At 58.9% G+C, this 55995-nt stretch carries 58 protein-coding genes and 1 tRNA gene (2 of these 59 cut by a window edge); 30 read left to right on the top strand and 29 right to left on the bottom strand.

All coding sequences use genetic code 11. From position 1 onward, the window contains the following. Positions 1-931: the 5' portion of an efflux RND transporter periplasmic adaptor subunit gene (locus tag EL18_RS13740; RefSeq protein ID WP_244444603.1), read on the bottom strand. The gene continues 86 nt to the left of window position 1, outside the view; 931 of the gene's 1017 nt are visible here — the first part of the coding sequence; the start codon lies at positions 929-931; the stop codon falls past the left edge of the window. 183 nt (positions 932-1114) lie between these two features. Here EL18_RS13740 and EL18_RS13735 point away from each other — a divergent pair, with 183 nt between their 5' ends. Together EL18_RS13735 and EL18_RS13730 are read left to right on the top strand one after the other, a co-directional pair. Next, positions 1115-2128 carry an AraC family transcriptional regulator gene (locus tag EL18_RS13735; protein WP_036485465.1) on the top strand — a complete coding sequence of 338 codons (1014 nt, stop codon included), beginning with the start codon at positions 1115-1117 and terminating at the stop codon, positions 2126-2128. Between the two features lie 122 nt (positions 2129-2250). Beyond that, entirely contained in the window at positions 2251-2991 is a 741-nt protein-coding gene (locus EL18_RS13730; protein WP_036485463.1) for an SDR family NAD(P)-dependent oxidoreductase, read from the top strand. Positions 2992-3031: 40 nt separating this feature from the next. On the opposite strand, the gene EL18_RS13725 is transcribed toward EL18_RS13730, so the two are convergent. From EL18_RS13725 to EL18_RS13705, 5 genes are read right to left on the bottom strand one after another with little or no spacing between them, the layout of a single operon-like run. Beyond that, positions 3032-3514: a hypothetical protein gene (locus tag EL18_RS13725; protein WP_036485461.1), complete on the bottom strand. Its 483-nt coding sequence runs from the start codon at positions 3512-3514 to the stop codon at positions 3032-3034. 21 nt (positions 3515-3535) lie between these two features. Then, on the bottom strand, positions 3536-4594 hold the full coding sequence (locus tag EL18_RS13720; protein WP_036485460.1) for a D-TA family PLP-dependent enzyme: 1059 nt from the start codon (positions 4592-4594) through the stop codon (positions 3536-3538). A gap of 4 nt (positions 4595-4598) precedes the next feature. Then, a complete protein-coding gene (locus EL18_RS13715) occupies positions 4599-5510 on the bottom strand; it encodes a MurR/RpiR family transcriptional regulator (RefSeq protein WP_051914290.1) in 912 nt (303 codons plus the stop codon). Positions 5511-5512: 2 nt separating this feature from the next. Beyond that, positions 5513-6568 carry an ABC transporter ATP-binding protein gene (locus EL18_RS13710; protein ID WP_036485459.1) on the bottom strand — a complete coding sequence of 352 codons (1056 nt, stop codon included), beginning with the start codon at positions 6566-6568 and terminating at the stop codon, positions 5513-5515. Between the two features lie 12 nt (positions 6569-6580). Continuing rightward, positions 6581-7339, bottom strand: coding sequence for an SDR family NAD(P)-dependent oxidoreductase (locus EL18_RS13705; protein ID WP_036485458.1), 759 nt, complete (start codon positions 7337-7339; stop codon positions 6581-6583). Positions 7340-7599: 260 nt separating this feature from the next. Between EL18_RS13705 and EL18_RS13700 the strand changes: the two genes are divergently transcribed. The 13 genes from EL18_RS13700 to EL18_RS13640 all read left to right on the top strand — a co-directional run bounded on the left by EL18_RS13700 (position 7600) and on the right by EL18_RS13640 (position 21740). Beyond that, complete coding sequence (locus tag EL18_RS13700) at positions 7600-8832, top strand: ABC transporter substrate-binding protein (protein ID WP_036485455.1); 1233 nt, start codon at positions 7600-7602, stop codon at positions 8830-8832. A 90-nt stretch (positions 8833-8922) separates the two neighbouring features. Further along, positions 8923-9798: a carbohydrate ABC transporter permease gene (locus EL18_RS13695; RefSeq protein ID WP_036485453.1), complete on the top strand. Its 876-nt coding sequence runs from the start codon at positions 8923-8925 to the stop codon at positions 9796-9798. Continuing rightward, on the top strand, positions 9795-10619 hold the full coding sequence (locus EL18_RS13690) for a carbohydrate ABC transporter permease (RefSeq protein WP_036485451.1): 825 nt from the start codon (positions 9795-9797) through the stop codon (positions 10617-10619). The genes EL18_RS13695 and EL18_RS13690 overlap by 4 nt, the downstream gene beginning before the upstream one ends. A 19-nt stretch (positions 10620-10638) precedes the next feature. Then, a complete protein-coding gene (locus EL18_RS13685) occupies positions 10639-11004 on the top strand; it encodes a RidA family protein (RefSeq protein WP_036485448.1) in 366 nt (121 codons plus the stop codon). 29 nt (positions 11005-11033) lie between these two features. Continuing rightward, positions 11034-12500, top strand: a complete 1467-nt coding sequence (locus tag EL18_RS13680) for a M81 family metallopeptidase (RefSeq protein WP_036485446.1) — start codon at positions 11034-11036, stop codon at positions 12498-12500. Positions 12501-12615: 115 nt separating this feature from the next. Continuing rightward, a complete protein-coding gene (locus EL18_RS13675) occupies positions 12616-13956 on the top strand; it encodes an alanine/glycine:cation symporter family protein (protein WP_036485444.1) in 1341 nt (446 codons plus the stop codon). A 158-nt stretch (positions 13957-14114) separates the two neighbouring features. Further along, on the top strand, positions 14115-15560 hold the full coding sequence (locus EL18_RS13670; protein WP_036485442.1) for an NAD-dependent succinate-semialdehyde dehydrogenase: 1446 nt from the start codon (positions 14115-14117) through the stop codon (positions 15558-15560). An 86-nt stretch (positions 15561-15646) separates the two neighbouring features. Then, positions 15647-17035 carry a hypothetical protein gene (locus EL18_RS13665; RefSeq protein WP_051914287.1) on the top strand — a complete coding sequence of 463 codons (1389 nt, stop codon included), beginning with the start codon at positions 15647-15649 and terminating at the stop codon, positions 17033-17035. A 121-nt stretch (positions 17036-17156) separates the two neighbouring features. Continuing rightward, the gene (locus EL18_RS13660; protein ID WP_036485438.1) at positions 17157-18446 is read left to right on the top strand and encodes an ABC transporter substrate-binding protein; all 1290 of its coding nucleotides are present in this window, start codon (positions 17157-17159) and stop codon (positions 18444-18446) included. Positions 18447-18452: 6 nt separating this feature from the next. Next, positions 18453-19334 (top strand): branched-chain amino acid ABC transporter permease, encoded by an 882-nt coding sequence (locus tag EL18_RS13655; RefSeq protein WP_036485436.1) that lies wholly within the window; start codon positions 18453-18455, stop codon positions 19332-19334. After that, a complete protein-coding gene (locus EL18_RS13650; protein ID WP_036485434.1) occupies positions 19331-20299 on the top strand; it encodes a branched-chain amino acid ABC transporter permease in 969 nt (322 codons plus the stop codon). Before EL18_RS13655 ends, EL18_RS13650 begins: the two co-directional genes overlap by 4 nt. Beyond that, the gene (locus EL18_RS13645) at positions 20287-21036 is read left to right on the top strand and encodes an ABC transporter ATP-binding protein (RefSeq protein WP_036485432.1); all 750 of its coding nucleotides are present in this window, start codon (positions 20287-20289) and stop codon (positions 21034-21036) included. The genes EL18_RS13650 and EL18_RS13645 overlap by 13 nt, the downstream gene beginning before the upstream one ends. Beyond that, entirely contained in the window at positions 21033-21740 is a 708-nt protein-coding gene (locus tag EL18_RS13640; protein WP_036485430.1) for an ABC transporter ATP-binding protein, read from the top strand. The genes EL18_RS13645 and EL18_RS13640 overlap by 4 nt, the downstream gene beginning before the upstream one ends. A 66-nt stretch (positions 21741-21806) precedes the next feature. On the opposite strand, the gene pncA is transcribed toward EL18_RS13640, so the two are convergent. The 5 genes from pncA to leuD form a co-directional block, all read right to left on the bottom strand. Then, entirely contained in the window at positions 21807-22406 is a 600-nt protein-coding gene (gene pncA, locus EL18_RS13635) for a bifunctional nicotinamidase/pyrazinamidase (RefSeq protein WP_036485428.1), read from the bottom strand. Positions 22407-22475: 69 nt separating this feature from the next. Further along, on the bottom strand, positions 22476-23510 hold the full coding sequence (locus tag EL18_RS13630) for an aspartate-semialdehyde dehydrogenase (RefSeq protein WP_036485426.1): 1035 nt from the start codon (positions 23508-23510) through the stop codon (positions 22476-22478). A gap of 330 nt (positions 23511-23840) precedes the next feature. Beyond that, positions 23841-24953, bottom strand: a complete 1113-nt coding sequence (gene leuB, locus EL18_RS13625) for a 3-isopropylmalate dehydrogenase (RefSeq protein WP_036485424.1) — start codon at positions 24951-24953, stop codon at positions 23841-23843. 97 nt (positions 24954-25050) lie between these two features. Then, positions 25051-25446, bottom strand: coding sequence for a RidA family protein (locus tag EL18_RS13620; protein ID WP_036485422.1), 396 nt, complete (start codon positions 25444-25446; stop codon positions 25051-25053). A 6-nt stretch (positions 25447-25452) separates the two neighbouring features. Further along, positions 25453-26058 (bottom strand): 3-isopropylmalate dehydratase small subunit, encoded by a 606-nt coding sequence (leuD, locus tag EL18_RS13615; protein ID WP_036485421.1) that lies wholly within the window; start codon positions 26056-26058, stop codon positions 25453-25455. Between the two features lie 139 nt (positions 26059-26197). Between leuD and EL18_RS13610 the strand changes: the two genes are divergently transcribed. Both EL18_RS13610 and EL18_RS13605 read left to right on the top strand, forming a co-directional pair. Beyond that, entirely contained in the window at positions 26198-27091 is an 894-nt protein-coding gene (locus tag EL18_RS13610; protein WP_036486386.1) for an HpcH/HpaI aldolase/citrate lyase family protein, read from the top strand. Next, positions 27088-27294 carry a DUF1737 domain-containing protein gene (locus tag EL18_RS13605; protein ID WP_036485418.1) on the top strand — a complete coding sequence of 69 codons (207 nt, stop codon included), beginning with the start codon at positions 27088-27090 and terminating at the stop codon, positions 27292-27294. Before EL18_RS13610 ends, EL18_RS13605 begins: the two co-directional genes overlap by 4 nt. A 27-nt stretch (positions 27295-27321) precedes the next feature. Here the strand turns inward: EL18_RS13605 and EL18_RS13600 are convergent, their stop codons facing one another. Then, a complete protein-coding gene (locus EL18_RS13600; protein WP_036485415.1) occupies positions 27322-27744 on the bottom strand; it encodes a metallopeptidase family protein in 423 nt (140 codons plus the stop codon). Positions 27745-27928: 184 nt separating this feature from the next. Here EL18_RS13600 and EL18_RS18225 point away from each other — a divergent pair, with 184 nt between their 5' ends. From EL18_RS18225 to EL18_RS13585, 3 genes are read left to right on the top strand one after another with little or no spacing between them, the layout of a single operon-like run. After that, a complete protein-coding gene (locus EL18_RS18225; protein ID WP_051914282.1) occupies positions 27929-28867 on the top strand; it encodes an ImuA family protein in 939 nt (312 codons plus the stop codon). Then, the gene (locus tag EL18_RS13590; protein ID WP_036485413.1) at positions 28848-30317 is read left to right on the top strand and encodes a Y-family DNA polymerase; all 1470 of its coding nucleotides are present in this window, start codon (positions 28848-28850) and stop codon (positions 30315-30317) included. Before EL18_RS18225 ends, EL18_RS13590 begins: the two co-directional genes overlap by 20 nt. Continuing rightward, the gene (locus EL18_RS13585) at positions 30314-33688 is read left to right on the top strand and encodes an error-prone DNA polymerase (RefSeq protein WP_036485411.1); all 3375 of its coding nucleotides are present in this window, start codon (positions 30314-30316) and stop codon (positions 33686-33688) included. Before EL18_RS13590 ends, EL18_RS13585 begins: the two co-directional genes overlap by 4 nt. Before the next feature lie 48 nt (positions 33689-33736). On the opposite strand, the gene EL18_RS13580 is transcribed toward EL18_RS13585, so the two are convergent. From EL18_RS13580 to EL18_RS13565, 4 genes are all read right to left on the bottom strand, one after another. Continuing rightward, on the bottom strand, positions 33737-33940 hold the full coding sequence (locus EL18_RS13580; RefSeq protein WP_036485409.1) for a Trm112 family protein: 204 nt from the start codon (positions 33938-33940) through the stop codon (positions 33737-33739). Between the two features lie 27 nt (positions 33941-33967). Then, entirely contained in the window at positions 33968-34627 is a 660-nt protein-coding gene (locus EL18_RS13575) for an LON peptidase substrate-binding domain-containing protein (protein ID WP_036485400.1), read from the bottom strand. Between the two features lie 87 nt (positions 34628-34714). Next, positions 34715-35698 (bottom strand): thioredoxin, encoded by a 984-nt coding sequence (gene trxA / locus EL18_RS13570; protein WP_036485398.1) that lies wholly within the window; start codon positions 35696-35698, stop codon positions 34715-34717. A 63-nt stretch (positions 35699-35761) separates the two neighbouring features. Then, a complete protein-coding gene (locus tag EL18_RS13565) occupies positions 35762-36259 on the bottom strand; it encodes a prolyl-tRNA synthetase associated domain-containing protein (protein WP_036485396.1) in 498 nt (165 codons plus the stop codon). A gap of 195 nt (positions 36260-36454) precedes the next feature. Between EL18_RS13565 and EL18_RS13560 the strand changes: the two genes are divergently transcribed. Then, positions 36455-36529 (top strand) — tRNA-Gly (locus tag EL18_RS13560). A gap of 64 nt (positions 36530-36593) precedes the next feature. Here EL18_RS13560 and EL18_RS13555 read toward each other — a convergent pair. Both EL18_RS13555 and EL18_RS13550 read right to left on the bottom strand, forming a co-directional pair. Beyond that, entirely contained in the window at positions 36594-37232 is a 639-nt protein-coding gene (locus EL18_RS13555) for a DedA family protein (RefSeq protein WP_036485393.1), read from the bottom strand. Beyond that, positions 37225-37584, bottom strand: a complete 360-nt coding sequence (locus EL18_RS13550; protein ID WP_036485390.1) for a hypothetical protein — start codon at positions 37582-37584, stop codon at positions 37225-37227. Before EL18_RS13550 ends, EL18_RS13555 begins: the two co-directional genes overlap by 8 nt. A 198-nt stretch (positions 37585-37782) precedes the next feature. On the opposite strand from EL18_RS13550, the gene holA reads away from it, so the two are divergent. Next, entirely contained in the window at positions 37783-38820 is a 1038-nt protein-coding gene (gene holA, locus EL18_RS13545) for a DNA polymerase III subunit delta (RefSeq protein WP_036485387.1), read from the top strand. A 79-nt stretch (positions 38821-38899) separates the two neighbouring features. Here the strand turns inward: holA and EL18_RS18415 are convergent, their stop codons facing one another. The 6 genes from EL18_RS18415 to mnmE form a co-directional block, all read right to left on the bottom strand. Further along, positions 38900-39052 carry a glucan biosynthesis protein gene (locus EL18_RS18415; RefSeq protein ID WP_152553063.1) on the bottom strand — a complete coding sequence of 51 codons (153 nt, stop codon included), beginning with the start codon at positions 39050-39052 and terminating at the stop codon, positions 38900-38902. Beyond that, positions 39031-39897, bottom strand: coding sequence for a ParB/RepB/Spo0J family partition protein (locus tag EL18_RS13540; RefSeq protein WP_036485381.1), 867 nt, complete (start codon positions 39895-39897; stop codon positions 39031-39033). Before EL18_RS13540 ends, EL18_RS18415 begins: the two co-directional genes overlap by 22 nt. Positions 39898-39924: 27 nt before the next feature. Further along, positions 39925-40716: a ParA family protein gene (locus tag EL18_RS13535; protein ID WP_036485379.1), complete on the bottom strand. Its 792-nt coding sequence runs from the start codon at positions 40714-40716 to the stop codon at positions 39925-39927. A gap of 21 nt (positions 40717-40737) precedes the next feature. Next, entirely contained in the window at positions 40738-41379 is a 642-nt protein-coding gene (gene rsmG / locus EL18_RS13530) for a 16S rRNA (guanine(527)-N(7))-methyltransferase RsmG (RefSeq protein WP_036485377.1), read from the bottom strand. Further along, positions 41376-43238, bottom strand: a complete 1863-nt coding sequence (mnmG, locus tag EL18_RS13525; protein WP_036485375.1) for a tRNA uridine-5-carboxymethylaminomethyl(34) synthesis enzyme MnmG — start codon at positions 43236-43238, stop codon at positions 41376-41378. Before mnmG ends, rsmG begins: the two co-directional genes overlap by 4 nt. Positions 43239-43417: 179 nt before the next feature. Then, complete coding sequence (gene mnmE, locus EL18_RS13520) at positions 43418-44737, bottom strand: tRNA uridine-5-carboxymethylaminomethyl(34) synthesis GTPase MnmE (RefSeq protein ID WP_036485373.1); 1320 nt, start codon at positions 44735-44737, stop codon at positions 43418-43420. Between the two features lie 40 nt (positions 44738-44777). Between mnmE and EL18_RS13515 the strand changes: the two genes are divergently transcribed. Further along, positions 44778-46775 (top strand): thioredoxin domain-containing protein, encoded by a 1998-nt coding sequence (locus tag EL18_RS13515; protein WP_036485371.1) that lies wholly within the window; start codon positions 44778-44780, stop codon positions 46773-46775. A gap of 64 nt (positions 46776-46839) precedes the next feature. Here the strand turns inward: EL18_RS13515 and rho are convergent, their stop codons facing one another. The 3 genes from rho to hemE form a co-directional block, all read right to left on the bottom strand. Next, a complete protein-coding gene (rho, locus tag EL18_RS13510; RefSeq protein WP_152553062.1) occupies positions 46840-48105 on the bottom strand; it encodes a transcription termination factor Rho in 1266 nt (421 codons plus the stop codon). Positions 48106-48322: 217 nt separating this feature from the next. Further along, a complete protein-coding gene (gene hemJ / locus EL18_RS13505; protein WP_244444602.1) occupies positions 48323-48817 on the bottom strand; it encodes a protoporphyrinogen oxidase HemJ in 495 nt (164 codons plus the stop codon). Between the two features lie 11 nt (positions 48818-48828). Then, positions 48829-49860, bottom strand: a complete 1032-nt coding sequence (gene hemE / locus EL18_RS13500; RefSeq protein ID WP_036485366.1) for a uroporphyrinogen decarboxylase — start codon at positions 49858-49860, stop codon at positions 48829-48831. 400 nt (positions 49861-50260) lie between these two features. Here hemE and EL18_RS13495 point away from each other — a divergent pair, with 400 nt between their 5' ends. From EL18_RS13495 to dnaQ, 5 genes are all read left to right on the top strand, one after another. Then, positions 50261-51106, top strand: coding sequence for a pyruvate, water dikinase regulatory protein (locus tag EL18_RS13495; protein WP_036485364.1), 846 nt, complete (start codon positions 50261-50263; stop codon positions 51104-51106). After that, positions 51096-51704: a Maf-like protein gene (locus tag EL18_RS13490; RefSeq protein ID WP_036485362.1), complete on the top strand. Its 609-nt coding sequence runs from the start codon at positions 51096-51098 to the stop codon at positions 51702-51704. Before EL18_RS13495 ends, EL18_RS13490 begins: the two co-directional genes overlap by 11 nt. Further along, complete coding sequence (locus EL18_RS13485) at positions 51697-52539, top strand: shikimate dehydrogenase (RefSeq protein ID WP_036485361.1); 843 nt, start codon at positions 51697-51699, stop codon at positions 52537-52539. The genes EL18_RS13490 and EL18_RS13485 overlap by 8 nt, the downstream gene beginning before the upstream one ends. After that, entirely contained in the window at positions 52536-53120 is a 585-nt protein-coding gene (gene coaE, locus EL18_RS13480) for a dephospho-CoA kinase (protein WP_036485358.1), read from the top strand. Before EL18_RS13485 ends, coaE begins: the two co-directional genes overlap by 4 nt. 77 nt (positions 53121-53197) lie before the next feature. Next, positions 53198-53917 carry a DNA polymerase III subunit epsilon gene (dnaQ, locus tag EL18_RS13475; protein WP_036485356.1) on the top strand — a complete coding sequence of 240 codons (720 nt, stop codon included), beginning with the start codon at positions 53198-53200 and terminating at the stop codon, positions 53915-53917. Positions 53918-53972: 55 nt separating this feature from the next. On the opposite strand, the gene secB is transcribed toward dnaQ, so the two are convergent. Next, positions 53973-54488, bottom strand: coding sequence for a protein-export chaperone SecB (gene secB, locus EL18_RS13470; RefSeq protein WP_036485354.1), 516 nt, complete (start codon positions 54486-54488; stop codon positions 53973-53975). Between the two features lie 100 nt (positions 54489-54588). Beyond that, positions 54589-55080, bottom strand: coding sequence for an FxsA family protein (locus EL18_RS13465; RefSeq protein ID WP_051914279.1), 492 nt, complete (start codon positions 55078-55080; stop codon positions 54589-54591). A gap of 181 nt (positions 55081-55261) precedes the next feature. On the opposite strand from EL18_RS13465, the gene EL18_RS13460 reads away from it, so the two are divergent. Together EL18_RS13460 and mltA are read left to right on the top strand one after the other, a co-directional pair. Beyond that, entirely contained in the window at positions 55262-55987 is a 726-nt protein-coding gene (locus EL18_RS13460; protein WP_036485352.1) for a Tim44/TimA family putative adaptor protein, read from the top strand. 1 nt (position 55988) lies between these two features. Beyond that, positions 55989-55995, top strand: partial view of a murein transglycosylase A gene (gene mltA / locus EL18_RS13455; protein WP_244444601.1) — the start only. Its footprint extends 1127 nt past the window's final position; the window shows 7 of its 1134 coding nt (coding positions 1-7); its start codon is at positions 55989-55991; its stop codon lies beyond the right edge, outside the window.

Genomic DNA, 55995 nt, shown 5'->3' with positions numbered 1-55995 from the left:
CCAGGCCGGAGATCACTTCCACCCTGCCGCTCTCGGTTGCTTTTATCTCGATTGGCGTGCGCTTGACCGTGCCGCGGTCGCCTTCCTCGGCCTTGAACACCATGACACCGGGATTGCCGTCGCTGTCGAGGACGATTGCCGAAGCGGGTATTTCGAGATGTGTGCCATTTGTGCGCAGCCGCGCGGTGACCTTTGCAGACGAGCCCGGCAGGATCTTGAGGCCTTCGGGAGGCTCCATCCCCAGCGTGATGCTGTAGGTCTGGCTTACTGCCGTGGTTTCGGCATTGAATTCACGCACTTCCAGGGGGAAGCTTTCGTCAGTGGCAGGAAACTCGGCGAAAACCTCAAGATTGGCGTCATTGCCGGCGCGCTGGAAGATCGTCTCCGGCACGTCGATCTCGATCCGCAGCTCCGACATGTCGTGCAACCGCACGACCGGTGTGCCGGAGTTGATGGTAGAATAGTTCGGCACGAGACGCGAAGCCACGAGAGCGTCGAATGGCGCCGAGAGCGTCGCCTTCTCGAGGGAACGGCGGGCATTGCGCACCTTGATGCGGGCAAGCTCGACCTGCGTCTCGGCGTCCTGAAGTTCCGTGCGGCTGATCGCGCCACCCACCAGTTTCTGGTAGCGCTCGAGGATCCGCTGCGATTGTGCCGCCTGTGCCTCAGCTTCCGCAAGGCTCAGCTCGAAGCTTTCCTGATCAAGCCTGGCGACCAGATCACCTTCAGGCACCACCGCACCTTCCTCGACGGGCAGCTCAACGATCTGGCCACCGACCTGGAACGCAAGGTCGACGGTCTCGCGTGCAACGACATGGCCGAAAAAGACCCGATCAAGACCGTTGCCCACAGGGGTGACCTCCTCGATCTTCACGAAGGGCACGTCGGCGGAAGCAATGGCCGGGGTGGCTGAAACGATTAGGGTCGCCATCAAGAGGCGTGAAATGCTGGGTCGCATGACCTGCTGAAACTCCGTCGTGGGAACTTGATTCAAAAACTGTAGGCTTCGCCAGGGTCGCAAAGCCGAGCGACCGGCGGGTAAGGCGGGGCACATGTAGGGATGATGCAGCCGCACGTCTTGACATTAGAGGACAAATATTTGTCTTCTGAGGACATGGCGAATCTAATTCGGGCAGCGGCTCTGACCGGCTATCGTGAAGTCATGAGCAAACTCGGGCTGAAACCCGATCGCCTGCTCCACCGGTTCGGCATCCGTCCGGCGCTTTTGGAAACGGAAGACGCCATGCTCTCCATGGAAGCCGTGTGCGATTTGCTGGAAGAAAGCAGCAGATTGGCCGGTTGTCCCGATCTCGGGCTCCAGATCGCCAGGCACCAGCATTTCGGGGTGTTGGGCATATTGGGGATTGCGGCCCACAATGCGCGATCGCCCGCCGAGGCGACCCAGATTGTCGAGCGCTTCATATTCATCCAGGGCACGTCCCTGCGCCTGCGCATCTACCGGCCCAGTCCCGTGGACCCGCTGATGATCGGTGTGGGTGTGGAAGTGCAGGGGATGGCGCCGGAGCGGCAGCAGCAAATCCTCATGTTGTTCCTGGGGCTGATCTATCAAAGCGGGCGCCTGCGGGATCCCGACGGGACGAAGATCAGGCTTGTAAGCTTCAGGCACAAGCTGACGGGGCATCTACAGCTTTACCAGCGCCACTTCGATATTCCGGTGCTCGACGGGCAGCCGGTCACGGCCTTGCATGTTCCCACCAGTGAATGGAGCACGCCTGCGCCGGTTGAGAACCCGAAATTCAGCGAATTTGTCGAAGATTACCTCGCCCGCCATTATCCGGCACCAGCGAGCCGTTTTTCCGAACAGGTGCGTGCTGTCCTTGAGCCTCTTATAGGCACGCCGCAAGCCAATCGGGAGGACATCGCCCGCGTTTTGGCCGTACATCCCCGCACCATGCATCGCCGGCTGGCGGAAGAAGCCACCAGCTTCAACGCCATCAAGGACGAAATGCTGCGCGAACAGACACTGAAATTTCTGCGCGAGACCCAGTACTCGCTCGACCGGATCTCTTCCATGCTCGGCTTTCCATATCAGTCGAGCTTCAGCCGCTCCTGCCGTCGCTGGTTCGGCATTTCCCCAACCACGCTGCGCCGCAAGCTCAAAGCGTAGAGCTTCTGTGCCATAACCATCCGGTGTCTGGGTTCTGGCCCCAGGGACCCATCGCTGACAGAACAACTGTGGCAGAGCTCTGGCTCTGAAGAATCTTTTCATGAGGGGGAGACAAGAAGCGGATGAACGATTTTCAGGACAGGAAGGCGGTCGTGACGGGAGGAGCACAGGGCATCGGATTTGCGGTGGCCCGAAAGCTCACCGAGCAGGGAGCACAGGTCGCCCTCTGGGACCGTGATGAAACGCTGGCCAATGAGGCAGCAGTGGCACTGGGCGCAAATGCAATGGCTGTCGCCGTCGATATCGCCGATTGGACGAGCGTGGAAAAAGCCACCGCTTTCACACTGGACCGCTTCAAAAACGTGGACATACTGGTCAATTCCGCCGGAATTGCAGGGGCCAATGCTCCGCTCGTCGATTATCCGGTCGAGGAGTTCCAGCGGATCACGCAGATCAACCTGCTCGGCACATTTCATGTGAATCGCGCGCTGGTGGCATCAATGATCGCCAATGACTATGGGCGCATCGTCAACATTGCTTCGATTGCAGGCAAGGAGGGTAATCCCAACGCATCGGCCTATTCCGCCTCGAAGGCGGGAGTTATCGGGCTTACCAAGTCCCTCGGCAAGGAACTGGCCGACAAGAATATCGCGGTCAACTGCGTCACACCTGCAGCAGCGCGGACCCGCATATTCGACCAGATGAGCCAGGAGCATATCGACTACATGCTCGCCAAGATTCCGCGCGGACGTTTTCTTGAGCTTGATGAGGCCGCGGCAATGATCTGTTGGCTCTGCTCGGAGCAAAACAGCTTCACGACGGGCTCGGTCTTCGATCTGTCCGGTGGTCGCGCAACCTACTGACCGTGAAGGGAATGCCGGCGCGATTTGCGCCGGCCCGATATCAGCTCAATGGATGCGGCATGTAACCGACGAAGCCTGTGATCTTCCACTGGCCTTCGATACGCGCGCAGAAATAAAGTGTCTGCCAATTGAGGCGGTCGACACCGCCATCCGCCTTCACAACCGTGCCATCGAACTTCTTGTGCAGCACCGCGCGGTCACCGTTTATGTCGATGTCGCGCATATTGGTTGCCCGGAAAAGCGCGTCACGAAGCGGCTCGGCAAATTCGGTTTCCGCCGTGCGCTTTGCCTGCTGCAGCCATACATCCCGGTAGCTGTCGACATCGGGGAACTGCAGGCGCCAGGAATCCGGATTCTTCAGGAACTGCGCATGCATGCCGAAAAAGCGGTCATAGGCGAAGTCATCCTCAACCATCGACCAATCCTGGGCGAGGAAAGCATCGATATCGCGGTGAACGAGCATCTCCCACAAATAGTGACGGTCCGCATCGCCCTGCGGAAACGGGTTCTTGTCATGGCTCATGATATCGTCCTTGTTCGATTCTCAGCTCAACCGGCCACGCGCGGCAACCGGTAGCGTTTCCACCACGTCATCGCCTTCAACCAGATTGACCTCGTCGAACAGGTTCGAGACGACGCAGACATGGTTGGGGATGATGTGCAGCTTTTCGCCGATTTCCGGCTTTCGGCTGCACTCGCTCAGATCAATCACCCCATGCTCCTCACTGAGCGTGGTGATGACAGCTTCGGGATAGCCGACGACATGGCCGTGGCCGGGCACTGGTGCAATATCGGCGGCAAGCGCCTTGGAGCCCGCATCGATGACGGCACGGTCATCTGTCGGCCGGCTGACCACCTGCGCCAGAACGGTCAGTGCACAGTCCTCTAGTGTGCGGTGGCCAAATGCCACTTGCATGCGGTCTGAATAGACGTAGGTGCCCGGCCGATACTCCGTGGCGGTTGTGATGCCGGCAATCTCATACATGTCCGGCGTTCCGCCATTCGAAATAAGCTCGACGCTCAGGCCTTCTGCCTCAAGCGCCTCTACTGCACGCTGAAGCCATGCTTCCACTTCGAGGGCTCGCCCGCGCGGGGGGTAGGTCATCAGGCCTTGAAATCGCAGGCCTGGTGCTCCCGCGATCCGCTTCGCAAGCGCCACGACCTCCTCGACATCCTGCACGCCGCAGCGGCCCATACCCGTATCGCATTCGATCAGAACCGGCAGCGCATGGTCCGGATCGGTGAAGTGCCCCGCATACCCGTCGATGGTCACGAGGCTGTCCGCAGTGACCGAAACGCGGATCCGCTCATGCAGAGCAGCCAGACGAGCAAGCTTGGCCTCACCCAATATGTTGTACGGAATGAAGATGTCTTCGAGGCCGCCGTCAGCCATGACCTCGGCTTCACCCAACTTCTGGCAGGTGATCCCGATGGCGCCCAGTTCCACCTGGCGGCGCGCGAGGATCGGCAATTTGTGCGTCTTGATATGCGGGCGCAACTTGAAGCCATGCTGGTCGGCATAGGCTTGCGCTCTTGCAAGATTGGCTTCCACCTTGGCGCGATCGATCACGACCGCAGGCGTCTCCAGGTCGGTTATGCGCACGGCATCAGTCTCCGATGGGTAGATCAGGATTGCGGATATTCTGGCTGGCAAGGCTGTGGCGTACCCTGCGCAGCGGCTCCAGCACTTTCGGCCCGATCGTGTGGGCCGTCGTCATTGCAATGATGTCGACGGCAGCCAAAAGCGCATAGCGCGTGGAAGACGGCTTGTAGAGATTGCCGTCTTCCTTGAAGGTCAACGGCAGAAGTGCGTCTCCCGCTGCGGCAAGCGGCGTGTTCGGAGAGGTCACAACCAGCGCACTTGCACCATATTGACGGCCGATGGTGACAGCGTCGGTGACAGAGGAAGCCTGTCCCGAGACCGAAAATCCGATCACCACCGCTCGCGGCTCGAGAACGGATGCGCTCATGCGCTGAAGCTGAGGGTCCGTATGCGCCGTCACATGCAGTCCAAGCCGGAAAAGCCGGTTTTGCAGTTCCACGGCGGCAAAGGACGAGCTGCCGCCGGTACCATAGATAAGGATCTGGCTCGCCTTGCTGATCCGCCGCGCCATCGGTTCAAGATCGATTTCAGCCAGAGCCATGGACATGAGGTCGAGCGCGGCATGGGCACCGGAAGAAACTTTGGCGACTACCTGTGTAGTCACGGGCAGGTCTTCCGGCGGCGGACTTGATTCACGAAGATAGGCACCGCCGATGGCCAAAGCCTGTGCCAGATGGAAACGCATCTCGCGCGTTCCGGGAAAACCAAGCGCTCGCGCCAGCCGGGTTATGGTCGGTTCGCTCACCCCTGCGCGTTCCGCGATCTGGGCGATCGGGGCATGGGCCGCGAAATGCGGATCGGCGAGAATGCTTTCCACGAGTCGGATTTCGGCACCGCGCCCACGCTCCAGTCGATCCTGGAGCCGGGCGATGATGTCGACGGTCCGCGTGCTCTCGTCCTGCATCCCCTTGGGCATCGCTATCCCGCCTGCAGCCGCACGCCGCTTTCCCTGTCGAACAGATGAACATGTTCGACAGGCACCGAAAGGCGCAGCTTTTCGCCCGGACGCGGAAGATCGCGATCGCGCAGCACCACGCGCACATCCGCGCCAGCGATCTTGCCGAAAATGTGGATCTCGGGGCCTGTCGGCTCGACCACCTCGACTAACAGCGATAGCGGCCCTGCAGCATCGCGCTGATAGCATTCCGGCCGGATGCCAACCGTCACGTACCGATTCTGACCGGTGGCAGAGATTGGCAGGCGAGAGCCATCTTCCAGAACCGCGAAGGCGCCTTCGGTCTGCGCATCGAGAAAGCTCATTGCCGGAGACCCGATGAATCCGGCTACAAACTTGTTCGTCGGCCGGTCATAGAGTTCAAGCGGCGTACCCACCTGCTCGATATTGCCGCCATTCATGACGACGATCCGGTCAGCCATGGTCATGGCCTCGATCTGGTCATGCGTCACATAGACGATCGTGGTGCCGAGCTTCTGGTGCAGCGCCTTGATCTCGGTGCGCATCTGGATGCGAAGCTTGGCGTCCAGATTGGAAAGGGGTTCGTCGAACAGGAACACCTTCGGATCCCGTACAATGGCACGCCCCATCGCCACGCGCTGGCGCTGACCGCCGGAAAGCTGACCCGGCTTGCGATCGAGATAGTCCTTCAGATTGAGGATTTCGGCAGCGCGCCCGATGCGTCGCTCCGTGTCCTCCTTGGGTTCGCCGCGAACGCGTGGGCCGAAGCTGATATTCTCCCGCACCGTCATATGCGGGAACAGGGCATAGGACTGAAACACCATCGAGGTGTCGCGCTTCTGGGGCGAAATGTCGTTTGCGCGCGCGCCGGCGATGATGAGATCGCCGCCGGAAATCTCCTCCAGTCCTGCGATCATGCGCAGAAGCGTGGACTTGCCACAGCCCGAGGGACCCACGAGCACGACAAACTCGCCATCGTTGATCGAAAGCGAGAGGCTTCTGATCACCTCATGCGTGCCGTAGCGCTTGGAAATGTCTTTGAGTACGAGTTCAGCCATGCTGGATGCTCCTCATCCGGCTATCTGTTCAAGGAAGGGAAGATTTCCTGCCGAAATCCCGCCATCGACGGGAAGCACCGTTCCGGTGATGCCGCTGGCAAGCGGCGACGCCAGGAATGCGGCGGCGCGCGCCACCTCTTCCGGCATGACCATCCGTCCCAGCGGATAAAGACGCTTCACCTTTTCCAGGATCGTCGGGTCGCGCTCGATGCGATGATCCCACGCCATTGTGCGAACCGAACCCGGCGTTATCGCATTGGCGCGAATGCCGTGACGGCCCTCTTCGGTGGCAACCGCGCGCATCCAGGCGTTGAGACCCGCCTTGGCCGCGGCATAGGCCGGATTACCGTAGTGCGAAAGAGCGTTGACCGAGGAGATGAAGACAAAGGTCGCCCCGCCTTCAAGATTGCGCATGGCCGGCAGGAATGCCTGCGACAGCCGCGCCGCGCTACGAAGATTGAGGTTGATCTCGTGGCTGAGGGCGTCGGGAGTCACGTCCTCGAGCGTCTCGGCACGCGTCCAGCCGGCATTGGAGATCACGGCGCGCGGCGCACCATTGCTGCAGATGGCCTTGGCCGCGGCTTCAACGGCATCATCGTCAAGCAGATCGAAGCCGTGGGCCTCGCACACATTCGGGCCAGCGACATCGTCGGCCTTCAGGTCGCAAGCGATGACCTCGGCGCCGAACCCGGCCAGAACGTCGATCATGGCTCCGCCGATGCCACCGGCAGCGCCTGTCACGACGATTCGCTGTCCATTCAGATCCAACATTTTTCTCCCGTCCGCTTGTTGCGGCTTCGATTGGTTCCCCTAAGGCCGGGCGCTCTGAGAACCCTGCCCGCTACCGTAGTGTTTGCTGAATTTTCGTAATTTAGCAACACGATTGTGCGATTTTCCTTGATTAATCCGAAATTCTGTAAAAAAATTACATCACTGGTTCGAGTGACCGGCGCCCGGCTGACGAACAAGAACAAGAAAAAATGAGCGGGCTGGAATTCGTGCAAACCCTAGAGAGGAACTGGGAGACGAATATGAGAAAGTTCGGATTGACCACTGCACTGGCAGGAGCCGCATTCCTGTCGCTTGCAGGCATGGCAGCTGCAGAGACAGTGCGGGTAACCGTCGCGGAGTACAGCTCCAAGACCGGACCCTATTTCGAAGAGGCCGCCAAGGCATTCGAGGAAGCCAACCCTGACGCCGACATCCAGATTGAGGTCGTGCCTTGGGATGTCCTGCTCCAGAAGCTGACTACCGACATCTCCGGTGGCGCCAATGCCGACCTGTCGATCATCGGCACGCGCTGGCTGATCGATTTCGTCGAACAGGGCATCGCAGCACCGCTCGACGACTATATGTCCGATGAATTCAAGGAGCGCTTCTTCCCCGTGTTCCTTGAGCCATCCGTGATGGACGGAAAGACCTACGGCCTGCCCATCGCAGCCTCTGCACGTGCGATGTATTACAACAAGGACCTGTTCGAGCAGGCAGGCGTGACGGAAGTTCCCGACACATGGGAAGAACTTGCTGCAGCGGCTGAAAAGATCAGCGCCCTTGGCGATGACATTGCCGGATTTGGCCTGCAGGGCAAGGAAATCGAGACCGACGTCTATTTCTACTATGCCTTCTGGGCCCATGGTGGCGAACTGGTGGAAGAAGACGGCACGTCCGGCCTCGACAGCGAGGCGGCCTACAAGGCGGCCGAGACCTACAAGTCTCTGATCGAGTCCGGCGCAACGCAGCCAGGCGTCACATCCTACAATCGCGAGGACGTGCAGAACCTGTTCAAGCAGGGCAAGGTCGGCATGATGATTACCGCGCCTTTCCTTTCCAACCAGATCAAGGAAGAGGCCCCCGATCTCGAATATGGCGTCGCTGCGATCCCTGCAGGACCTGACGGTGACCGTGGCACCTATGGTGTGACCGACTCGATCATCATGTTCGAGAACTCCGAGAACAAGGATCTCGCCTGGAAATTCCTCGACATGCTCTTCACCACCGAATGGCGTGCGAAATTCACCGAAGGTGAGGGTTTCCTGCCGGTCAACCCGGAAGTGGCCAAGCAGCCGGCCTTCGCGGACAATGCGGATCTGAAGGCTTTCACCGGGCTTCTGCCGGATGCGCGTTTCGCACCTGTCATTCCGGGCTGGGAAGAAATCGCTGCGAAAACGTCCGACGCGATCCAGACGATCTATCTGGGTGACGCCGATCCCAAAGCGACGCTTGACGCGGCCGCTGAGGATATCAATGGCATCCTTGGCAACTGATAGCCCAACGGCGAAGGACATGCGCGCAGTTGCGCGCATGTCCCTGCCTCAAGCCCTCCCGCTCACGCGCCGGAAGATCGAAACGGGACCATGATCCGCTCGCCTCTGACAAATCCATATGTGCTGATCCTGCCAGGCTTCTTGCTGGCGGCCTTCATCATCCTATGGCCGCTCTACCAGCTCGGGATGATCTCGCTGAACGAAGTGAACCGCTTCGGCCAGTTGCGCGGCTTCAATGACGCGGAGAACTATATTGCCGTCTTCACCGATCCGGATTTCCTCGGCGCATTGTGGCGCACGGCCATCTGGACCGGCGGCATCGTGATCGGAACGCTGCTGGTGTCGGTCCCCGTCGCGATCATCCTCAATGACGAATTCTATGGCCGCTCCATCGCTCGCGTCATCATCATGCTGCCCTGGGCGGTATCGCTGACGATGACCGCCATTGTCTGGCGCTGGGCGCTGAATGGCGAAAGCGGCATGCTCAATTCCGGTCTCCAGAATCTTGGTCTGATCGACCAGAACATACAGTGGCTGGCACGCGCCTCGACCGCCTTCCCGGTTCAGATCATGATCGGCATTCTGGTGACGATCCCGTTCACCACCACGATCTTTCTCGGTGGCCTCTCCTCGATCCCCGATGATCTCTATGAGGCGGCACGGCTGGAAGGTGCATCACGCTGGCAGACATTCCGCGAGATCACCCTGCCCCTGATGAAGCCCTTCCTGAACATCTCGATCGTCCTCAACATGATCTATGTGTTCAACTCCTTCCCGATCATCTGGGCGACCACGCAAGGCGGACCGGCGAACTCCACCGACATTCTCGTGACCTATCTCTACAAGCTCGGCTTCCGCTTCGGAAAACTCGGTGAGGCATCGGCACTGTCGGTGATGATGTTCGCGCTGCTGCTCGCCTTCACCATCCTCTATGTCTCGCTGGCAATGCGGAGGGACAGCAAATGAACAAGAAGCTGAAGAAGTCGCTGCTCTACTGGCTTTTCCTGTCGCCGCTGATCGTTCTGATCCTGTTTCCCTTTGCGGTCATGTTCATCACCGCGATCAAGCCCTCGAACGAGGTTCTGGCTCCCACCTGGTGGCCACAGGAACCCGCCTGGCGCAACTTCATCGACATGTGGGCGGTGACCAATTTCGGCAATGCGCTGTGGAACTCGGTCTATGTCTCGGTCCTGTCGACCATGCTGGCGCTCGCGGTCTCCATTCCGGCCGCCTATGCGATGAGCCGCTTCCGCTTCAAGGGCCAGGGCTTCTTCCGCCAGTTCCTCCTGGTCTCGCAGATGCTCTCACCCATCGTCCTGGTCATCGGCCTGTTCCGCCTCGTTGTCTGGCTCGGCCTTCTGGACAATGTGAATTCGATCGTCTTCGTCTACGGCGCCTTCAATGTCGCCTTCACCGTGTGGATGCTGCAAAGCTACTTCTCCACCATCCCGAAGGATCTCGAGGAAGCCGCCTGGATTGAAGGGGCAAGTCCCGCCAAGGCGCTGGTGATGGTCTTCCTGCCGCTCGCCCTTCCGGCAATGACGGTGACGGCCATCTTCTCCTTCATCAATGCGTGGAACGAGTTCGTGATCGCACTCACCATGCTGCGCCGACAGGAGAGCTACACGCTGCCGATCCAGATCTTCTCGCTGGTCGCCGGCCGGTACACGGTCGAGTGGCACCATGTGATGGCAGCCACCTTCGTCGCCACCATACCCGTCGCAATCGTCTTCGCCTGGCTGCAGCGCTATCTCGTGCGTGGCCTTGCGATCGGTGCAGTCAAATAGATAAGAAAGGTTCTCACTCATGACCAAGCAGTGCTTTGGCACTTCCCACGTGCCCCTCTCCCCGGCCGTCCGTGCAGGCGATTTCGTCTACATCTCCGGACAGGTTCCGGTAGGCCAGGATGGAGTGGTCGTGGTCGGCGGCATTACCGAGCAGACCCATCAGGTGATGAAAAATGTCAAAGCCGCGCTGGAACTCGCCGGCTGCTCGCTCGAGGACGTCGTGAAAACCACCGTCTGGATCGAGGACGCCCGCGATTTCGGCCCCTTCAATGCTGCCTATGCGCAGTATTTCCCGAAGGACCCGCCCGCGCGCACGACCGTGGAATCCCGCCTCATGCTCGATATCAAGATCGAGGTGGAAGCGGTCGCCTATAAGCCGCTTTAAGCAGAACACGAACCCGGACAATCATCCCCATGCGCGTATTCACGGCGTCACTAGCCACCGAGACAAACACCTTCTCGCCGGTACCTACCGACCGGGAAGCATTCGAGATGGCTTTCTACGCCGGTCCGGGCGAGCATCCCGAGACGCCGACCTTGTGCTCGGCGCCAATCCCGGTGCTGCGCCGTCGCGCGAGGGAAGAGGGGTTCACGCTCATCGAGGGCACGGCCACCTGGGCGGAGCCCGGGGGGCTTGTGCGCCTCGATGTCTACGAAGAACTTCGTGACGAGATCCTCGATCAGTTGCGCGCGGCCATGCCGGTGGACTGCGTCGTTCTTGGCCTGCATGGTGCCATGGTGGCGCGCGGGCTCGACGATTGTGAGGGCGACCTCCTGGCGCGCGTGCGCGAAATCGTCGGTCCGGATGTCGTCGTGGCAGCCGAGCTTGATCCCCACAGCCACCTGACGAAGAAGCGAGTCGCAGCCGCAGACATCCTTGCCGCTTTCCACGAATTCCCGCACACGGATTTCGTTGAGCGCGCGGAGCATGTGGTGGAACTGGCATTGCGCGCTACGAGAGGTGAAATAAAACCAGTCATCTCGACTTTCGACTGCCGCATGATTGATGTCTTCCCGACCAGTCGTCAGCCCATGCGTTCCTTCGTGGACCGGATGCAGGCGCTTCAGGGGAAGGACGATATCCTCTCCGTCTCGCTGATCCACGGCTTCATGGCCGGTGATGTGCCCGAACTTGGCACGCAAGTGATCGTGGTATCCGACAACGCACAGGACAAAGGCGAGGCCCTGGCGGAAAAGCTCGGCCAGGAAGTGCGCGCCATGCGCGGCACGACCAAGATGGAAACCATCACGGTGGACGAGGCTGTCGCACGGGCAAAGGCTGGCCCCTTGAACGGAAAGCCGGTGGTCATTGCCGATATGTGGGACAATCCCGGCGGGGGGACGGCGGGCGACAACACCGTTCTCCTTCACGCTCTGGTCGATGCAGGGGTCCGCAATTTCGGACTTGCAACGATCTGGGACCCGCAGGCGGTAGCCTTCGCCCATGGCGCAGGCGAAGGGACGGTGCTGGACATGCGCATCGGCGGCAAGGCCAATGCTGCAAGCGGCAAGCCCTTTGACGGGACCTTCGAGATACGCAAGCTGGCCACCGAAGGCTGGCAAAGCTTTGGCAAGAGCCGTGTGACGCTTGGTCCCGCAGCGCTCATCCGCCTGGTTGGGACCGAGATCGACATCATCCTGAACACCAACCGTACACAGACTTTCGAGCCGGACATTTTCTCCAATCTGGGTGTTGATCTGAGTGCCAAGCAGGCGCTTCTGATCAAGTCGACCAACCATTTTCACGCAGGCTTCGCGCCGATTGCCGGCGAAATTGTCTATGCGGTGGTCGAGGGATGCTATCCGCACGACCCGAAAACCGCAGGCTACCAGAAGCTGGCGCGGCCCATCTGGCCAATTCGTGAGGATCTGTTCGCCTGAGGCGCAGGAGCGCCAGGCCCGGCCAGCGCGTGCACATAGCTTGGCCCATTGACTCGCTTGGCTCGCATCAAGCCTATGCAGGCTTCGATTCCAACGGAGGATATGGAAGGATTCCATGGCGGGTCTGACTGAGTTTTTCAATGTGTTGGGAGGATGGGTCTGGGGCCCATATATGCTGACGCTTCTCGTCGGCACGGGTGTTTTCCTGACCCTGCGCCTCTTCTTCCTGCAGTTTTCCATGCTGCCGCTCGCGCTCAAGATGGCCTTCGGCGGTCATCCCAGGAATCGCGATCCCGGCGACATCACCCATTTCCAGGCGCTGATGACGGCACTCGCCGCAACAATCGGCACCGGTAACATCGCCGGCGTTGCAACAGCTGTTGTCGCCGGTGGCCCCGGTGCCGTTTTCTGGATGTGGGTGACGGCCGTTTTCGGCATGGCCACCAAATATGCAGAGGGTCTGCTGGCGGTGAAATACCGCATCGTCGACGAAAACGGGCAGATGTCCGGCGGGCCGATGTACTACATCGAGCGCGGCCTCAACATGAAGTGGCTCGGCGTGCTCTTCGCAATCTTCGGCTCGGTCGCAGCATTTGGGATCGGCAGCTCGGTCCGGTCGAATTCCGTCGCCCAATCCATCCAGACCAGCTTCGGCATCGACACCTGGATCACCGGCGTGGTGCTGACGACGCTCACCGCAGTCGTGATCCTTGGCGGCATCCGCTCGATTGCCCGGGTAACCTCTGTCGTGGTGCCGTTCATGGCGGTCATCTATGTGCTCGGTGGGCTGGTCATCATCCTGATGAATGTCGACCAGGTTCTGCCTGCCTTCAGCCTGATCTTCACCGACGCCTTCACCGGTGAAGCCGTGGCAGGTGGTGCGCTGGGTGCGGTGATCCGTTACGGCGTGGCACGCGGCGTATTCTCGAACGAGGCCGGCATGGGTTCCGCCCCGATCGCGGCCGCCGCCGCCAAGACGGATCATCCGGCACGCCAGGCGCTGGTCTCGATGACGGGCACCTTTCTGGACACGATCGTGGTCTGCACGATCACCGGCCTCGTGCTTGTGATGGGCGGCTTCTACATGGACGGTGAAACGGGTGCATCCCTGACCACCAGCACTTTCGATGCGCTTTTGCCGGGACCGGGTGGCTGGATCGTGACCTTCGGCCTGATCTTCTTCGCCTACTCCACCATTCTCGGCTGGAGCTATTACGGCGAGAAGTGCTTCGAATATCTGTTCGGCGCGAGGGCAATCATTCTTTACCGGATTGTCTATACGGCATCGGTACTGATGGGCACCATCGTCACGCTTGATCTGGTTTGGGCCGCCTCCGACACCTTCAACGGACTGATGGCGGTGCCCAACCTGATTGGCCTACTGCTTCTGTCCGGCGTTGTCGTCAAGGAGACGAAGGACTTCAAGGCGCGACGTGCAAGCGGCGAACTGTATTGATGATTAGAGGGCGGGCGTTCATAAGTGTCCCGCCCTTTTTCCTGAATTATCGACCCGCCTTGTCCGAGGTCCGGGTTTCAACCCACCATTTCTCTGCCCATATGCAAGTGGCACGATCAGGCAGCTTTGCCTGTAATGAAAACGAGTAAAGGATTATCATGGCTCAGAACGGCGCATATCCCGACACGAAACTGTTCATCAACGGCCAGTGGCGCGCCGGCGCGGAAGGCAAGACCATTGATGTGGTTGATCCCGCAACGGAAGAGGTCATCGGCAAGGTTGCGCATGCAACCAAGGCCGATCTCGATGCGGCGCTTGAAGCGGTGGACAAAGGCTTCAAGACCTGGAGCGCGACCTCCGCTTACGAGCGTTCGAAGCTGATGCGCAAGGCAGCCGAAATCCTGCGCGAGCGCAGCGACGCGATCGCCGATATCATGGTGCGCGAGCAGGGAAAGCCACGCGCGGAAGCCAAGACAGAGACTATGGCCGCAGCCGACGTGATCGACTGGTTCGCCGAAGAAGCCCGCCGCACCTACGGTCAGATTATTCCGGGGCGCGCTGCAGGCGTAACCCAGATGGCGCTGAAATTGCCCGTAGGTCCGGTCGCGGCCTTCACGCCCTGGAACTTCCCAATCAACCAGGTCGTGCGCAAGCTTTCAGGGGCCCTGGCCGCAGGCTGTTCGATTATCGTGAAGGCACCGGAGGAAACGCCGGCCTCTCCTGCTGAGCTTATCCGCGCTTTCGCCGATGCCGGCATTCCCGAGGGTGTGGTGAACCTCGTCTATGGTGTGCCCGCCGAGATCTCGGAGTATCTCATTCCGCACCCGACCATCCGCAAGATCTCCTTCACCGGTTCCACGCCTGTGGGCAAGCATCTGGCCGCCCTTGCCGGCCAGCACATGAAACGCGCCACGATGGAGCTCGGCGGCCATGCGCCCGCGATGATCTTCAAGGATGCTGATCTGGACAAGGCAGTGAAGGTCATGGCGGCTTCGAAATTCCGCAATGCCGGACAGGTCTGCGTGTCCCCGACGCGCTTCCTCGTGGAAGAGCCTGTCTATGACGAGGTCGTGGAAAGCTTCACGGCTGCCGCCAAGGCGATCAATGTCGGCAATGGCCTGGAAGAAGGCACCCAGATGGGACCGCTCGCCAATGAACGGCGCATTCCGGCCCTTGAGGAGCTGATCCAGGATGCTGTCGATCACGGTGCAGAGGTCAAGACCGGTGGTCGCCGTATCGGCAACAAGGGCTACTTCTTCGAGCCAACCGTTCTGTCGAATGTGCCGACCAAGGCACGGATCATGAATGAAGAGCCATTCGGCCCTGTTGCGGTATTCAGCCGTTTCTCCTCGCTGGATGAGGTGATTGACGAGGCAAACCGCCTGCCATTCGGCCTTGCATCCTACGCCTTCACCGGTTCGGCAGACACCGCCAACCAGCTTGGCATGCGCGTTGAGGCGGGTATGACCACGATCAACCACAATGGCCTGGCCCTTCCGGAGGTGCCCTTCGGCGGCATCAAGGATTCCGGCCACGGCACCGAGGGCGGTTCGGAGGCGATCGAAGCCTATCTCGTCACGAAATTCGTGACCCAGACCGCCTGATCGGTTGTTTCAGATTTTCATGGAAGGGCGCGCGAGCACGGCTTGCGCGCCCTTTTCTTTTGTCGTCGGAAAGGGATGATGGCGCCATGACAAGAGTTCTCGCCGTATTTCCCCTCCTATGCCTGACGACCGCCGAAGCTCTGGCCCATGCCTCTGAGCGCGGTCACGTTCTGCTGCTTCCAACGCATCTCTATCTTTGGGGCGGTGCACTGACGGTGGCGGCAAGCTTCCTGATGCTCTTGGCTCTGCCACCGCAAGTGCTGGTCCGCGCGTTCGGGCACAGGATGCATATCAGTGATATATCTATTGCACCACTGTGGGTTATCGGTATTTTCTCTTCACTACTTGTGCTTGTTGGCCTGCTGGCTGGCTGGCTAGGCAGTCGTGACCCGCTCTCCAACCCGCTTCCCCTGCTGATATGGACACTGCTCTGGCTGTCTCTGCCGCTGCTTCATGCTCTTGTCGGAGATATGTGGCGCTGGCTCAATCCCTGGACAGCCCTCTGGCGGGCAATCGGAAAACCCGGTCTGAACCTGCGCCTGCCACGACGGGTCGGCTACTGGCCAGCCACGCTTCTGCTGTTCTGCTTCGCCTGGCTTGAACTGGTCTACCCAGCACCGGATGACCCACGGCAACTGGCAATGTTCACCGCCGCCTATTTCCTCCTGACCATGGCCGGCATCCTCGCCTTTGGTCATCGTCGCTGGATGGCGCGGGGCGAGTTTCTCGGGATCTTCTTTCGCACCGCAGCCCGCCTGTCGCCCCTGGCCTCATCGGGCATTGGCCGACGCAGAAAGCTGTCCCTGACAATACCGGGCGGCCGTCTTTCCCGCGTACACCCTCTTCCCCTGAGCGGCATTGCCTTCGTGCTTTTGCTGATCGCCTATATCTCCTTCGACGGCTTAATGAAGACCTTCACCTGGCTTCACATGATCGGCACGAATCCTCTGCTCTATCCCGGCCGTACGGCACTCCTGCTACCGAACTCACTTGGCTTGTCCGGCGCCTGGGCAGGTTTTTCGCTGTGCTTCTTTGCAGCGGTCCTTGCGGGAGATCGCATGGCGGGCGGGCGGGCGCCCATGCGCGCAGCAGGCCTGCTCATCTGGTCGTTGATCCCGATTGCCCTTGCCTATCACTTCTCGCATTACCTCGTGGTGATGCTGGTCAATCTGCAATACGCTTTCGTCGCCGCATCCGACCCCTTCGCCACGGGGCTGAACCTTTTCGGGACCGCCGATTACCACGTCCGCGCCGGTGTCGTCTTGGGCGCACATGCCGCCCAACTGATCTGGAACGCGCAGGCAATCGCCATCGTGGGCGGCCATGTGCTGGCCGTGGCGCTTGCCCACGGCCTGGCGCTTCGCCACTACGGCACAGCTGATCGTGCCTTCAGGAGCCAGGTCCCAATGGCCATGCTCATGATCTTTTATACGCTGCTCGGGCTCTGGCTGCTCTCCTCGCCCACCGCCGGATGATGAGCTGACGCTAGGTAAGGGCATCATATTGCCAAGCCTGAGGATAGATGGTTTACGTTGCACCCCGATTGATTTGCTGCAGCGCGATATGCTGCAGCCAGCAAGCCCAGGAGGCAGTGCAATGACCAGCAATGGCATCTCCACCCCTTTCTCCCGTCGCTCGGTATTGAAGGGCTTGGGCGCCACCACCGGTCTGATCACCGCTCCAGGCTTCACGCGCTTTGCGCAGGCACAAAGCTCCGAGCCCATCCGTATCGGTTTCCAGTGCCATCGCACGGGCATCGGCGCATCCTATGGACGCTGGTATGAGCGCACCACCATGGCCGCCGCCAAGCTCATCAACGAGGCTGGCGGCATCAATGGTCGTCCGCTGGAAATCGTCATCGAGGATGACGGTACGGACCCTGCGCGCGGGGCCGAAGTGGTTGAGAAATTCGCCAACCAGCACAAGGTCGACCTCGTCTATGGCACCCTCTTCAGCCACGTCGTGGTTGGCTCCGCCCCGGCGGCTGGTGAGTTGAAGATGCCCTATTACGTGGTCAGCGAAGGCTACCACGTCGCCTCCGGCAAGTTGAACCGCTATTGCCTCCAGCCCGGCATCACCGATGTGAAGGCGCAGGTCCGCTCGGTCGCGCCATGGATCGCAGACAATCTGGGGAAGAAGGTCACGCTGGTCTATCCGGACTATGCCTTCGGCCACGACCACCGCGATTTCTTCGAGCCTGCCATCCAGGCGCAGGGCGGCGAGGTGGTCGCCAAGGTCGCAATACCGCCGACCGAAACCTCCTTCACCCGCTACCTGCCGCAGATTCCGCGAAATACCGACGTGATCTACCACGTGATGGTGGGCCCTGCCGTACTCACCTTCGTGAAAGAACTGGGCGAGTTCTTCGGCAATTCCGGCCCCCAGCTCTTCGGCTTCATCGATTCACTGGAAGCGGTAAACATCAACAGCCCGGGCCTAGAATTTCTCGATGGCAGCCATTTCTGGGAAGGCATGCCCCGTTACGCCCAGCCTGATCAGCCTGACTATGTGGATTTCTACCGCAAGACGGTTGGCATCAACGACGAGGGCGCCAGCGTGAATGACGCCAATGACGTCTCCACCAACGCCCATATGTTCGGCTGCTGGGAAACGCTCTTCGTCATCAAGCGCGCAATGGAAGCCGCCAACTATCAAGGCCCGCAGGATCGGCAAAAGCTGATCGAAGCCACCGAGGCGATGGAGGAAATGGAAGCCGGGCGTGAACATCCGCAAGGCCGCAAGATCTTCAATGGCAAGATCCACCAGGCATTCGGCGAGCAAAGCATCTCGAAGCTCGAGGGCGGTCGTTTGAACGTGGTCCACCGCACAAGCGTCGAGGATGGGCTCTACGAGGCGGAAGCCGACTACACCACGCAGTCCTTCTGATCCACCATGGGTTTCGGGCCCTACCTGCTGCTTGCAACGCTTGAAGGGCTCGTCACCGCCGCGGTGTTGAGCCTGATGGCGCTTGGCCTCTCCCTGGTCTTCGGGGTTATGCGCGTGGTCAATGTGGCCCATGGCGAGTTCTTCATGCTGGGCGCGGTCCTCGCCTGGTATTTCTCAAGCCTCGTTGCGGGCGATCCCGCTCTTGGCTTCCTGCTCGCCCTTGCGCTCAGCCCTCTTGTGGTGGCGCTCATTGCCTGGGTGTCCGACAGGCTGGTTCTGTCTCGGCTGAAATACGAGCCCGAAGCCACCATCGTGGCAACGATCGGCCTGCTCTACATCATCCAGCAGCTTGCCCTCACCTATTACGGAGCGGATTCGCGGCCCGTCGAAGCACCCTTCACCTGGCGCATTCAACTGCCCTGGTTCGGCTATTCCGGCTACAAACTGGCGGTTATCGGGGCATCAATCCTGCTTGTGGCCCTGACCGCGCTCCTGATGATGCGCAGCCGCATCGGCTTGATCATGCGCGCAACCCAGTATGACAGCGAAACCGCGCAGGCCTTTGGCATCCCGGTGCGTCGTGTCTATTCGGCAGTCTTTGCGCTGGGTGCCGCACTAGCAGCCATCGCAGCCGTTCTCGTCGTACCCATCCGGCAGGCCCATTATCTCATGGGTCAGGAGCCGCTGCTCCTTTCCTTTATCGTCGTCATTATCGGAGGGCTGGGGTCGCTCCGCGGCACGGTGGTGGCCGCCGTGCTGATCGGGCTCTCCGACGGCATAATCTCCATGTTCTTCTCGCCAACGCTTGCGAAAATGCTAGCCACGCTTCTCGTAGCGCTGGTTCTTGTCTTCCGCCCTCAGGGCCTGTTCGGAACCGCTGCGCGATGAAGGTCCGGCTGCTCCCCTCCCCGCAATCGCTCCTGCTGCATCTTGCGGTCATCGCGGCACTACTGGCAGCCAACTGGCTCCTGCCCGAATATCATCGCGGCGTGGTCTCGCGCGTTCTGGTGCTGGCGGTCTTTGCCATGGGCTACAATCTCACCTTCGGCTATGGCGGCCTCTTGAGCCTGGGCCATGCCATGTTTTTCGCAGCCGGTCTCTATGGGGCGGGCCTGACCATTTATCATCTGGACTGGAGCGTCTGGCCCGCTTTCGGTGCGGGTATAGGTGCAGGCTTGCTGCTTGGGCTGGTCGTCGGCGCACTCGCGCTGCGCACCAGCGGCGTTGCCTTCATGATCGTCACGCTGATGTTCTCGCAGGTTTTCTATCTTACGACGCTCTACTTCACGACCTATACGCGCGGTGAGGAAGGACTGATCCTGCAACAGGAGGTGCGAAGCCTGGAATTGGCGGGTGCGACCTTCGATTTGAGTGATCCTTCGACACGCTACCTTGCTGCCCTCGCGCTGTTCGCGCTCGTGCTTCTGTTCACGCTCTTCGTTATCCGGTCAGGCTATGGGCGTGCGCTCATTGCCATTCGCGAGAATGATGAGCGCATGCGGATGCTGGGCTTCAATGTTTTTGCCAATCGTCTGGTAGCCCTGACACTATCCGGCATGATCTGTGCCGCAGCCGGTGCTGCATATGCTGTGCTTTTCGGCTATGTCGGCTCGACACTGGCAAGCACGCAATACTCGATCCTGCCGCTGCTCTGGGTGCTACTCGGAGGTGCCGCAACAACGCTCGGGCCGCTTCTGGGCACCCTTGTCATGTTCTACGTGATCGACATTGCCTCAAGCCACACGACGGCGCATTTGCTTGTGGTGGGCCTGGTGCTGATTTTCCTCGTGCTCTTTTTCAGGCGCGGCATATTGGGCACGATCAGAGCGAGGTGGCTGCCATGGCTGCCATGACCGCGCCCATTCTCCACACACGCGGCCTGTCGCGCAGCTTCGGCGGAGTGCGCGCCGTCGATGATGTGGATTTTCAGCTCGAAGAGGGTGAGATCCGCGCCATTATCGGCCCCAACGGCGCGGGGAAGACGACCTTTGTCAGCCTGATTTGCGGCCGCATCGCCAGCGACGCTGGAGAAGTCTCGCTGGAAGGGCAGGATATATCGCGATTGCCGGCGCACAAGCGCGTGCGTCTCGGACTGGGCTACACCTTCCAGATCACCTCCATCTTCCCCAATCTCACCCTGCTGGAAAACGTGGCTCTGGCAGTGCAGTCACAGGCCCGAAGCAGCTCCATTCTCAATCTGAGCAGCCGCAGGCTGAATGATGGAGCTCACGAAGCACTGGCGCGGGTTGGACTTGGAGAACGGTCAGGCGAATTGGCGGGCAATCTGGCCTATGGCCACCAGCGCTTGCTCGAAGTTGCCATGGGCATCGCACTCAAACCCCGCGTCCTTATCCTGGATGAACCCACACAAGGCCTGTCGGAAAGCGAAACTCTAGGCTTCATCACCCTGATCCGACAGATTGCCGAGAGGACAACAATCCTGCTCATCGAGCACAATATGGATGTGGTCATGGCGCTTGCCGAAAGAATCACGGTGATGGATCAGGGGCGCATTCTCGCGGAAGGAACGCCTGCGGCGATCCGTGCGAACACAGATGTCCAACGCGCCTATCTGGGGGAGCAGCCATGAGCGGGCTTCTCAGGCTGGACCATGTGACGGCGGGCTATGGCGATGTGCAGGTGCTGCATGGCATGAGCCTTGAGACACGTCAGGCGGAGGTGCACTGCCTGGTGGGCCGCAACGGCGCGGGCAAGACCACAACGTTGAAAGCCATCATGGGCCTTCTTCCGCTGTCCAGCGGTGAGATAACACTGGATGGCCAGAAGATTTCTGACCTTCCGGCCCATGAGGTCCCGCGCCTGGGGCTCGGCTATGTGCCTCAGGGGCGAAGGCTCTTTGCCGAACTCACGGTGGCCGAAAATCTCGAGATCGGCCTGATGACAAGAAGAACAGGCTCTGCCGCTCGCGAAAAGGTGCTGGAGCTGTTCCCGAAGCTGCAAGAACGCCTGAAGCAGCGTTCGGGCACATTGTCTGGCGGCGAGCAGCAGATGCTGGCAATGGCGCGCGCGCTGTGCCTTGAGCCGAAGGTTCTGCTTCTGGACGAGCCGATGGAGGGCCTCATGCCCTCAGCCGTTGCCAGCATCCGCGAGACGGTCACCGCGCTCTGCAATGAAGGTGTCACCAGCCTTCTGGTAGAGCAGCGGGCGGATACGGTGCTGAAGGTCGCAAACCGGGTTTCCTTCATCGAGAACGGTCGCATTCGCGAGACCGTGGAGGCCAGCGCTTTGCGCAAGGATCCGAGCCTGATCAGCCGCTATGCAGGGCTGGGTTGAAGACTCATCTTATTGATCTGATTCGTGAAATAGAATCAGGCGCTTAGCGTTTCACGTGAAACGCTGCTACTGCAGCACCACGCCCGCATCCTGCATTTCCCGCTTCATCCGCTCCAGCGAACCATCAAGATCAATGCCGCGGCAGGCATCCAGCACCACCTCCGCCTCGAAGCCGCGTTTCTTCGCATCAATCGCGGAATAGGCGACACAATAGTCGGTAGCGAGCCCGGCCAAAACGAGCGAGGTGATGCCGCGTTCGCTCAGATATCCGGCAAGCCCTGTTGGCGTTGCATGATCATTCTCGAAGAAGGCCGAATAGCTGTCGATCTGCGGCCGAAATCCCTTTCGGATGATCAACTCGGCACGATCAACTTCGAGATCCGGGTGGAAAGCCGCACCTTGCGTACCCTGCACGCAATGGTCCGGCCAAAGCACCTGCTGCCCGTAAGGCATGGTCACGAACTCGAACGGGGTCTTGCCTTCATGGCTTGATGCAAAGGAGGAATGGCCTGCCGGATGCCAATCCTGCGTCAGGATCACATGGCCGAAATCATCCATCATGCGATTGATGATCGGCACGATGCTGTCGCCATCCTCGACCGCCAGCGCACCGCCGGGGCAGAAATCGTTCTGAACATCAATGACAAGAAGCGCCTGCTTGGCCATGGCTGGTTCTCCGCTTTAGACAAAGAAAAAAGGCGCGGTTGAAACCGCGCCTTTCAAAACACTTGCCGATCAGGCAGCTTCCTTGCGAGGCTTGATCAACCCCTTGGCCACCAGAAGCTCGGCAATCTGGACCGTGTTGAGTGCAGCACCCTTGCGCAGATTGTCGGAGACAACCCACAAGGCAAGCCCGTTTTCTACCGTCGCGTCCTCGCGAATGCGGCTGATATAGGTCGCGTCTTCGCCTGCACTTTCATACGGCGTGATGTAACCACCATCTTCACGCTTGTCGATGACCTGGCAACCCGGCGCCTCGCGCAGGATGTCACGCGCCTCGTCAGCGGTGATCGGCTTCTCGAATTCCAGATTGACCGATTCGGCATGACCGATGAAGACGGGAACACGCACTGCGGTCGCCGTGACCTTGATCTTGGGATCAAGCATCTTCTTGGTCTCGGCCAGAACCTTCCATTCTTCCTTCGTGTAGCCGTCTTCCATGAAGACGTCGATATGAGGAATGACATTGAAGGCGATGCGCTTGGTGAACTTCTTTGCCGAGATCGGATCGGCAACGAAAACCGCCCGCGTCTGCTCGAAAAGCTCGTCCATGCCTTCCTTGCCCGAGCCGGAAACCGACTGGTAGGTGGAGACAACAACGCGCTTGATCGTGGCAGCGTCATGAAGTGGCTTCAGTGCCACAACGAGCTGCGCGGTCGAGCAATTCGGATTGGCGATAATGTTCTTCTTGGAGTAACCCTCGATGTGGTGCGGGTTCACTTCCGGAACGATCAGCGGCACATCCTGGTCGTAACGCCATGCGGATGAGTTGTCGATGACAACGCAGCCAGCCTTGCCGATCTTCGGCGACCACTCCTTGGAAACGGTACCACCTGCCGACATGAGGCAGAGATCCGTGTCGGAAAAATCGTAATTTTCGAGTGCCTGAACTTTCAGCGTCCTGTCGCCATAAGACACTTCCTGTCCGACCGAACGCCTGGAGGCAAGCGGCACAACCTCGTCAGCTGGGAAGCCGCGCTCTTCCAGAATGTTCAGCATTTCGCGCCCGACATTTCCGGTCGCGCCGGCGACAGCTATCTTGAAACCCATAGTGGTTCTTTCTCCTGTCCCTCTCCGTGTGGCTTGGAATATTCACCCGCTGGCCCGGCGGGTTTCACCTTCCCCGACTGGCTCGGGGAGGGAACGAGCAGCCAGGAAAGGTCAGACCGTTTTGACGGTCGTTTTGGCTGTCGTTTTGGTAAAGCGGAGCGCTGCGTCATCGTTCCCGATAACACTCGTCATGTCGGCCTGTGCAAGCGCTTCGATTGCGCGCATGGACAAAAGGTCTCCGTTCACGAGGGTTGTTTTAAGGCGAATCTTCGGGAAGTCAACGCGCTTGCCCGGCGACAGGGGTGCTGCCCCCGCCGCCAGACAACGTTATCAGGCGGCGAGCGCCTTGTATTTCGCGACAATGGCATCGCCTATTTCCACGGTGCCCACTTCCTTCATGCCCTCCGACATCAGGTCACGGGTACGCAGACCGTCGTCGAGAACAGCGGCAATGGCCTGGTCCAGCCGATCGGCTTCCTCGACCATGTTGAAGGAATAGCGCAGGCACATGGCGAAGGAGGCGATCATGGCGATCGGATTGGCAATGCCCTGCCCTGCAATATCCGGCGCCGAACCGTGCACCGGCTCGTAAAGCGCCTTGCGCGAACCCGTCTTGGGATCAGGCGCACCAAGCGAGGCCGAGGGCAGCATGCCGAGCGATCCCGTGAGCATTGCTGCGACGTCGGACAGCATGTCGCCGAACAGATTGTCCGTCACGATCACGTCGAACTGCTTGGGCCAGCGCACGAGTTGCATGCCGCCGGCATCGGCCAGCATGTGGGTCAGCTCGACATCGGAATATTTCGCCTTGTGCGTCGCCGTGACGACCTCGTTCCAAAGAACGCCGGACTTCATCACATTGCGCTTTTCCATCGAGCAGACCTTGTTGGAACGCGTACGCGCCAGCTCGAAGGCAACACCGGCGATCCGCTCGATCTCGAAGGTATCGTAGACCTGCGTGTCGATACCGCGCTTCTGGCCGTTGCCAAGGTCGATGATTTCCTTTGGCTCGCCAAAATAGACGCCGCCGGTGAGTTCGCGCAGGATCAGGATGTCGAGCCCCTCAACCACTTCCTTCTTCAGGGAAGAGGATGCTGCAAGGGCCGGATAGCAGATGGCAGGTCGCAGATTGGCAAAAAGCTCCATCTCCTTGCGAAGACGCAGGAGACCGGCTTCCGGACGAACCTCGTAAGGCACGCCATCCCATTTCGGACCACCGACAGCGCCGAAAAGAACGGCGTCGGCAGCCATGGCCTTGTCCATGTCAGCGTCCGAGATCGACTGCCCATGCGTATCATAGGCGATACCGCCGACAAGCCCTTCCTCGGTTTCAAAACCGGCGCCGAAATCGGCGTTCATCATGTCGATGAGCTTGCGGACTTCGGCCATGGATTCTGGGCCAATACCGTCGCCGGGAAGAAGAAGAAGCTTGCGCGTTGCCATAGGTGCCTCACTGTGCGGAATTTTGATCGCACTCTTGCTAGCGAGGGACCCGATTGCGCGCAAGGCCCATGGAGAACCGCGCGGTACGCCAGTCCGGTCAGTTGACGCGATCGCGCTTCAATGCGGTCACTTCAATCTCGATCTTCATCTCCGGCTCGTTCAGCTCGCAGATGGTCATGGTCGCGGCGGGACGGATGTCACCAAAAGCTTGCCCCAGAATGGGAAAGACCTTCGATACATAGGCACGGTCGGTGACATGGTAACGGGCGCGCACGACATCCGGCAGCGAAAATCCGGCGTCATTGAGTGTGCGCTCAATCGTGGAGAGGCAGTTTCGCGTCTGCTCTTCCACGCTCTCGGGCATGGTCATGTTTGCATAGTCATAGCCAGTGGTGCCGGACACGAAGCACCACTCGCCATCAACCACAGCCCGGCTGTAGCCCGCCGTCTTCTCGAACGGCGAGCCAGTCGATAGCAGCCGGCGCTTGCTCATGTGAGGTCATGCCCAGGGGCGGGTTTCTGAATACTTGCCCTCGAAAGCCTCGATGGCGGGCGCCTTTTCCATGGTCAGGCCGATATCATCGAGCCCGTTGAGCAGGCAGTGGCGCTTGAATGCGTCGATCTCGAATGTGATCACGCCACCATCCGGACCGTGAATCTCCTGCTTCTCCAGGTCAACCGTCAATGTCGCATTGGAGCCGCGCTCGGCATCATCCATCAGTTTCTCAAGCTCTTCTTCCGAGACCTTGATGGGCAGGATGCCGTTCTTGAAGCAGTTGTTGTAGAAAATGTCGGCAAAGCTGGTGGAGATCACGCAACGGATGCCGAAATCGGCCAGCGCCCATGGCGCATGCTCGCGGCTTGAACCGCAGCCGAAATTGTCGCCTGCAACCAGGATCTTCGCATTGCGATAGGCCTGCTGGTTGAGGATGAAATCCGGATTTTCCGATCCGTCCTCATTGTAGCGCATTTCGGCAAACAGCCCCTTGCCCAGACCGGTGCGCTTGATCGTCTTGAGATAATCCTTCGGGATGATCATGTCGGTATCGACATTGACGATTGGCAGCGGGGCGGCAACGCCGGTGAGCGTGGTGAAGCTGTTCATGGTTACAGACCTTGTTTGAATCCGGTGAAGCGTACGCGACGGTACTCCTCTCAAAGCATCATTTACACGAGCTTTGCGGCAAGGCAAAGCCCGGCAAGCCCACTTGCGCAGAAGGTGTATCTCGATCATGAATGCAACGATGAGAATCGCGTCCTTCAAGCTGCGGCGGTCGGTCCTTTACTGCCCCGCCAGCAACCCCAAAGCCATGGAGAAGACCGGCTCGCTGAATTGCGATGCAGTTATCTTCGACCTGGAAGATTCCGTCGCGCCTGCTGAGAAGGCTGCGGCGCGAGAGCGGCTGCGCGCATTTCTCTTGTCCGACGCCCGGCCCTCATGTGAGACTGTGGTGCGGATCAATGCCTTGTCGAGCGAGTGGGGAGCGGACGACCTGATCGCCGCGCGCGGCATGAAGCCTGATGCGATCTTGCTGCCCAAGGTCAATGGCCCAAGCGACATCCTGAGTGCCGATGAGGCGCTGGATGAGATGGATGCACCGCCCACGCTCAAGCTCTGGGCGATGATGGAAACGCCTCAGGCCCTGATCAATGCCGGGCCCATCGCGGCTCTGGGCAGCAACCCGGCTGCAAGACTTGACTGCCTGATCGCCGGAACCAACGACCTTGTGAAGGAATTGCGCGCTTCGTCGGATCGTGACGTGCTGCGCCCGCTTCTCATGCAGATTGTCGTTGCGGCCCGCGCTGCCGGGATCGCAGCCATCGACGGTGTTGCCAATGATTTCCGCGACATGAATGTGGTAGCCCGGGAATGCGCTGAAGCCCGCGCCATGGGCTTTGACGGCAAGACGCTGATCCATCCCGCGCAGGTCTATCCAGCCAATGCCATTTTCGCGCCAACGGCCCGGGAAGTGATGGAAGCAAGGGAGATTGTCGACATCTTCTCCCGCCCCGAAAATGCGGATACGAATGTTGTTTCGCTGAACGGACGTATGCTGGAGCGGCTGCATCTGGAGCAGGCGGAAGTCCTGCTTGCCCAGGCGCGTGCCGTGGAAGAAGCCGAAGAGAGTGAAGAATGAAGCTTTACCGCCTGCTCACCGAAGTCGATGACGCTGTTTTCTGCCACAAGGTGACAGCTGCCTTGAACAAGGGCTGGGAGCTTTACGGCAGCCCGACCTATGCTTGGGATGCCAAGGAAGGCGTGATGCGCTGCGGCCAGGCCGTGGTCAAGGAAGTGCCGGGCAAGGAATACACGCCCGACATGAAGCTGGGACAGCAATAGACCCGCTTCGCGGCCAAGCCTGCCCTGTCAGGCAACATTTTCCTCGATCGTGGCCATGTCGTCATCCGACAGGCCGAAATGATGGCCGATCTCGTGAATGAGCACATGGGCGATGATGTCGCCCAGTGTTTCCTCATTCTCTGCCCAGTAATCGAGAATTGCGCGCCGGAAGAGCGTGATGCGGTTGGGCCCCTCGCCGGTGGCAGGGTTCCAGCGCTCGGCTATGCCGCGCCCCTCAAACAGGCCCAGAAGATCGAACGGAGTCTCCAGCGCGAGATCATCCATGATCTCCTCGCTTGGAAATTCCGCTATCTGAATGACGATCTCGCCTGTGAGATCACGAAAATCCTGCGGCAGATTCGCATAGGTTTCCAGCGCCATGAGTTCCATTTCGGAAACGGAAGGGGAAAGCTGGTTGTACCATGCTCGGGTCTGATAGATGCGTGCCATGACTAGTCCTGTTGAAGGGCCATATAGCGGTTTCGCACCGAACTTTCGAGAGGCAGTCTGATCTCTCTGATCCTTGAGTAGCGGAAGCTTTTCCCAAAGAGGAATAAAATCCTTCTTGACTCTCTGACGCCCCTCTGGAATCGATAGGAACATAACAGGAACAAATGAGCCGGGAGTGAACGGCATGGCACCCGATGTCATGGCGCAGGGCACCCTTTATGCCTTGCGTCAGAAGATAGCCAGCATTGAAGGCCAGCTGCCTGAACAGCTGGAGCCTGCCTCTCAGGGTGGATCCACGGTTTTGCGCCGCAATGGCCGCCCCTGCCTGGCGATCGACAGCGGGATGGATGCGCTGGATGCTGCCCTGGGTGACCAGCAGCCCACGCTGATAGACATTTCCGGCAGTCAGAGCAGGGATAGCGGTGCAGTGAGCGGCTTTGCCCTTGCCCTGGCCGCAAGAGCCTCCCGCAAGACCTCAAGCAACGCCCGGCAGGTTTTGTGGGTGGGGCTGGATGAGACCTTCTTCGAAACAGGTTTTCCTTATGCGCTGGGGCTTGAGCATTTCTTCGCCCTGTCCGCAGAGCAACTTCTCCTGGCTCACGCCCCCAGGATTGAAGATGCACTCTGGATTGCCGAGGAAGCAACGAAGGCCGGCGCATTTTCAGCCGTTTTTCTGGAATTGAAAGGCGCTCCTGCACGACTTGATCTGACCGCCACACGGCGGCTTCGCCATCGCGCGGAACGGGCCTTCATGCCGCTTTTCCTCATTCGCCATTCAAGCCCGAAGGAAGAAGCCGGACAGCCCAGCGCTGCTCTGGTCAGGCTGTGCATCTCCCCCGCCCCCTCCACTTTCCGCCGCATCGGCCAAAATGCCCTGCCGCGCTCCATTGGCCCGCCTGCATTTCAGGTGGAACTGAGGAAAAGCCGTTCCGGCAGGACCGGAACCTATTGGCTGGAATGGAACGCAGATGACTTCACTTTTCAGGAAAGAGCCGCACCCGAAGACGCAAGGAACAGGGGGCAGACGCCGGATACTGGCGCTGTATTTTCCGCGTCTTTCAACGGATCGGATCCTGCGCCGCAGACATGGCGCCCGCTGGCGGATGAACGCCGTTCCGGCTGAGGCATTGCCGCTTGTCATCAGCGAGCGCCAGAACAATGCCCAGCGCATCCTGGCTCTTGATGAGAAGGCACAGGCTGCAGGACTGAGCCGGGGCATGGGCATTGCCGATGCGCGCGCAATGCACCCCTCGCTGGAAGTGATTGAAGCTGATCGACCGGCCGACCAGCGCCTGTTGGAAGGTCTGGCGGACTGGTGCGACCGCTACACCCCGCTGGTGGCGCTCGGCGATGAGGGCGATGGCCTCTTTCTCGACATCAGCGGCTGCGCCCATCTTTTCGGAGGAGAAAGCCGCATGCTGGAGGAGATTGTCGAGCGGCTTTTGCAGCAGGGCTTCGATATCCGCACCGGACTGGCCTCCACCCCCGGTGCAGCCTGGGCGGCCGCCCGCTTTTCCCCTCCTCCCGGTGAAATTGCCGATGGATGCGAGGCCGAAGCACTCGATCCCCTGCCCTTGGCCGCGCTGAGGCTGGATGAAAAGACCGTGGCGGGCCTGGAAAGCGTGGGGCTTGGAAATATAGCAGCCCTTCTTGATGCGCCGCGCGCGCCGCTCGTTCGCCGGTTTGGTCGCCATCTGGCAACCCGTATCGACCAGGCGCTGGGCAATATCGAAGAGGCCATTTCCCCCCGTCTGCCCGTAAGCCCCCTTTCTGTCGAGCGACATCTCTCCGACCCCATCGGCACCCTGGAGGAAATCGAGAGCCTGCTGCGCATGCTGGCGACCACCTTGAAGGAAGACCTTGAACAGCGCGATCAAGGCGCGCGCCAGCTTCAGCTTGCTCTGTTTCGGGTCGACGGAGCTGTCAGCCGCATCTCCATCGGCACCTCACGGCCCTTGCGTGATCCCGTGGCAATAACCCGCCTCTTCCACGAGAAGCTGGCCCGGCTCGAGGAAAGCCTTGATCCCGGTTATGGCTTCGATCTTGTTCGTCTCGCCGTGCCGGCCTCCGCCCCCTTCGACGCAAGGCAGGGTGATCTTGCGGGGCAACAGGAGGACGAGGGGGAAGGCCTGGCGCTTCTGGCAGATCGCATCAGCGCCCGCCTTGGAAGCAGCGCCATTCTCATTCCCCAAAAGCAGATGAGTCATCAGCCCGAACGCGCGGTCGCCCTTACCCGTTTCGCCCAGGCAAAGCCGGATCAGCGCTTCTCTCAAGAGCCCTCACCCATACGCCCCATACGCCTTTTGACCCGGCCCGAGCCGGTGGAAGCTGCCGCAGAAATTCCCGAAGGCCCGCCTTTTTCCTTCCGTTGGCGCCGAGCGCTTTTCCGCGTTGCGCGCGCGGAAGGTCCAGAACGCATAGCCGGTGAATGGTGGCGCACAAGCGCTCCACCGGCCCGCGACTATTTTCGTGTCGAGGATACCGAAGGCCGTCGCTACTGGCTTTATCGGGAAGGTTTTTATGGCGAAGGTGAAAACCATCCGCGCTGGTTCATGCATGGCTTTTTCCCATGAGCGCCCCGGCTGCACTCCGCCAAAGTGAAGCGCCCCCGCCCTTTGCGGAATTTGGCATTCGCTCCAATTTTTCATTCCTCGAAGGCGCTTCTCATCCCGAAGAGCTGGCGGTGGTGGCAAACCGGCTGGGTTATCACGCCTTTGGCATAGCTGACCGGAACACGGTTTCCGGAACGGTGCGGGGCTGGCTGGCCGCCCGTGAAGCAGGTCTCACCTACCATCCGGGCTGCCGGCTCGTCTTTTCGGACAATACGCCCGACATGCTCGCCTATCCGCGCAACCGCAAGGGCTGGGGGCATCTGTGCCGCATGCTTACCGCCGCCAATCTGCGCGGTGAAAAGGGTGCACCTCACCTTCTTATGACCGATCTCCTGGAATGGGGAGAGCAAATGTCGCTTGCTCTTCTGCCGGGAATGAAAACCACTGATGAACTGCAGGATCTTTTGCAGCTTCTTCAGCCGTTTAAGGGTGCGCTCAGACTGGCTTTTACCCCGGATTATCGTGGAGATGACCGTTATCGTCTGGAAGAGCTGGCACAGCTTGCCCTCCAGACCGGCACGCCACTGATGGCGACCAATGATGCGCTCTATCACGCCCCCGGCAGGCGCCCGCTGCAGGACATGCTGACCGCCACGCGGCTGAACACGACCATTGCCAATGCCGGCTTTGCGCTTGCTCCCAACGCAGAGCGGCATCTCAAAAGCGCACGCGAGATGGCGCGCCTCTTCCGCGGTCATGAATATGCTCTGGAGGAAACGCTGCGTTTTGAAAGCGAACTCCAGTTTTCCTTCGAGGAACTGAAATACAACTACCCCGATGAAGCCACCGGCGGCCGTGATCCGCAGGAGGAGCTTGAGCGGCTGGCCTGGGAGGGAGCCGCGCGTCGTTGGCCACAGGGCACGCCGGAAAAGGTGCGCCAGACACTGCAGCATGAGCTGAACATCGTCGCGCAGATGAATTATGCGCGCTATTTTCTCACGGTGAACGACATTGTCGCCTTCGCCCGCTCGCGCGGCATTCTGTGCCAGGGCCGGGGTTCGGCTGCCAACTCCATCATCTGCTTCTGCCTGGGTATCACGGATGTCGGCCCCGACATCATCGACCATCTGTTCGAGCGCTTCATTTCACCCGAGCGCAATGAGCCCCCGGATATCGATGTCGATTTCGAACATGAACGGCGTCCGGAAATCATTGCCTATATCTACGAGAAATACAGCGCTCGGCGTACAGCTCTCGCCGCCTCGGTTGTCACCTATCGCGCGCGATCCGCCCTGCGCGAAGTGGCCAAGGCGATGGGATTGTCGGAAGACGCCATGGCAGCTCTTTCCGGCTCCATCTGGGGCTGGTCGACAGCCGAAGTCGGCGAGCGCGAGGCAGGTGCGGCAGGCCTTGATCAAGAGGATCCGCTCACCAACAAGCTCATGGCGCTTGCAAATCAGATCATGGGCTTTCCCCGTCACCTCTCCCAGCATGTAGGCGGCTTTGTCATTACCCGCGACCGGCTGGACGAGATCGTGCCGATTGTCCAGACCGCCATGGAAGAACGCAAGATGGTGGAATGGGACAAGGATGATCTGGAGGCTCTGGGCATCCTCAAGGTGGACATTCTCGCCCTCGGCATGCTGACCTGCCTCAAGCGCGCTTTCACGCTTCTTGAGGATCACTACGACCTGCCGCTTTCGCTGGCGGACATCTCCTCGCGCAAGGCGGAGGAAGGCGCAGTCTATGACATGATCTGCCGGGCAGACACGATCGGGGTCTTCCAGATTGAGAGCCGCGCGCAGATGTCCATGCTGCCGCGCCTGCGCCCGCGCGAATTCTACGACCTGGTGATCGAGGTCGCCATCGTGCGTCCCGGCCCCATCCAGGGTGACATGGTGCATCCCTATCTGCGAAGGCGCGAAGGCAAGGAGCAGCCTGAATATCTGACGGATGAAATGCGCAACATCCTGGGCAAGACACTGGGTGTCCCCCTGTTTCAGGAACAGGCCATGCGCATCGCCGTGGAGGCGGGTGGATTTTCTCCTGGCGAAGCCGACAAGCTGCGGCGTGCCATGGCGACATTCCGGCGCGTTGGTACGATCGGCGCCATGCGGCAGAAGATGATCGACGGAATGGTTTCACGCGGCTATCCGCGCGATTTTGCCGAGCGCTGCTTTCGCCAGATCGAGGGTTTTGGCGAATACGGCTTCCCCGAAAGCCACGCCGCCTCCTTCGCCCTGCTGGTCTATGCCTCTTGCTGGTTCAAGGCCTATTATCCAGACATATTCTGCGCCGCGATCCTCAACTCCCAACCCATGGGTTTTTACGCGCCCGCGCAGCTCGTGCGCGATGCGCGGGAACATGGGGTGGAGGTAAGAGAGGTGGATATCAACCACTCGGACTGGGACTGCCTTCTGGAGGAAGCGGACCATCGCCATCAAGACATCGCGCGCAAACATGCGGAAATGAGAGCCACAATCCGCTGCCGCCATGCGGTGCGGCTCGGCTTTCGTCAGATCAAGGGCTTGAGCCGGGCTGATATGGAAAAGCTCGTGGCACGACGCGGAGGCGGTTATGATTCTGTACGCGATCTCTGGCTTCGCTCGGGCCTCACCCGCAGCGTCCTGGCGCGCCTTGCAGAAGCGGACACGTTCCGCTCCCTGGGCCTCGACAGACGCTCGGCGCTGTGGGCAGTTCAGGCGCTCGATCCGAAAGCTGCAGCAGAGGGTCTTCCGCTCTTCCAGCAGGATAACCGCCCCTTGCGCGACCATGAGCCCGAAATGCGCCTGCCGACCATGCCGCTGGGCGAACATGTCGTTCATGATTACAGGGCATTTGGGCTATCCCTGAAGGCGCATCCTGTCTCCTTCCTGCGCGCCGAACTGCACAAAGAGCGGGTTCTGCCGACATCGGAACTCGAGAACACGCCCCCCGGACGCAGGGTGGCCGTCAGTGGGCTGGTGCTTATCCGACAGCGCCCCGGCTCGGCCAAGGGTGTGATTTTCATCACGATCGAGGATGAAACCGGCTCAGCCAATCTCATCGTCTGGCCGAAGACCTTCGAGTTGTTCCGCCCTCAAATTCTCGGCGCGCGCTTCATCAAGGTCACGGGGAAACTGCAAAAAGCATCGGGCGTGATTCATGTCGTCGCCGATAAAGTGGAGGATTTGAGCATCCGCCTAAGCACGCTCGTGAAGAACGGAGAAGACATCGACACGCTGATGCAGACCGACGAGGTGAAACGGCCCGTGGCAGAAGATCATCGCGCAAGACCCACCCAACGCACCCGCCGCATCATCATGGAGAAAGCAAGGCAGGAAACCGAGATCAAACAGGCTGCTGCAAGATCGGCCGCTGGCGTGATGCCGAAGGGTAGAAATTTTCACTGAGGCAGCCGCTGCACATGCTGCGCGGTCAAAAGACGGCAACTACCGTCGTTAGGCGTCATCCAGCTTGCGGGCTTCCGAAACAAGAAGAATGGGAACGCCATCGCGAACCGGATAGGCAAGCCCGGCATGCCGCGAAATCAATTCGCCAGCCTGCGGATCCCATTTGAGCGGTGCACGGGTCAATGGGCATACAAGAAGCTCAAGCATCTTGCGGTCCATGCCTGGTGCAGCCTCTCCCTTCTCTTCCGTCATCCCTTAACCAGTCCTAGCGTTCGAATTCTATTGCAGCTTGTTCCCGTCACCGCTCTCACGCGCCAGCATGACCTCGGTAATTGCAACAAGCGTATCGGCACGCTGGCGGATATCGGGAGCTTCCAGAAGTGCCTGTTTCTCCTCGGGTCCGTAGGGGGCCATCATCGATAGTGCATTGACCAGCGCCGCGTTCTCCGCGCGCTGCACCCCATCCCAGTCCGCCTCGAGATCATGTGCTTCCAGATAATCCTGGAATGCCTGCATCAGCCCGTCGCGGTCCACACTGCCAGCCGTATCATCAGCGGTGAAGTCGGCCGGAAAGGCTTCGATGCGGCACTGCCGGAATGGCCTGTCCGTCAGTATTTCTTCCAGGATTGTGAACCGGCTTATGCCTTCCAGAGTGATCCTGTACCGCCCATCCCCGGTTTCGGAAAAAGTGGTCACTCTGCCAACACACCCAACCTGACGCAGTGGAACCTCATCCTGATCATCGGTGATCTGAGGTTGTACCATGCCGATCAGGCGGTGTGTGGCGAGAACGAAATCAAGCATCTCGACATAACGCGGCTCGAATATCTGCAGCGGCAGAAGCCCCTCCGGCAGAAGAAGGGCGCCTGCCAGCGGAAAGACGGGAATGACGTCCGGCAAATCTGCCGGCGAACGGTAGAGACGGTTTCCAGCCTTCAAGCCATACTCCAGATGTTAAGCGTGCTCGCCCAGTGCACTAATCTGGGGCGCCTCGGGCAAATTCCAAGTGCACGAGCTTTTGCCGGTTCAGGAGAACAGGAGCGATGAGAGCCTGCGGCGGGCAGCCAGGGTTGCGGGATCGGTCATGCCCCAGGCTTCAAACAATTCCAGAAGCTTGGAGCGGGCAGCATCATCATTCCATTGCCGATCGTTCTTGATGATGGTCAGCAGATGTTCCGCTGCTTCCTCGCGGCGCCCCTGCGCATTGCGCACCAGTGCCAGATTGAATCTTGCATCATGATCGGAGGGATCGGACGCGACCCGCTGTTCAAGCGCAATCGGATCGCCAAGCTCGGCAACCTGTGCATCCAGCGCCATGCGGGTCTTCAGGCTGGCTGCAGCCGGAAGGTCCTGCTTGTCTGCGGGAATCCGCCCGAGAAGTTCTTCTGCCTTGTCCCTCTCACCGGCCTCGTAGAGCATTTCGGCGATGGCTGCGAGCGCATCCGCCTGGTCCGGTTGCTGCTGGAGTATGGCGGAATAAATCTGCGCTGCATGATCGTTCTGCCCTTCGGCAAGCGCCTGTCGGGCTGCTTCGAGAGCATCCTGGACCGGATCGGCCTGGCCCTTGCCCAGCTTCTCGATGAATTGACGTATCTGCGATTCGGGAACAGCGCCCATGAAACCGTCGACGGGTTGGCCATCAACGAAGGCGATGACAGCGGGAATGGACTGAATGCCCAACTGCCCGGGAATGGCCGGATGGTCGTCAATATTGAGTTTGACAAGCTTGACCTTGCCACGCGCCTCCCCGACGACCTTCTCGATTATTGGTGCCAATTGCTTGCAGGGCCCGCACCAGGGTGCCCAGAAGTCGACAAGCACAGGCTGACGGCGTGATTCCTCGATCACATCGGCGGTGAATGCCGCAGTGGTCGTGTCTTTCACCAGGGTGTCCGCCGTTTCGCCGCCGGGAGCAAGATTGAGAGTTTGCGGGGATGTCATCTCGTCCTGGAAACGGCCCTGTGGTGCATTGCCGGACGAATTGCCGAAAGGATTTCCTGGAGTGCTCATAGCCTGACCTTCGATTTGTATATACGCCGCCGCGACAGCTTGTCTTGTAGGCAGAAGTGGCGATCAAAGCGAGACTTTCAAGATTGCGGGAGGATGGTTCACAGCTTCCAGAAACCGAATCAGGTCCTGCGTCTTCAGGCTGGTGGTTGCCTCATTATGCAGCGGATGCGCGTTGACCATGTCATGCTTCACCAGATCTTCATCCAATATCACCTTCACATGACCGTCGCGGTCATTGATCGCACCGAACGGTGTGACAGCGCCCGGCCGCACACCCAACCATGCTTCCATGGTATCAGCCTTGCCGAAAGACACACGGCCGGAACCACCGATCAAGGTGTGGATGCTCTTCAGATCGATCTCGGCGTCTTCAAGAGCAGTAACCAGAAAATGCCGGTCTTTCCGGTCACGCAGGAAAAGATTCTTCGTGTGCGCACCCGGTATCGTTCCACGCAGTGCCTGTGATTCCTCGACCGTGTGCAGCGGTGGATGCACGTAGGTTTTCACCTCGATGGAGAGCTCTTTGAGCTTTTCGAAGAGCAGCGCGCTTCTGTCAGACATTTTCCTATCCCTCTTGAACTCCTAGTTCAGCCAGAACTGCCTGAAATTCAAGCCTGCGCAGGCGATGTGCTACAAGTGGAAAGCTGGATGCCCGCGTGAAATTTGAACCAATGTGAAATTCGCATGAATTTCCCTGTTGCATTCCCCTCCGAGTTCAGCCATATAGGCGCCGCTCGCGGTATTCACCGCTGGCGAGCGGGTGTAGCTCAGGGGTAGAGCACAACCTTGCCAAGGTTGGGGTCGTGGGTTCGAATCCCATCGCCCGCTCCAGTTTCCAAACGCAAAAAGCCGCGGTTCGCCGCGGCTTTTGTGTTTTTGCGGGTGATTTTGAGAGCTATTCCTGCGCTATGCCGGTCGAGATTGCCTCTTCATCCGAACTTGGTTCGAACCGCCGCCACAGCAAGGCGATCCAGACAGCGAAAGCAAGTGCCGACAACGAAGCGGCGCCGACAAGCAGCATTGCCGCAACAAGGTCCGATACCTGCGGCAGTTCGCCTGCGAAAATGTAGCCAAGCAGCGCATAGGCCAGCGTCCACAATATGGCTGCCGGCACAGCTATGGCGGTGAAAGTGCGCCAACCCATCTCAAGCGATCCACTCACATAGCCCACATACGGGCCCGCCTGGCTCAGGATCGTGCGGCTGATGAAGATCGCCAGCAGGCCATGCTTCTGGAGGAGGGTCTCGCTTCGCTCGATCGCAGGACGCAGTCTCTTCACTCGCCGAAGCCGCGCAATCAGTCCCGGCCCCCAGATGCGTCCCGCATTGTATGTGATCTGATCCCCAAGCAGGTAGGCGCAGATCACCACGAGCAAAACCCGCCACAAGACGAGGTCGCCTGCTGCAGCCAGAGCGCCGGCAGTCAAGACGACGATGGAGGATGGCATCGGGATGCCGGTGCATGCCAGAAACACGATGACGAAAATCACGAAGAGGCCATAGACCGGGATCAGCCCGAGAACGATCTCAGTCACTTGCATTCTCCCGATACTCTGCAGCCTCTTCACGCAGACGCAGCGTCAGTTCGTCTATTGTCATGCCGTTCATTCGTGCGATCTGACCGAGCCTAAGCCGCTGAGGTGGCCCCTGCGGATCCAGTTCCAAGGCCCGAAAAACCACCTCGCGTGGCAGATCGTAGGACAACGCCACATAGCGTGGTGTCATCCATGGCTTCAGCACGACGTCCTGGTGACGATCATCGTTGAAATAGATCGCCTCTGCCAGGAAGGTGAAGCTGAACCAGACAGCTAGAAAGACCGAGAGAAAAAAGCCGCTGACGGGGAACCAGTGGCGGCGGGAGAATTCCCGCATCTTCCGCTTGTTCATACGAGTTCCCTGTTCCGACCGGCCTCTGGCACCTCCAGACGGTGGTTTCGCCGCTGTCATTGACTTGTCTCGATTGCAGATAACCGTACGGGACGGCCTGATCAAGCGCCAGGCATCGAGAATGCTTGGCCAAGGAGCTGGTCAGATAATGGATCGCCCGCACTTCCACCACGCGAATGGCTGGGCTAAGCAAGCTCCATGGCACAGAAGAAAGCGCATGAAGTAGACCGTTGGTTGACCCGCCCGGACGCCGCGGCGGTGATTGTCCTGGTCTATGGGCCGGACCGAGGTCTCGTGAGCGAGCGCGCGAAAAAATTCGCGCTGGCTACGGGTTTGCCGCTCGACGACCCGTTCACGGTCATCAAGCTGGATGGCAGCGAAACCGACAAGCAGGAAGGGCGACTAGGTGATGAAGTGCGCACGGTGCCGATGTTCGCTGACAAGCGGCTGGTATGGGTGCGCAACGCGGGGAACAGCGTATCTTTTGTCGCAGAGGTCAAGGCGCTGCTCGACGAGCCGCCGAAGGACTGCCTGGTCCTGATAGAGGGTGGCGATCTCAAGAAGACCGCTCCCCTTCGCGGTGCCGTCGAACGGTCAGGCGCCGGTATGGCGCTGCCCTGCTATGCCGATGGTGGACGAGACCTCGATGGGCTCATCGAGGAAGTGATGTCATCAGCCGGCCTACGGCTTTCCACGGATGCGCGCCAGCTGCTCAAGGCGAGCCTTGGGGGCGATCGGATGGCATCGCGCAGCGAGCTGGAGAAACTGGCGCTCTATTGCCATGGCAATACGGAGGTACTTGCCGAGGATATCGAAGCCGTGATCGGAGATGTCGCTGCAAGCCCTGCAGACGAGGCCGTCGATGCCGTCCTCACCGGCCAGATGGAGCGGTTCGACCGCTTTTATGCAAGACACATATCGTCCGGCAGCCCCGCCTTTCTGCTCCTGTCGGCCGCATTGAGGCAGGTTCACCTTCTTCTGCTCTTGCGCGGCCAGGTCGAGAATGAAGGCAAGTCAGCAAGTGCAGCAATTGCTTCCGCGCGCCCGCCGGTCTTTTTTGCACGAAAAGCGGCGGTGGAAGCGTCACTTTCCAAATGGAGTCTGGATCGGCTTCACCAAGCGGCTGCACGCCTTCAGGCCGGTATCCTGAAAAGCAGACAGAACCAGGCATTGTCAGATGCAATTAGCCGACAAACGTTGCTGGCTCTGGCCGTGGAAGCCCGCAGAGCGCGCTGATCGATTATGGTCGGGCAGCGAAGTTAATTAGTCGACGAAAGAGCTGCGCCGGCCAGACTCCAACGCGCCTCTGGCATCTTCACCTGCAGTCCTGCTCGGAGAAGAACCCGGTCGCAAGCCAGCGCGGATTGTCCAGGTCGCGCCAAAGCTCCTCGCTGTTTGCACAAACGATCGTCAGCCCGTTGCTGTCGTTGACCTCCGGAAGGAAGATCAGCGCTGCAGAAGCCTGCAAAGCTCATCCAGCTGCTCAAGACTCTTATAGGCGATGCGAACTTCACCGCCTTTGGCCTTGTGATTGATTGCAACTTTCAGACCGGTCGTATCCGTCAGGAGTTTCTCGAGCGACACCGTGTCCGCGTCTTTTTCCCGTTTCGTCTTTTCCTTGGGCGCGACGGACATATCCGGTTCGTTCATCAAGGCCTCGGCCTGACGCACGGACAGGCCCTCCTCGACAATGCGCTTGGCAAGACCTGCTGGGTCTTCGGCATTGACGAGCGTGCGCGCGTGTCCCGCCGTCAGAAGCCCGTCAAGGATCATATCCGTTACCGCTTCTGGCAGCTTGAGCAGCCGCAGCGTGTTCGCGACATGGCTACGGCTCTTGCCAATGACCTGACCGAGATCCGCCTGCGTATAATGATGCTCGTCCATCAGCTGTTGGTAGCCGCGGGCTTCTTCCAACGGATTGAGGTCGGACCGCTGAACATTCTCGATTATCGCGAGTTCCAGGGCAGCCTTGTCATCCACGTCGCGGATGATCACCGGGACCTCGTTCAGGCCCGCTTTCTGAGCTGCACGCCAACGGCGTTCACCTGCGATGATCTCGTAACGTCCCTGTGCGGCCGTGCGCACGACGACCGGTTGGACTATTCCGTGTTCACGAATGGACTGCGCCAGATCTTCCAGATCTTCTTCAGCAAAATGACGCCGCGGATTGCGTGGATTGGGCGAGACGAATTCGATCGGTGCCGAGCGATCGGCCCGTACCGGTGCCTGTTCCGGCGCATCGGGTTTGTCCATTTCGCCGATCAGCGCTGCTAGCCCGCGACCAAGACGTTTGCGTGAGGGATCTTCATTCATTGCTTGTCACTTGCCTCAATACAAAAATCATGCAGCCTGCAGGCGGCGTTCACGACGGATAACTTCAGAAGCCAGCTGGAGATAGGCCTGGCTGCCGGAGCATTTCAGGTCATACAGGATAGCGGGCTTTCCATATGACGGAGCTTCCGAAACGCGCACATTGCGCGGGATAACGGTCTCGTAGACAGCCTCTCCCATATAGGCGCGGACATCTTCTACGACCTGGTTGGCGAGATTGTTCCGTCGGTCATACATTGTCAGGACGATGCCCTGGATGCCAAGCTGTCGGTTGATTGACCCACGGATCTGCTCGACCGTTTCCAGAAGCTGGCTCAGACCTTCCAGCGCAAAGAATTCACACTGGAGCGGAACAAGGACTGAATCTGCCGCTGCCATTGCATTGAGTGTCAGGAGGTTCAAGGATGGCGGACAATCGATCAGCACATAGCTGAATTCCAAGGGACCTGAATTCCGCAGCGCGTTGCGCAGCTTCAGCACGCGGTCGGGAGCCTCGGAAATCTCCATCTCGATGCCGAGAAGATCAAGGGTGGACGGAACGATGGACAAACCCGGAACTGCCGTCTCCATGGCCGCTGCGGGGATGTCGGCACCGCCCGTAAGAACATCATAGGACGAAAGCTGGCGCGCCTGACGATCAATCCCGAGCCCCGTACTGGCATTACCCTGCGGATCCAGGTCAACGACGAGCACGCGCTCGCCAATTGCGGCCAATGCAGTGGCCAGATTGATGGCGGTGGTGGTCTTTCCCACTCCACCCTTCTGGTTGGCAACCGTGATTATGCGTGTGGACTTATCCATAGATCAGCAACACCTGCTCGTCTATTCACCGCCCGGCGCAGCTGGCTGCTGCTTCTTTGAAAGCTGTAGAATCACGCCTTCTTTCGTAACCAGGTCCTGATGTATTAACAGATCGTAGCTGTCCAAGGTATCGCTTTCTGCGATTTCCTGTTGGTAATCCCGTCCTTTATGGAAATATGCGGAAGCTCCACCTGAGATCCAGGGCGATGCAAGCTCCAACAGGAGTTTGAGCGGAGCCAGAGCGCGCGCAGTTACCACATCGGCCCGCCCAACCAGATCATAACTGTCTTCAATCCGCTTGGCATGCACCTGTGCCGGCGTTCCCAGTTCATGGAGAACCGTGTTCAGGAACGATGCTTTCTTGCGGTTGCTCTCGACCAGGTGCACCTGGGTTCTGTCGGCCAGCATGATCGCCAGAATGGCACCCGGAAATCCTCCGCCGGAACCTATGTCTACAAGACTATCGGCATGTTTCACGTGAGTCACGAGTTGAGAGCTGTCCAGAATATGCCGCTCCCAGATGTGAGGGAGCGTAGACGGCGCAGCCAAATTTATGCTTTTCGACCAGTGCAAGAATTTCTGTTCAAAAGCCAGCAGCCTGTCAAATGTTTCACGTGAAACTGGTCCGGCTATCTTGACAAGGGCTTCGTACCGACTGTTCAAGCAACTCTCTCCAGGGAAGCCTTTCGCGCGGCTGCAATGATGAGGCCTAGCGCTGCTGGTGTCATACCTTCAATCGCTTCTGCCTCTGCCACGGATTTCGGAGGATTCCTCTCCAGTTTGAACTTCAGCTCATTAGAAAGACCGACAATCTGGTTGTAGTCGAGACCGGAAGGCAGAGCAGCGTTCTCGTTCCTGCGCAACTCAGCCGCCTGCGCCTGTTGCCGTTCGAGATAGACCGAGTAGCGGGCTTCCGTCTCCAAAAGTTCCGCAATATGAGGATCAATCTCCCGAAAAGCCGGCCATATCTGCGCCAGCCGCGACACATCCAGATCAACCTGTGCAAGCAGATCAACCGCGGTTCTTCTAACCCCGTCCTTGTTCAGCTTTATGCCGTGGCTCTCGGCTTCATTTGGTGTCAGGCTATGAGCTTTTGCAATCTCGCGCGCAGCCGACAGGTCACGTAAAAGCGTGGCAAAACGTTCTGAGCGCTCACTGCCCAACAAACCCCATTGTTGTGCCAATGGTGTGAGCCTCAGATCGGCATTGTCGGCACGCAAAGTCAGCCGAAATTCTGCACGCGAAGTGAACATTCGATAGGGTTCGGACACACCACGCCGAACAAGATCGTCAACCATCACGCCTATATAGGCTTCAGCGCGATTAAGCGCGACTGGATCGGCACCGCTTGCTCGCCGCGCTGCATTGATACCGGCAAGAATGCCCTGAGCAGCAGCCTCTTCGTAGCCGGTCGTACCGTTTATCTGACCCGCCAGGAACAGACCTTCTGCCTTAAGACATTCAAGAGAGTGGGAAAGCTCGCGGGGATCCACATGATCATACTCGATCGCATAGCCAGGCTGAATGACAACAGCCTCCTCCAAGCCGGGAATGGTTTTTAGCAATGCGTTCTGGACGTCTTCCGGAAGTGAAGTCGAGATACCATTTGGATAGACCGTGTTGTCGTCCAGACCCTCTGGTTCGAGAAAGATCTGATGACCGTCGCGGTCACCAAATTTCATGATCTTGTCCTCGATGGAAGGGCAGTAACGCGGGCCCACACCCTCGATAGCTCCCGAATACATCGCCGATCGATGCATGTTCTCTCGGATGATATCGTGCGTCCGTGCGGTAGTACGAGTTATCCCGCAAGCTATCTGAGGAACTGAAATTTTTTCGGTCAACAGCGAGAACGGTACCGGGTCGGGATCGGCTTCCTGCTTCTCCAGGATATCCCAGTTGATCGTCTTCCCGTCCAACCGTGGTGGGGTGCCTGTTTTCAAACGACCCAGACGCAAACCAAATCGTTCCAGCGAAGCGGAAAGTTGTTTCGCTGCCGGCTCGTTCATACGACCCGCTTCGAAATTGCGGTCGCCGATATGTATGAGCCCACGAAGAAAAGTTCCTGTCGTGAGTACAATAGCCCCGGCACTCAGCGCGCCTTCTGCGGTTTCGACGCCCGAAATGCGGCCGCCCTCAAAGAGAAGCGCGCGCGCTTCGCCTTCGACGATCTCAAGACCCGATTGTTCCGCGAGCGCGGCCTGCATCGCTTCCCTGTATAGACGACGATCGGCTTGAGTACGCGGACCGCGCACGGCAGGTCCCTTACGGCGGTTCAAGAGCCTGAACTGAATTCCCGCCTGATCAGCCACGCGTCCCATTAGCCCATCCAGGGCGTCGACTTCTCGCACAAGTTGGCCCTTGCCGATTCCGCCGATCGCGGGATTGCACGACATGACGCCGATTGTAGCGGCGCTCAGGGTCAGCAGCGCGGTCTTCGCCCCGGAACGGGCGGATGCAGCAGCGGCTTCACATCCCGCATGACCACCGCCGATCACGATGACGTCGAAAGTTCTATCCATTGGGATCTCCAGAAACTCGCCACGTTTTGGCCTGCGAATACGGCGCGGTCAAGACAGGCGTTTCACGTGAAACGGAGGATTAGCTGCCGGAAATGTTTCACGTGAGTCAGCGAAAGTTCACTGCATGTGTTTCACGTGAGTCAGCAAAGATGATTGAGGTTGGTGTTTCACGTGAATCCTCACTTGCCAACGCAGAAACTCGAAAAGATAGCTCCGAGAATTTCTTCGACGTCCGACCTGCCACATATCCGGGCGAGGGCATCCGACGCTTCGCGCATCTCCTCAGCCGAAAGTTCCAGCAGGTCCCTCGGCTGGTTCAGCGCACGATTGATAGCTGCCGCACCCTTTTCCAATTCCCTGACATGCCTGAGACGGAAAGGACTGACACTGTTCAAACTGGAAGTGGAACGGCGGCAGGCCGCCACCATGGCATCCAGTAGTGTTTGAATCCCGATATTGCGGTGGGTGGAAATCGCGATGCAGCCATCATCCGGAGTGGCGATGTCTGCCTTGGTATAGACATCGATCTGGTCGGCATCCCCATGTTCCCGAACCTTTCTCGGGTTGGAGCCATCAATGAGATGCAGGATTAGGTGTGCATCTTCCGCAGCCTTGAGGCTGCGTTCGATACCGATCGCCTCCACTTCGTCGGCATCCTCCCTGATGCCTGCAGTATCGGTCAGAATCACCTTGAAGCCATCGAGCTCCAGTTGGACCTCGATCACATCTCTCGTAGTACCTGGGATTTCTGAAACAATCGCTGCTTCCCGTTTGGCCAGATGATTCAGGAGCGTCGACTTTCCTGCATTGGGTGCGCCTATCAAGGCTACCCGAAACCCTTCGCGGATGATCTCTGCACTTCTATAACTTTCAATATGAGCTCGAATGGCGGAGTGCAGATCCTCAAGGTCGTTCCATATCCAGGATGCTGCATCATCCGGCACATCTGTTTCATCAGCGAAATCGAGTTCGGCTTCCATATAGGCGCGGATATGCAAAAGCTTCTCACGCCACTGATCATATAGCCTTTCGTGGGCCATGGTCTGGTTGCTCAGAGCGAATTGGCGCTGCGCCTCTGTTTCCGCGTCAATCAGGTCGGCGAGCGCTTCAGCCTCGGTCAGATTAAGCTTGCCGTTCAGATAGGCTCGCTTGGAAAACTCGCCGGCCTCTGCAATCCGTAGATCGGGAAGCGCAGCAAGACATTGCAGAAGCTTGTTCACGACAGCCCGTCCGCCATGAACCTGCAATTCCGCGCAGTTTTCCCCGGTGAAGCTTCGAGGGGCAGGGAAGGTAAGGCAAAGTCCCTGATCGACAACTTCGCCGACCTCATCCCGGATAGTGACCAATCGCGCGACGCGGGCCTCGGGGACAACCCCGCAAAGCTTCTGGATCGCGTTGAAGGCTCCATTCCCGGAAATGCGTATGACCGCGACCCCTGACGGAAGCTGACCCGTCGAAAGCGCAAAGATTGTGTCGCTCGCATTTTGTCTCGGAAGCAAAGCGCGCTACCTTTCGAATAGACATAGATGGGCTGATCAAATGGAAAACGAGAACCTTCTCGATCGCGAAGGTAGTTTATATCTTCGCCAACACAAGGATAACCCGGTCCATTGGCGGCCCTGGGGTGAGCAGGCATTAGAGGAAGCCAGGGAGCTGAACAAGCCCATCCTTCTTTCAGTTGGATATTCTGCCTGCCATTGGTGCCACGTGATGGCGCATGAATGCTTCGAGGACGCCGAAGTCGCTGCGCTGATGAATGCCAATTTCATCAATGTGAAGGTTGATCGCGAGGAACGCGGGGACATCGACCAGACATACATGGCCGCACTTGGCGCCATGGGCGAACAGGGCGGCTGGCCGCTGACAATGTTTCTGACGCCGGATGCGAAACCGTTTTGGGGCGGAACCTATTTTCCCAAGCACGCAAGATATGGCCGACCCGGCTTCATGGACGTTTTGCAGGCCGTAAATCGTGCCTGGAGCAATGAAAGGGACAAGCTCGTAAACGCAGCTGCCAAACTGCACGACTATGTCCGCAGCACGCTTGCACCTCAGTCCGGCTGGAACGACGATCAGGATCCAGATGAGCTGCTGATCGCAATGGCTGAACGCATCAAAGGAATGAGCGATACAATTAACGGGGGTCTGAAGGGAGCGCCCAAATTTCCCAACGCTCCATTCCTCTACATGCAGTGGATGCACTGGCTTGAGCATGGAGACGTCACCAGCCGCGACCATGTCCTGCAGACATGGAGTAGGATGCTGCGTGGCGGAATATACGATCACGTTGCCGGAGGGATGGCCCGCTACTCCACCGATGCACTCTGGATGGTGCCCCATTTCGAGAAGATGCTCTACGACAACAGCTATCTGATCGACTTCATGACGCATTGCTACACCGCAACGGGTGATCAATTTTTCAAAAGCCGCTGCGAGGAGACGGTTCAGTGGCTTGTCAGAGACATGACCACGAAAGACGGCGCATTTGCCGCAAGCATGGACGCTGATTCCGAAGGTGGCGAAGGCTCTTACTATACCTGGACCCAAGATGAGATCGAAGAAGCCTTGGCGGAAGAACGGGACGCCTTCGGCAGCTACTTCGATCTTGCTGCCCCAACGGGCTGGGAAGGTGATCCGATATTGTTGCGCAAGGCGGACAGTGTTGAAGATGAAACACTCGGGAAACTTCGCAAGCAGCTTTTGGCGAGGCGCTCTTTGCGTACGCCACCCGGTCGCGATGACAAGATATTGGTCGACTGGAATGGAATGGCGATAGCTTCGCTTGCCCGTGCAGGAACCGTTTTCGGGAATTCCGAATGGGTGAAAGCCGCAGAACGCGCTTATGCCGCGATTTTGGCGAAATCGGACGATCATCGTCTGCCTCACGTGATCCTCCAGGACGGCAGGGTCAGGCAGGGACTTTCCTCCGACTTCGCTTCCATGATGAGCGCCGCTCTGGCTTTCTATAGCAGTACGGCTGAAGAGACCTATCTTCACGACGCGACAAGATTTGCCGCGGTGCTGCGGGAAGACTTTCTTGATGAGCAAGGGACCGGCTATTTTCTGCAGGCGAAGGACCGGAAAGACATACCCCTGCGCATCCGTGGGGATGCTGACGAGGCGGTGCTGTCTGCCACAGCCCAGATAATATTGGCGTTGTCGCAATTGGCTGCCGTTACGGGCAATTTGGACGTGCAGGAGCATGTTGACGCTGTCGCCGTGGAGGCGTTGAGCAGGAGCCGTGAGCAAGCCTATGGTCGGGCCGGCATCATTTTTGCGGCAACGATGGCGCGCACTCAGTACAAGCTGCTGCTTCCCGCCCAGAACACAACCATGCGAGGATTGGCGGCAAGGCTTCCGGATCTGCGGAGGATTGATGTTCGTGTTGCACCCGGAACAGCAACCATGGCGGCCGGTATGGAGCTAATCGCAGACAGCGAGACCGCTTATCTGTGCCAGCCAACGCGATGCCTGCCCCCTCTCCGGGGTCCCGAAGCGCTCGAAACCAAGCTTCGCGATGCCATTCGGGTTAATTAGCCGACGAAAAAAGCGCACCTGGTTTCCCAGATGCGCTTCACTTGAGCTCGTTTAGGCTAGCGGCTCAGGTATTCATGGAATCGAAGAACTCGCCATTGCTCTTCGTCTGCTTGAGCTTGTCGCTGAGAAACTCGATGGCATCGGTCGTACCCATCGGCGCAAGGATGCGGCGCAGGACAAAGATCTTTTGCAGATCCTGCCGTGCAACGAGAAGGTCTTCCTTACGAGTACCGGACTTGAGGATATCGATGGACGGGAAGATACGCTTGTCTGCAACCTTGCGATCGAGGACGATTTCGGAGTTGCCCGTGCCCTTGAACTCTTCGAAGATGACTTCATCCATACGGCTGCCGGTGTCGATCAGTGCCGTTGCAATGATGGTAAGCGAACCGCCTTCCTCGATATTTCGGGCAGCACCGAAGAAGCGTTTGGGCCTCTGCAACGCATTGGCATCCACACCACCGGTCAGAACCTTGCCGGAGGAAGGCACCACGGTGTTGTAGGCGCGGCCAAGACGCGTGATCGAATCGAGAAGAATGACAACGTCACGCCCATGCTCGACCAGCCGTTTCGCCTTCTCGATCACCATCTCGGCGACCTGCACGTGGCGCGATGCTGGTTCGTCGAAGGTCGAGGAAACCACCTCACCCTTCACGGACCGCTGCATGTCGGTCACTTCTTCGGGACGCTCATCAATCAGGAGAACGATGAGATAGCATTCCGGATGGTTTGACGTGATGGAATGGGCGATATTCTGCAGCAGAACCGTCTTGCCGGTGCGCGGCGGCGCAACGATCAAGCCGCGCTGGCCTTTGCCCAGAGGCGCAACCAGATCGATCACACGGGCGGAGAGATCCTTGGATGTCGGATTCTCCAGCTCCATCCTGAGCCGCTCGTCCGGATAAAGCGGCGTGAGATTGTCGAAGTGGATCTTGTGACGAATCTTCTCGGGATCTTCGAAGTTGATCGTGTTGACCTTCAGAAGGGCGAAATAACGTTCACCTTCCTTCGGGCTGCGGATCGGACCTTCAACAGTATCACCGGTTTTCAGCGAAAAGCGCCGGATCTGAGATGGTGAAATGTAGATATCATCCGGGCCCGGAAGATAGTTCGCTGAAGCAGAGCGAAGGAATCCGAAACCATCCTGAAGAACTTCCACCACACCTTCGCCAATGATTTCGAAGTCTTGGGTGGAGAGTTTCTTGAGAATTGCAAACATAAGCTCTTGCTTGCGCATGATGCTTGCATTCTCAACTTCGAGAGACTCAGCAAACGCAATGAGGTCGGTTGGCGTTTTGCTTTTCAGCTCTTGGAGTTTCATTTCCTGCATGGTGCGGACTCTGGATGGATAGGAATGGAGAATAAGGGCGCCTGTGGCGCGACGCGTCTCTTGCTGCGGGTAAAGACCGAGCCGGACGTGAAAAGGAAGGAAGCGCCCTTTTACAGTTCTCATGAACAAAGAGCAAGGGCCGTAATTGGTTCCAGCCCCGCCAGCCTTCGTTTCTGCTGCCGGGGCGCAATCGTTGGATGAAAAGCCGTGAGCGCTCTCAGAAGGGCTTTACGGCCACAAGAATGACAATCAGCAGCAGCAGGACGGTCGGCACTTCGTTCATTATGCGCCAGAACCGCGCGCTCCGGGTATTGGCATCCCGTTCGAACTTGCGCAGCGAACCTCCGAGAAAGCCATGTACACCGCTCAGTGCCACGACAAGCGCGATCTTCGCATGCAGCCAGCCTCCGGAGAAGCCGAAGCCCTTCCAGGCAAGCCACAGTCCCAGAATCCATGTTGCAAGCATGGCGGGCATGATGATTGCACTGTACAGCCGCCGTTCCATGATCTTGAAGGTTTCGCTCTTGTCTGATCCGGCAGTTGCATCGCTGTGATAGACGAAAAGCCGCGGCAGGTAGAGCATTCCCGCCATCCAGGCGATTACCGCGATGATGTGAAATGCCTTCACCCAGTCATAGGCGGCATCCGAGGCAAGCAGAAACAGGCCCACCGCACCCACCAGTGCGACAATCGGTAAAAGAATCTTGTTCATAGGCATGTTGCTCACCCCTCAGCCTGTCTGACCCGTTTGACCAGCGCCTCAACATGGCTCACGGGCACCTGCGGTGTGATGCCGTGGCCAAGATTGAAAACCAGCGGCCCTCTCCCGAGTTCTTCGAGGATCCGATCGACACCCTCTTCCAAAGCCTTGCCGCCTGCCCGCAATCGCATCGGATCAAGATTGCCCTGAACGGGGCCCGCTTCCTGCAAGGTTCGTGCCTTGGTCATTGGCACGGTCCAGTCAAGGCCTTGCGCCGTGATGCCCGTCTTGGCCCGGTAGCTATCGGCGAAACAGCCGGCACCCTTCGGAAAGCCGATAATCGGAATGTTGCCGCAGCGCTCGCGGACAATCTTCACCATCTTGGCCACTGGCGCCACGCACCAGCGCTCGAAACAGGCTTCATCCAGAACGCCGGACCAGGAATCGAAAATCTGTACGGCATCCGCACCAGCTTCAATCTGGCGGATAAGATAGTCGGCCGAACGCACCGCCAGTACATCCAGAAGCGCATCCATCAAGTGCGGATCGCTATAGCCAAACAGTCGGCCAGGTGCCTGATCAGGCGTGCCATGTCCGGCGATCATGTAGGTGGCAACGGTCCAGGGTGCGCCGCAAAAGCCGATCAGTGACACATCATCGGGCAATTCATCTTTCAAACGCCGCACGGTCTCGTAGACCGGCGCAAGCCTTTCGTGAAAGGTGTCGACCCGCCCGAGAGCGTCAACCTCATCCGCCTTTATGGGCGTAAGAACCGGTCCGCGACCTTCCTCGAAGCGTAGATCCCGTCCGAGCGCGTGCGGCACAACCAGAATGTCGGAAAACAGGATCGCTGCGTCAAAGTGGAACCGCCTGATCGGCTGCAGCGTTACCTCAACTGCGAAGTCCGGATTGTAGCATAGGTCGAGGAAGCTTCCCGCCTTGGCCCTGAGTTCCCGGTATTCGGGCAGATAGCGTCCTGCCTGGCGCATCATCCAGATCGGTGGAGGGAAGACGGTCTTGCCGTCCATCACTTCCATGAATTTCGTTGCCGCCACTTCGGGTCTCTCCGAATAGATAATAAAAAAGATTCTTCGAAGAAGACTCTTTCTGTTTCTTAGAGTCTGTTCGAAATGTGGATTATTTCCTTTCCACGATGTCTGACTTGAAAACACAAGTCCCCAACGCGTCGCACCGCGACTACGGCATGTGGAGAAGATTCTGAATCGTTCGGATTCACTCCATGAATCCCTGAACTTGTTCGAAGGTTCCCCTCGTCGCCAAGGTTCTCTTTCTGTGTACGGGCGATTGGCGTCCACAAAGATTCCCACATGGGCAATCTTGTCTGCACGGCGACGCCAATTGTGGATGAAATGCTACCTTTTCCCCCACAGGCTCCCTCGCCAATTCGTGCTGCCGGCGTTATCAACAGTGCTCCACAATCAGGGAACAGGGCGTGTGCAAAAGCCTCAGAGCTTCTTTCATCTGCACCTCATTTCGGATGCGACCGGCGAAACGCTGCTTGCAGCCGGTCGCGCTGCGGCTGCGCAGTACAAGAATGCGCGGGCGATCGAACATATCTATCCGTTGATCCGGACCGAAAAGCAGCTGGCGCGGGTTTTCGAGGAAATAGATCGTCAGCCGGGCATCGTACTCTACACCATCGTCGATCAGGCACTGGCGCGCCAGATTGATGAGCGCTGCCAGACTATGGGTCTGCCGGTCGTCTCGGTACTCGAACCGGTTCTTGGCGTGTTCCAGTCCTATCTCGGCACCCCGGCAGGACGGCGGGTCGGAGCGCAGCATGTGCTTGATGCCGGTTATTTCCAGCGCATCGACGCGTTGAATTTCACGATGGAGCATGACGACGGTCAACTTCCCCATGATGTCGAGGAAGCGGATGTGGTCCTTGTAGGCGTCTCGCGCACCTCCAAGACACCGACAAGCATCTACCTGGCCAATCGTGGAGTGAAGACAGCCAATGTACCGATTGTGCTGGACGTGCCCCCGCCCCCCGCCCTTTTGACTGCACGGCATCCGCTCATTGTTTGTCTGGTGGCTTCGGCCGAACGGATCTCCCTGGTCCGGCAGAACCGGGTGCTGGGCACGCATGCTGACGACAGTTTCGACATATATACGGACCGGGCGACCATCGGACGCGAACTGTCCTATGCACGTCAGCTTAGCACGCGCCATGGCTGGCCACTGATCGATGTGACCCGCCGTTCGATAGAGGAAACCGCTGCTGCCATAATGGCGTTGCGTGCGGAGACACGTTCAAGCGGAGAAGAAGATGGCTTTTAATTCAGAAACGATCATTCTGGCCTCGACCAGTCCGTTCCGCCGCAAGATGTTGGAAGACGTGGGTCTCGACATCGCCACTCAAGCACCTGACATCGACGAACGTTCAGTGGAAGCACCGCTGCAGGAAAGTGGCGCAACGGCAGAAGATGTTGCTGCCATCCTGGCCGAAGCCAAGGCGCTCGACGTTTCCGAGCGTCATCCGAATGCCTGGGTTATTGGTGCGGATCAGACGCTCTCGCTCGAGGAGAGGTTGTTTCACAAGCCCAAGGACATGGAAGAGGCAAGACGAAACCTGCTTGCGCTCTCCGGCCGCACGCACCAGCTCAACAGCGGCATAGTCTTGGCCCATCAGGGGCGTGTCGAATGGCGTCACACCGCCATTGCACACATCACCCTGCGCGACCTGGACCCGGGCTTCATCGGCCGGTATCTCGCTGAAATCGGTGATGCTGCATTGAAAAGCGTCGGCAGCTACCAGGTGGAAGGTGCCGGAAACCACCTCTTCAGGAAGATCGAAGGGGATCACTTCACGATTATCGGCATGCCGCTTCTGCCACTACTCGAAGCATTGCGTGAAAGGAAACTGATTGATGGCTGAAGCGCCGATCAAGGCATTTGTCTGCGGGCACCCGATCAAGCACTCAAGGTCACCACTCATCCATGGTTACTGGCTCGAAAAGCACGGACTTCAGGGCTCCTATGAGGCCGTCGACATTGCTCCGGTCGACTTCCCTTCCTTTCTCCGGTCCCTGGAAGAGCTTGGCTACGCCGGTGGGAACGTAACGCTTCCGCACAAGGAGGCAGCCTTTCGCCATGCCGAAAAACTGGATGGAGCGGCTGAGCGGATTGGTGCCGTGAACACCTTGTGGCTCGAAGGCGGACATTTGTGCGGATCCAATACGGATGCTTATGGCTTCGCCGCAAATCTCGACCAGCAACTGCCAGGCTGGGACAGCGCCAGGACAGCTATGGTGCTGGGTGCGGGCGGAGCTGCACGTGCCGTTGTTCATGCGTTGCAGGAGCGTGGTTTCGACGAGGTCCGGATCGTCAACAGAACGCAAGCGCGTGCCCGCGATCTTCAGATGCGTTTCGGCGGATCAACCAGTTCCCACGGTTGGGATGAAATCGAAAAGCTGCTTCCCAGCACCGATCTCCTTGTCAACACGACATCTCTGGGAATGGCAGGATCGGCATTGCTTGATATCTCTCTGGACGGCCTCCCGGATCACGCGATCGTCTCGGATATCGTTTATGTGCCGCTGAAAACGCGGCTACTGAAAGATGCAGAAGCGCGAAACCTGCGCACGGCGGAAGGTCTTGGCATGCTTCTTCATCAGGCAGTCGCAGCTTTCGAGCGCTGGTTTGAGGTCAAGCCGGAAGTCACCGACGAACTGCGCCAGCGCATCGTCCATGATCTGGGGGGCGCGAAGTGATCATTCTCGGGCTCACGGGCTCGATCGGCATGGGGAAATCGACCACCGCGCGTATGTTTGCCGAGGAAGGCGTTCCCGTTCATGATTCCGACGCCGCCGTTCACAAGCTCTACGAGGGGGAGGCCGCGGCCGGTATCGACCGACTGTATCCCGGAACGGTGGTCGAGGGCGTGGTGGACCGCACGAAGCTCGGTGCCCGGGTCATCGGCAACGCCGAAGCCTTGAAGAAGCTGGAAGAGTATATCCATCCGCGGGTGCGCGCGGATGCCGATGCTTTTGTGAAACGGCATGAAGAGGCGGGCACGGCTCTCGTCGTGCTGGATATTCCGCTCCTCTTTGAAACCGGTGGTACGGACCGTGTGGACCGGATTGCGGTCGTGTCGGCCCCCGCGGAGGTGCAGCGACAAAGAGTGCTTTCACGGGATGGAATGACGGAAGAAAAATTCGCAGCCATCCTGTCCAAGCAGGTGCCTGACGAGGAGAAGCGGCGGCGCGCGGATTACGTTATCGATTCCAGCCGGGGCCTGGACCATGCCCGCAAGCAGGTGCGCGAGATCGTGCAGGAGCTTTCACAGATTTAAGGCCGGCGGGCCACAACCGCTCTTGCCTTGGATGGTCGAACGCCCCCATTGTCCGCAGCAGGACAGAGAGTGAATTGATGCGCGAAATCATCTTCGATACCGAAACCACAGGCCTCGATCCGCGGGAAGACCGCATCATCGAGCTTGGCTGTGTCGAACTGGATAACCGCTTCCCGACCGGGCGAACGCTGCACTTCTTCATCAATGCGCAGGGACGGTCCGTCCATCCGGACGCGCAGGCCATTCACGGGATCTCCGATGCGGATCTGGCGGACAAGCCGGTTTTCGCGGAAATACTTGACGAGTTTCTGGCTTTCATCGACGGCGCGAAGCTCGTTGCCCACAATGCCAATTTCGATATCGGCTTCATCAATGCCGAATTTGCGCGCCTCGATCGCCCGGTGGTGGACCCGTCACTGGTGGTGGATACGCTTGCGATAGCACGCCGAAAGCATCCGATGGGCCCCAACTCGCTGGATGCGCTCTGTCGGCGCTATGGCATCGACAATTCCAGGCGCACCAAGCACGGCGCGTTGCTGGACGCCGAACTTCTGGCCGAGGTCTATATCGAGCTTGTTGGCGGCAAACAGGCCGCATTCGGGTTGGAAATATCCAACGGCGATGATTCGAGCCAAACCCGGGACCGACAGGTACAGGTAAAAATCGATCCTCGTCCCGCCCCTCTTCCTTCACGCCTGACCGCGTCGGAACGTGAAGCGCACGCAGCAATGGTAGAGGGCATGGGGGAGAACGCCTTGTGGAACAAGATCCGTCCTACCCTGGAAGCAGCCGAATAAGAAAAAAGCCGGGCAAGATGCCCGGCTCGGTGCATTTCGACAATCTGGTGCGTGATCAGGAGGCCTGAACCTTCGCCTTGGCCTGTTCTTCAGCCATGCGCTGCTGGAACATGCGGGCAAAGTCGATCGGGTCGATCATCAGCGGCGGGAAGCCACCATTGCGGGTCGCGTCGGCGATGATCTGACGTGCGAACGGGAAGAGCAGACGCGGGCACTCGATGAAGAGCAGCGGCAGCATGTGCTCCTGGGGGAAACCTTCGATGCGGAAAATACCGCCGTAAAGCAGCTCCACATTGAACATCACGTTCTTGTCGGATTCAGCGCGCGCATTGAGCGTCAGCAGAACATCGTAATCAGAGCCGCCAAGCGGATTGGCGTTCACATTGACATTGATGTTGATCGCTGGAGCCTTTTCGCCACGATTGCGAAGGGACTGCGGGGCGCCGGGGCTCTCGAAGGACAGATCCTTCACATACTGCGTCAGCACATTGAGGCTCGGCTGCGCGCCATTTCCTGCCGCCTGCTGTCCGGCTTCCTTGTTCTGGTCGTTTTCCTGCGGGTTCTTGGCCATCCGCCTAAAGTCCTCATCCACGCGTTACGCGGCTCTAAGCCACTTGAAATCTGTCGCGTTGGCTAGCACGAGCCTATCGGCAAGACAAGTTTGCGAAGCCTCAGCGCGGTTTGTCGAGTCCGCGATCATCGCGCCATGGCGTATCTTCGCGCGGTGATGTCGTATAGTCCTCGCTCTCCAAATCGATGATGTCGGGGTCTCGCGGCCGTGACCTCGCCTCGCCGCCCGGGGTGATGATGGTGATGCGGCTTCGAAGAAAGCGCCAGCCCATATCCCTGAATTGTGGCACAAACAGCAGGAAGCCAAGCGTGTCCGTGACAAATCCGGGTGTGAGCAGAAGAACGCCGGCCACCATGATCATCATGCCGTGAACCAAGTCACGGCCCGGCACCTGCCCCTGCTCCATGGTGGCGCGGATGCGTCGGGCCACGCCCAGCCCTTGAGAGCGCAAGAGGATGGTGCCGGCCACGGCAGTTGCGAAGATCAGGGCCATTGTCGCGAGGACGCCGATTTCGCCGCCGACGACCACAAAAACGGCGATTTCCAGCAATGGAATGGCCAGAAGCATGAAGGGTATGATGGAGAACGGCACTTTCTTTACGAACCTCGCGCTAATGCTGCCTCAATGGCTGCTACGTAACCACATAGGAACTGTGGCAATCGATTTGAATGATTCGATGGCGCGTTCTATATGGAATTGATGTGGACCTCCCCGTCTGAAGCCGAGAATGTGCCGGCTTCTCAGGACAGAGCGACTTGTTTGGCTGAGCGATATGCAATTTTTTGATTTTGGCACGATTTTCTTTCTGGTCGCGGCGGTCGTGATCTTCTTCCAGCTGCGCAATGTCCTGGGCCGACGTACCGGCAATGAACGGCCTCCGTTCGATCCCTATTCCACACGTTCACGTTCTCGCTCGGCGCCTTCCGATACCAATGACAATGTCGTCTCCCTGCCAAATCGCAAGGGTGCTGCCACTGCACCGCAGCCTGTGCGCGACATCGAAGAGAGCTTTGCGGCCATCGACGCACTCACGAAGCCGGGCACCCCGGTCAATGAAGGCTTGAAGGCCATCACCAAGGCCGATCAGCAGTTCGACGTCAAAAAGTTCCTCGAAGGCGCGAAGATGGCCTACGAGATGATCGTCATGTCTTTCGCAGATGGTGATCGCCGTACATTGAAAACGCTTCTTTCGAAGGATGTCTATGAAGGATTCGTGGCCGCGATAGACGAGCGCGAGCGCAATGGTCAGAAGATCGAGTCTTCCTTCGTGGGTATCGATAAGGCGAACATCATTGCCGCCGAGCTGAAGGGAACCGAGGCCCACATTACGCTTCGCATTGTCAGCGAACTGATTTCTGCCACGCGTGACAGTGGAGGCGAGATCGTCGACGGTGATCCCGAGACGGTCGCTGAAGTGAAGGATGTGTGGACATTCGCGCGCGATACCCGCGCCCGCGACCCGAACTGGAAGTTGGTGGCTACCGAAGCAGAGGATTGATGTGGACG

Origin of the sequence: Nitratireductor basaltis (assembly GCF_000733725.1) — a bacterium.
Classification (GTDB): domain Bacteria; phylum Pseudomonadota; class Alphaproteobacteria; order Rhizobiales; family Rhizobiaceae; genus Chelativorans; species Chelativorans basaltis.
This window is presented reverse-complemented; position numbering and strand designations above follow the sequence as displayed.

What these genes read in the sequence shown, in the direction of transcription:
- EL18_RS13735 (WP_036485465.1), top strand. Translation starts at nt 1,115, where the DNA reads ATGGCGAATCTAATTCGGGCAGCGGCTCTGACCGGCTATCGTGAAGTC.
- hemJ (WP_244444602.1), bottom strand. Translation starts at nt 48,817, where the DNA reads ATGAACAAGATTCTTTTACCGATTGTCGCACTGGTGGGTGCGGTGGGC.
- EL18_RS13690 (WP_036485451.1), top strand. Translation starts at nt 9,795, where the DNA reads ATGAACAAGAAGCTGAAGAAGTCGCTGCTCTACTGGCTTTTCCTGTCG.
- EL18_RS13600 (WP_036485415.1), bottom strand. Translation starts at nt 27,744, where the DNA reads ATGGCACGCATCTATCAGACCCGAGCATGGTACAACCAGCTTTCCCCT.
- EL18_RS18225 (WP_051914282.1), top strand. Translation starts at nt 27,929, where the DNA reads ATGGCACCCGATGTCATGGCGCAGGGCACCCTTTATGCCTTGCGTCAG.
- EL18_RS13590 (WP_036485413.1), top strand. Translation starts at nt 28,848, where the DNA reads ATGAACGCCGTTCCGGCTGAGGCATTGCCGCTTGTCATCAGCGAGCGC.
- dnaQ (WP_036485356.1), top strand. Translation starts at nt 53,198, where the DNA reads ATGCGCGAAATCATCTTCGATACCGAAACCACAGGCCTCGATCCGCGG.
- EL18_RS13725 (WP_036485461.1), bottom strand. Translation starts at nt 3,514, where the DNA reads ATGAGCCATGACAAGAACCCGTTTCCGCAGGGCGATGCGGACCGTCAC.
- EL18_RS13655 (WP_036485436.1), top strand. Translation starts at nt 18,453, where the DNA reads ATGGGTTTCGGGCCCTACCTGCTGCTTGCAACGCTTGAAGGGCTCGTC.
- EL18_RS13640 (WP_036485430.1), top strand. Translation starts at nt 21,033, where the DNA reads ATGAGCGGGCTTCTCAGGCTGGACCATGTGACGGCGGGCTATGGCGAT.
- EL18_RS13580 (WP_036485409.1), bottom strand. Translation starts at nt 33,940, where the DNA reads ATGACGGAAGAGAAGGGAGAGGCTGCACCAGGCATGGACCGCAAGATG.
- EL18_RS13485 (WP_036485361.1), top strand. Translation starts at nt 51,697, where the DNA reads ATGGCTGAAGCGCCGATCAAGGCATTTGTCTGCGGGCACCCGATCAAG.
- EL18_RS13540 (WP_036485381.1), bottom strand. Translation starts at nt 39,897, where the DNA reads ATGAATGAAGATCCCTCACGCAAACGTCTTGGTCGCGGGCTAGCAGCG.
- EL18_RS13565 (WP_036485396.1), bottom strand. Translation starts at nt 36,259, where the DNA reads ATGTCTGACAGAAGCGCGCTGCTCTTCGAAAAGCTCAAAGAGCTCTCC.
- EL18_RS13710 (WP_036485459.1), bottom strand. Translation starts at nt 6,568, where the DNA reads ATGGCTGAACTCGTACTCAAAGACATTTCCAAGCGCTACGGCACGCAT.
- leuD (WP_036485421.1), bottom strand. Translation starts at nt 26,058, where the DNA reads ATGAACAGCTTCACCACGCTCACCGGCGTTGCCGCCCCGCTGCCAATC.
- EL18_RS13675 (WP_036485444.1), top strand. Translation starts at nt 12,616, where the DNA reads ATGGCGGGTCTGACTGAGTTTTTCAATGTGTTGGGAGGATGGGTCTGG.
- EL18_RS13715 (WP_051914290.1), bottom strand. Translation starts at nt 5,510, where the DNA reads ATGCCCAAGGGGATGCAGGACGAGAGCACGCGGACCGTCGACATCATC.
- EL18_RS13550 (WP_036485390.1), bottom strand. Translation starts at nt 37,584, where the DNA reads ATGAACAAGCGGAAGATGCGGGAATTCTCCCGCCGCCACTGGTTCCCC.
- EL18_RS13680 (WP_036485446.1), top strand. Translation starts at nt 11,034, where the DNA reads ATGCGCGTATTCACGGCGTCACTAGCCACCGAGACAAACACCTTCTCG.
- EL18_RS13515 (WP_036485371.1), top strand. Translation starts at nt 44,778, where the DNA reads ATGGAAAACGAGAACCTTCTCGATCGCGAAGGTAGTTTATATCTTCGC.
- trxA (WP_036485398.1), bottom strand. Translation starts at nt 35,698, where the DNA reads ATGAGCACTCCAGGAAATCCTTTCGGCAATTCGTCCGGCAATGCACCA.
- holA (WP_036485387.1), top strand. Translation starts at nt 37,783, where the DNA reads ATGGCACAGAAGAAAGCGCATGAAGTAGACCGTTGGTTGACCCGCCCG.
- EL18_RS13700 (WP_036485455.1), top strand. Translation starts at nt 7,600, where the DNA reads ATGAGAAAGTTCGGATTGACCACTGCACTGGCAGGAGCCGCATTCCTG.
- EL18_RS13620 (WP_036485422.1), bottom strand. Translation starts at nt 25,446, where the DNA reads ATGAGCAAGCGCCGGCTGCTATCGACTGGCTCGCCGTTCGAGAAGACG.
- EL18_RS13650 (WP_036485434.1), top strand. Translation starts at nt 19,331, where the DNA reads ATGAAGGTCCGGCTGCTCCCCTCCCCGCAATCGCTCCTGCTGCATCTT.
- EL18_RS13665 (WP_051914287.1), top strand. Translation starts at nt 15,647, where the DNA reads ATGACAAGAGTTCTCGCCGTATTTCCCCTCCTATGCCTGACGACCGCC.
- EL18_RS13535 (WP_036485379.1), bottom strand. Translation starts at nt 40,716, where the DNA reads ATGGATAAGTCCACACGCATAATCACGGTTGCCAACCAGAAGGGTGGA.
- EL18_RS13645 (WP_036485432.1), top strand. Translation starts at nt 20,287, where the DNA reads ATGGCTGCCATGACCGCGCCCATTCTCCACACACGCGGCCTGTCGCGC.
- EL18_RS13670 (WP_036485442.1), top strand. Translation starts at nt 14,115, where the DNA reads ATGGCTCAGAACGGCGCATATCCCGACACGAAACTGTTCATCAACGGC.
- EL18_RS13685 (WP_036485448.1), top strand. Translation starts at nt 10,639, where the DNA reads ATGACCAAGCAGTGCTTTGGCACTTCCCACGTGCCCCTCTCCCCGGCC.
- EL18_RS13585 (WP_036485411.1), top strand. Translation starts at nt 30,314, where the DNA reads ATGAGCGCCCCGGCTGCACTCCGCCAAAGTGAAGCGCCCCCGCCCTTT.
- EL18_RS13460 (WP_036485352.1), top strand. Translation starts at nt 55,262, where the DNA reads ATGCAATTTTTTGATTTTGGCACGATTTTCTTTCTGGTCGCGGCGGTC.
- EL18_RS13610 (WP_036486386.1), top strand. Translation starts at nt 26,198, where the DNA reads ATGAGAATCGCGTCCTTCAAGCTGCGGCGGTCGGTCCTTTACTGCCCC.
- pncA (WP_036485428.1), bottom strand. Translation starts at nt 22,406, where the DNA reads ATGGCCAAGCAGGCGCTTCTTGTCATTGATGTTCAGAACGATTTCTGC.
- EL18_RS13730 (WP_036485463.1), top strand. Translation starts at nt 2,251, where the DNA reads ATGAACGATTTTCAGGACAGGAAGGCGGTCGTGACGGGAGGAGCACAG.
- EL18_RS13660 (WP_036485438.1), top strand. Translation starts at nt 17,157, where the DNA reads ATGACCAGCAATGGCATCTCCACCCCTTTCTCCCGTCGCTCGGTATTG.
- EL18_RS13695 (WP_036485453.1), top strand. Translation starts at nt 8,923, where the DNA reads ATGATCCGCTCGCCTCTGACAAATCCATATGTGCTGATCCTGCCAGGC.
- mnmG (WP_036485375.1), bottom strand. Translation starts at nt 43,238, where the DNA reads ATGGATAGAACTTTCGACGTCATCGTGATCGGCGGTGGTCATGCGGGA.
- secB (WP_036485354.1), bottom strand. Translation starts at nt 54,488, where the DNA reads ATGGCCAAGAACCCGCAGGAAAACGACCAGAACAAGGAAGCCGGACAG.
- EL18_RS13630 (WP_036485426.1), bottom strand. Translation starts at nt 23,510, where the DNA reads ATGGGTTTCAAGATAGCTGTCGCCGGCGCGACCGGAAATGTCGGGCGC.
- EL18_RS13490 (WP_036485362.1), top strand. Translation starts at nt 51,096, where the DNA reads ATGGCTTTTAATTCAGAAACGATCATTCTGGCCTCGACCAGTCCGTTC.
- EL18_RS13605 (WP_036485418.1), top strand. Translation starts at nt 27,088, where the DNA reads ATGAAGCTTTACCGCCTGCTCACCGAAGTCGATGACGCTGTTTTCTGC.
- rho (WP_152553062.1), bottom strand. Translation starts at nt 48,105, where the DNA reads ATGCAGGAAATGAAACTCCAAGAGCTGAAAAGCAAAACGCCAACCGAC.
- leuB (WP_036485424.1), bottom strand. Translation starts at nt 24,953, where the DNA reads ATGGCAACGCGCAAGCTTCTTCTTCTTCCCGGCGACGGTATTGGCCCA.
- EL18_RS13705 (WP_036485458.1), bottom strand. Translation starts at nt 7,339, where the DNA reads ATGTTGGATCTGAATGGACAGCGAATCGTCGTGACAGGCGCTGCCGGT.